52 protein-coding genes and 1 pseudogene (2 of these 53 only partly in view) are annotated in these 56668 nt (G+C 72.9%); 29 read left to right on the forward strand and 24 right to left on the reverse strand.

The annotated features are described in order from the left end of the window. Nucleotides 1-170, reverse strand: partial view of a PhoX family protein gene (locus tag IE200_RS14565; protein ID WP_191280212.1) — the 5' portion only. 1861 nt of this gene lie to the left of the window's left edge; 170 of the gene's 2031 nt are visible here — the first part of the coding sequence; its start codon is at nt 168-170; the stop codon falls past the left edge of the window. Between the two features lie 129 nt (nt 171-299). Beyond that, nucleotides 300-1577, reverse strand: a complete 1278-nt coding sequence (locus IE200_RS14570) for an endonuclease/exonuclease/phosphatase family protein (protein ID WP_191280213.1) — start codon at nt 1575-1577, stop codon at nt 300-302. A 196-nt stretch (nt 1578-1773) separates the two neighbouring features. On the opposite strand from IE200_RS14570, the gene IE200_RS14575 reads away from it, so the two are divergent. The 3 genes from IE200_RS14575 (at nt 1774) to IE200_RS14585 (ending at nt 3550) form a co-directional block, all read left to right on the forward strand. Next, a complete protein-coding gene (locus tag IE200_RS14575; protein ID WP_191280214.1) occupies nt 1774-2187 on the forward strand; it encodes a hypothetical protein in 414 nt (137 codons plus the stop codon). Nucleotides 2188-2253: 66 nt separating this feature from the next. Then, nucleotides 2254-2886 (forward strand): hypothetical protein, encoded by a 633-nt coding sequence (locus tag IE200_RS14580; RefSeq protein ID WP_191280215.1) that lies wholly within the window; start codon nt 2254-2256, stop codon nt 2884-2886. Between the two features lie 4 nt (nt 2887-2890). Continuing rightward, nucleotides 2891-3550 (forward strand): GOLPH3/VPS74 family protein, encoded by a 660-nt coding sequence (locus IE200_RS14585; RefSeq protein WP_191280216.1) that lies wholly within the window; start codon nt 2891-2893, stop codon nt 3548-3550. A 63-nt stretch (nt 3551-3613) separates the two neighbouring features. Here IE200_RS14585 and IE200_RS14590 read toward each other — a convergent pair whose 3' ends face one another. Then, nucleotides 3614-4051 carry an Hsp20/alpha crystallin family protein gene (locus IE200_RS14590; RefSeq protein WP_191280217.1) on the reverse strand — a complete coding sequence of 146 codons (438 nt, stop codon included), beginning with the start codon at nt 4049-4051 and terminating at the stop codon, nt 3614-3616. Between the two features lie 134 nt (nt 4052-4185). Between IE200_RS14590 and IE200_RS14595 the strand changes: the two genes are divergently transcribed. Beyond that, nucleotides 4186-4485, forward strand: coding sequence for a MerR family transcriptional regulator (locus IE200_RS14595; RefSeq protein ID WP_191280218.1), 300 nt, complete (start codon nt 4186-4188; stop codon nt 4483-4485). Here the strand turns inward: IE200_RS14595 and IE200_RS14600 are convergent. Next, the gene (locus IE200_RS14600; protein ID WP_191280219.1) at nt 4477-5460 is read right to left on the reverse strand and encodes a 5'-3' exonuclease; all 984 of its coding nucleotides are present in this window, start codon (nt 5458-5460) and stop codon (nt 4477-4479) included. The genes IE200_RS14595 and IE200_RS14600 overlap by 9 nt on opposite strands. A 37-nt stretch (nt 5461-5497) precedes the next feature. Continuing rightward, nucleotides 5498-7039 carry an AAA-type ATPase lid domain-containing protein gene (locus tag IE200_RS14605; RefSeq protein WP_229856570.1) on the reverse strand — a complete coding sequence of 514 codons (1542 nt, stop codon included), beginning with the start codon at nt 7037-7039 and terminating at the stop codon, nt 5498-5500. A 202-nt stretch (nt 7040-7241) separates the two neighbouring features. Here IE200_RS14605 and IE200_RS14610 point away from each other — a divergent pair, with 202 nt between their 5' ends. From IE200_RS14610 to IE200_RS14630, 5 genes are read left to right on the forward strand one after another with little or no spacing between them, the layout of a single operon-like run. Beyond that, nucleotides 7242-8285 (forward strand): amidohydrolase family protein, encoded by a 1044-nt coding sequence (locus tag IE200_RS14610; protein WP_191280220.1) that lies wholly within the window; start codon nt 7242-7244, stop codon nt 8283-8285. A gap of 2 nt (nt 8286-8287) precedes the next feature. Continuing rightward, nucleotides 8288-9118, forward strand: a complete 831-nt coding sequence (locus IE200_RS14615) for an iron-sulfur cluster assembly protein (protein WP_191280221.1) — start codon at nt 8288-8290, stop codon at nt 9116-9118. Further along, nucleotides 9115-10158 (forward strand): NAD(P)-dependent alcohol dehydrogenase, encoded by a 1044-nt coding sequence (locus IE200_RS14620; RefSeq protein WP_229856571.1) that lies wholly within the window; start codon nt 9115-9117, stop codon nt 10156-10158. Before IE200_RS14615 ends, IE200_RS14620 begins: the two co-directional genes overlap by 4 nt. A gap of 13 nt (nt 10159-10171) precedes the next feature. Continuing rightward, nucleotides 10172-10675 (forward strand): DUF1097 domain-containing protein, encoded by a 504-nt coding sequence (locus tag IE200_RS14625; protein ID WP_191280222.1) that lies wholly within the window; start codon nt 10172-10174, stop codon nt 10673-10675. A gap of 9 nt (nt 10676-10684) precedes the next feature. Beyond that, nucleotides 10685-11008, forward strand: a complete 324-nt coding sequence (locus IE200_RS14630; RefSeq protein ID WP_191280223.1) for a putative quinol monooxygenase — start codon at nt 10685-10687, stop codon at nt 11006-11008. A 420-nt stretch (nt 11009-11428) separates the two neighbouring features. Here the strand turns inward: IE200_RS14630 and IE200_RS21210 are convergent. Beyond that, nucleotides 11429-11944, reverse strand: a pseudogene (locus IE200_RS21210) (PIG-L deacetylase family protein); the annotation flags it as partial. Between the two features lie 47 nt (nt 11945-11991). On the opposite strand from IE200_RS21210, the gene IE200_RS14640 reads away from it, so the two are divergent. Further along, nucleotides 11992-13422: an HNH endonuclease signature motif containing protein gene (locus IE200_RS14640; protein ID WP_191280224.1), complete on the forward strand. Its 1431-nt coding sequence runs from the start codon at nt 11992-11994 to the stop codon at nt 13420-13422. 547 nt (nt 13423-13969) lie between these two features. Here IE200_RS14640 and IE200_RS14645 read toward each other — a convergent pair. Beyond that, entirely contained in the window at nt 13970-14947 is a 978-nt protein-coding gene (locus IE200_RS14645) for a zinc-binding dehydrogenase (RefSeq protein WP_191280225.1), read from the reverse strand. A 143-nt stretch (nt 14948-15090) separates the two neighbouring features. On the opposite strand from IE200_RS14645, the gene IE200_RS14650 reads away from it, so the two are divergent. Further along, complete coding sequence (locus IE200_RS14650) at nt 15091-15459, forward strand: DUF2256 and DUF3253 domain-containing protein (protein ID WP_191280226.1); 369 nt, start codon at nt 15091-15093, stop codon at nt 15457-15459. A gap of 27 nt (nt 15460-15486) precedes the next feature. Here the strand turns inward: IE200_RS14650 and IE200_RS14655 are convergent, their stop codons facing one another. Beyond that, nucleotides 15487-16464, reverse strand: a complete 978-nt coding sequence (locus tag IE200_RS14655; RefSeq protein WP_191280227.1) for a trypsin-like serine protease — start codon at nt 16462-16464, stop codon at nt 15487-15489. A 170-nt stretch (nt 16465-16634) separates the two neighbouring features. Between IE200_RS14655 and IE200_RS14660 the strand changes: the two genes are divergently transcribed. Continuing rightward, the gene (locus IE200_RS14660) at nt 16635-17249 is read left to right on the forward strand and encodes a ClpP family protease (RefSeq protein ID WP_191280228.1); all 615 of its coding nucleotides are present in this window, start codon (nt 16635-16637) and stop codon (nt 17247-17249) included. After that, complete coding sequence (locus IE200_RS14665; protein ID WP_191280229.1) at nt 17246-17848, forward strand: ClpP family protease; 603 nt, start codon at nt 17246-17248, stop codon at nt 17846-17848. Before IE200_RS14660 ends, IE200_RS14665 begins: the two co-directional genes overlap by 4 nt. Nucleotides 17849-17870: 22 nt before the next feature. On the opposite strand, the gene IE200_RS14670 is transcribed toward IE200_RS14665, so the two are convergent. From IE200_RS14670 to IE200_RS14685, 4 genes are all read right to left on the reverse strand, one after another. Next, nucleotides 17871-18194 (reverse strand): helix-turn-helix domain-containing protein, encoded by a 324-nt coding sequence (locus IE200_RS14670; RefSeq protein ID WP_191280230.1) that lies wholly within the window; start codon nt 18192-18194, stop codon nt 17871-17873. 69 nt (nt 18195-18263) lie between these two features. Next, nucleotides 18264-19736 carry a protein adenylyltransferase SelO gene (locus tag IE200_RS14675; RefSeq protein ID WP_191280231.1) on the reverse strand — a complete coding sequence of 491 codons (1473 nt, stop codon included), beginning with the start codon at nt 19734-19736 and terminating at the stop codon, nt 18264-18266. A 47-nt stretch (nt 19737-19783) separates the two neighbouring features. Next, a complete protein-coding gene (locus IE200_RS14680) occupies nt 19784-21349 on the reverse strand; it encodes a peptide chain release factor 3 (RefSeq protein ID WP_191280232.1) in 1566 nt (521 codons plus the stop codon). A gap of 9 nt (nt 21350-21358) precedes the next feature. Next, nucleotides 21359-22597 carry an ROK family transcriptional regulator gene (locus tag IE200_RS14685; protein WP_191280233.1) on the reverse strand — a complete coding sequence of 413 codons (1239 nt, stop codon included), beginning with the start codon at nt 22595-22597 and terminating at the stop codon, nt 21359-21361. Between the two features lie 89 nt (nt 22598-22686). On the opposite strand from IE200_RS14685, the gene zwf reads away from it, so the two are divergent. Genes zwf through IE200_RS14705 form a run of 4 tightly spaced genes read left to right on the forward strand, consistent with a single transcriptional unit; the run spans nt 22687 to nt 27954 of the window. Then, nucleotides 22687-24165, forward strand: a complete 1479-nt coding sequence (gene zwf, locus IE200_RS14690) for a glucose-6-phosphate dehydrogenase (RefSeq protein WP_191280234.1) — start codon at nt 22687-22689, stop codon at nt 24163-24165. Continuing rightward, nucleotides 24162-26036, forward strand: coding sequence for a phosphogluconate dehydratase (gene edd, locus IE200_RS14695; protein WP_191280235.1), 1875 nt, complete (start codon nt 24162-24164; stop codon nt 26034-26036). Before zwf ends, edd begins: the two co-directional genes overlap by 4 nt. Beyond that, nucleotides 26020-26673, forward strand: a complete 654-nt coding sequence (gene eda, locus IE200_RS14700) for a bifunctional 4-hydroxy-2-oxoglutarate aldolase/2-dehydro-3-deoxy-phosphogluconate aldolase (RefSeq protein WP_191280236.1) — start codon at nt 26020-26022, stop codon at nt 26671-26673. The genes edd and eda overlap by 17 nt, the downstream gene beginning before the upstream one ends. Nucleotides 26674-26712: 39 nt before the next feature. Then, the gene (locus tag IE200_RS14705; protein ID WP_191280237.1) at nt 26713-27954 is read left to right on the forward strand and encodes a glycoside hydrolase family 16 protein; all 1242 of its coding nucleotides are present in this window, start codon (nt 26713-26715) and stop codon (nt 27952-27954) included. A 4-nt stretch (nt 27955-27958) separates the two neighbouring features. On the opposite strand, the gene IE200_RS14710 is transcribed toward IE200_RS14705, so the two are convergent. Together IE200_RS14710 and IE200_RS14715 are read right to left on the reverse strand one after the other, a co-directional pair. After that, nucleotides 27959-28213 (reverse strand): hypothetical protein, encoded by a 255-nt coding sequence (locus IE200_RS14710; RefSeq protein ID WP_191280238.1) that lies wholly within the window; start codon nt 28211-28213, stop codon nt 27959-27961. 68 nt (nt 28214-28281) lie between these two features. Next, on the reverse strand, nt 28282-29553 hold the full coding sequence (locus IE200_RS14715) for an MFS transporter (protein ID WP_191280239.1): 1272 nt from the start codon (nt 29551-29553) through the stop codon (nt 28282-28284). Between the two features lie 163 nt (nt 29554-29716). Here IE200_RS14715 and IE200_RS14720 point away from each other — a divergent pair, with 163 nt between their 5' ends. The 4 genes from IE200_RS14720 to IE200_RS14735 are packed head-to-tail and all read left to right on the forward strand — an operon-like array spanning nt 29717 to nt 33402. Then, complete coding sequence (locus IE200_RS14720; protein WP_191280240.1) at nt 29717-30220, forward strand: fluoride efflux transporter FluC; 504 nt, start codon at nt 29717-29719, stop codon at nt 30218-30220. Next, nucleotides 30217-30588 carry a fluoride efflux transporter CrcB gene (gene crcB / locus IE200_RS14725; RefSeq protein ID WP_191280241.1) on the forward strand — a complete coding sequence of 124 codons (372 nt, stop codon included), beginning with the start codon at nt 30217-30219 and terminating at the stop codon, nt 30586-30588. The genes IE200_RS14720 and crcB overlap by 4 nt, the downstream gene beginning before the upstream one ends. A 34-nt stretch (nt 30589-30622) precedes the next feature. Next, nucleotides 30623-32188, forward strand: coding sequence for an ArnT family glycosyltransferase (locus IE200_RS14730; RefSeq protein WP_191280242.1), 1566 nt, complete (start codon nt 30623-30625; stop codon nt 32186-32188). Next, nucleotides 32185-33402 (forward strand): hypothetical protein, encoded by a 1218-nt coding sequence (locus tag IE200_RS14735; RefSeq protein ID WP_191280243.1) that lies wholly within the window; start codon nt 32185-32187, stop codon nt 33400-33402. Before IE200_RS14730 ends, IE200_RS14735 begins: the two co-directional genes overlap by 4 nt. On the opposite strand, the gene IE200_RS14740 is transcribed toward IE200_RS14735, so the two are convergent. The 7 genes from IE200_RS14740 to IE200_RS14770 form a co-directional block, all read right to left on the reverse strand. Further along, a complete protein-coding gene (locus IE200_RS14740; RefSeq protein WP_229856575.1) occupies nt 33374-34120 on the reverse strand; it encodes a class I SAM-dependent methyltransferase in 747 nt (248 codons plus the stop codon). The genes IE200_RS14735 and IE200_RS14740 overlap by 29 nt on opposite strands. Continuing rightward, entirely contained in the window at nt 34117-35340 is a 1224-nt protein-coding gene (gene rffA, locus IE200_RS14745; RefSeq protein ID WP_191280244.1) for a dTDP-4-amino-4,6-dideoxygalactose transaminase, read from the reverse strand. Before rffA ends, IE200_RS14740 begins: the two co-directional genes overlap by 4 nt. Beyond that, nucleotides 35337-36086, reverse strand: coding sequence for a sulfotransferase family protein (locus IE200_RS14750; protein WP_191280245.1), 750 nt, complete (start codon nt 36084-36086; stop codon nt 35337-35339). The genes rffA and IE200_RS14750 overlap by 4 nt, the downstream gene beginning before the upstream one ends. Further along, entirely contained in the window at nt 36083-37033 is a 951-nt protein-coding gene (locus IE200_RS14755; RefSeq protein ID WP_191280246.1) for a glycosyltransferase family 2 protein, read from the reverse strand. The genes IE200_RS14750 and IE200_RS14755 overlap by 4 nt, the downstream gene beginning before the upstream one ends. 80 nt (nt 37034-37113) lie before the next feature. Further along, nucleotides 37114-40524, reverse strand: a complete 3411-nt coding sequence (locus tag IE200_RS14760; protein ID WP_191280282.1) for an error-prone DNA polymerase — start codon at nt 40522-40524, stop codon at nt 37114-37116. A gap of 15 nt (nt 40525-40539) precedes the next feature. Continuing rightward, nucleotides 40540-42123, reverse strand: a complete 1584-nt coding sequence (locus IE200_RS14765; RefSeq protein ID WP_229856594.1) for a DNA polymerase Y family protein — start codon at nt 42121-42123, stop codon at nt 40540-40542. A gap of 16 nt (nt 42124-42139) precedes the next feature. Further along, entirely contained in the window at nt 42140-42826 is a 687-nt protein-coding gene (locus IE200_RS14770) for a hypothetical protein (protein ID WP_191280248.1), read from the reverse strand. Nucleotides 42827-42994: 168 nt separating this feature from the next. Here IE200_RS14770 and IE200_RS14775 point away from each other — a divergent pair, with 168 nt between their 5' ends. Further along, nucleotides 42995-44440: a phospholipase D-like domain-containing protein gene (locus tag IE200_RS14775; protein WP_191280249.1), complete on the forward strand. Its 1446-nt coding sequence runs from the start codon at nt 42995-42997 to the stop codon at nt 44438-44440. Nucleotides 44441-44485: 45 nt separating this feature from the next. Here the strand turns inward: IE200_RS14775 and IE200_RS14780 are convergent, their stop codons facing one another. After that, the gene (locus tag IE200_RS14780; RefSeq protein ID WP_229856577.1) at nt 44486-45316 is read right to left on the reverse strand and encodes a SigB/SigF/SigG family RNA polymerase sigma factor; all 831 of its coding nucleotides are present in this window, start codon (nt 45314-45316) and stop codon (nt 44486-44488) included. Between the two features lie 129 nt (nt 45317-45445). Further along, nucleotides 45446-46648: a thiolase family protein gene (locus IE200_RS14785; protein ID WP_191280250.1), complete on the reverse strand. Its 1203-nt coding sequence runs from the start codon at nt 46646-46648 to the stop codon at nt 45446-45448. Nucleotides 46649-46782: 134 nt separating this feature from the next. Between IE200_RS14785 and IE200_RS14790 the strand changes: the two genes are divergently transcribed. Genes IE200_RS14790 through IE200_RS14800 form a run of 3 tightly spaced genes read left to right on the forward strand, consistent with a single transcriptional unit; the run spans nt 46783 to nt 52498 of the window. Next, complete coding sequence (locus IE200_RS14790; protein ID WP_191280251.1) at nt 46783-48291, forward strand: DUF3375 domain-containing protein; 1509 nt, start codon at nt 46783-46785, stop codon at nt 48289-48291. Next, on the forward strand, nt 48288-49040 hold the full coding sequence (locus IE200_RS14795) for a DUF4194 domain-containing protein (RefSeq protein ID WP_191280252.1): 753 nt from the start codon (nt 48288-48290) through the stop codon (nt 49038-49040). The genes IE200_RS14790 and IE200_RS14795 overlap by 4 nt, the downstream gene beginning before the upstream one ends. A 2-nt stretch (nt 49041-49042) precedes the next feature. Further along, the gene (locus tag IE200_RS14800) at nt 49043-52498 is read left to right on the forward strand and encodes an ATP-binding protein (protein ID WP_191280253.1); all 3456 of its coding nucleotides are present in this window, start codon (nt 49043-49045) and stop codon (nt 52496-52498) included. 13 nt (nt 52499-52511) lie between these two features. Here IE200_RS14800 and IE200_RS14805 read toward each other — a convergent pair whose 3' ends face one another. Then, nucleotides 52512-53756, reverse strand: coding sequence for a DUF2254 domain-containing protein (locus IE200_RS14805; protein ID WP_191280254.1), 1245 nt, complete (start codon nt 53754-53756; stop codon nt 52512-52514). 195 nt (nt 53757-53951) lie between these two features. Between IE200_RS14805 and IE200_RS14810 the strand changes: the two genes are divergently transcribed. The 4 genes from IE200_RS14810 to IE200_RS14825 form a co-directional block, all read left to right on the forward strand. Continuing rightward, nucleotides 53952-55070, forward strand: coding sequence for a TerC family protein (locus IE200_RS14810; protein WP_191280255.1), 1119 nt, complete (start codon nt 53952-53954; stop codon nt 55068-55070). Between the two features lie 11 nt (nt 55071-55081). Continuing rightward, on the forward strand, nt 55082-55366 hold the full coding sequence (locus IE200_RS14815) for a helix-turn-helix transcriptional regulator (protein WP_191280256.1): 285 nt from the start codon (nt 55082-55084) through the stop codon (nt 55364-55366). Between the two features lie 184 nt (nt 55367-55550). Further along, on the forward strand, nt 55551-55712 hold the full coding sequence (locus IE200_RS14820; protein WP_191280257.1) for a hypothetical protein: 162 nt from the start codon (nt 55551-55553) through the stop codon (nt 55710-55712). A gap of 80 nt (nt 55713-55792) precedes the next feature. Next, nucleotides 55793-56668, forward strand: partial view of an erythromycin esterase family protein gene (locus tag IE200_RS14825; protein WP_191280258.1) — the 5' portion only. It continues 159 nt past the right edge of the window; only the first 876 of its 1035 coding nucleotides appear in the window; the start codon lies at nt 55793-55795; its stop codon lies off the right edge, out of view.

Raw genomic sequence — 56668 nt, forward strand, 5'->3', positions numbered from 1 at the left:
CTCAGCACGGACGAGGCGATGTCACGGAAGTAGGAGGTCTCGGTCGTGTTGGGCACGGGCTGGAAGCACGCGTCCCCGCAGCGGAGGTGGCAGGTGACGGCGCTGCGGCTGCCGTGCGTGTGGCCCGCCATCGGGAGCAGGGAGCGAGTCGGGCTCGGGGGAGTGGACATGGTGGTTCTCCGGAGGACGTCGGGTCGGGCGGACACCGCCGACTCTCCTCACCCAGGGCGCCGCCGGGGGAGCCGGCGGGTGGACGCCGGGTGAACGTCCGCCGGCCCCTCGGCGAAGAGGGTGCGCGATCAGCGGTCGTGCACCCGCCCTGCGCGTACGTCCACCCAGACCAGGCGGTGGTCGCTCACGGGGAAGGGGAACGTGCCCACCAGCCGCGGGAACAGCGGGTCGGTCGAGGTCAGCCAGTAGACGGCGCTGTCGCGGACGGTGAGGCGCTTGCTCGGCAGGACGTAGTCGGCGCGCAGGTTGCCGGGTGCGCCGTCCGCGAAGTCGGCTGTGTCCTCGGCGGCCGGGCCGGCGTGGGTGAGGTTGGCGCCTCCGTCGCGCGTGGCCGCCTCGACCGCTCCGGCCGAGGTCGGGTGCGGGTCCCGGACCCGCGAGTGGTCGAGCAGCTGGAGGATCGCGTCGTCGTAGGAGTCGCCGTCGAACGGGTCGGCGTTCTGGTCGCCCGCGACGACGAAGTCCTGCCCGCGCCCGAGGCCGCCCGTGCCACCCTCGTCGTCGTAGATGTAGGCGGCCTGCGCGCCCCCGGTGACGTAGTCGGCCCAGAAGCGGATCTCGTCGTGGTTGCGGCGCCCGTTGCGGTCCTCGGTGCCGTCGAAGGTGGGGGGCGTCGGGTGCGAGACCAGGAAGTGCACCGGCTTGCGACCGGGCACCTGGATCGGCACGTCCCAGTGCGACTTCGAGGACAGCCGCACGACGTCGAGCTCCTCGGCCGAGTACCAGTCGGCCGGCTCGGGGGTCGTCGCGTCGTCCGGCAGGACGGCGCCCGGCATGTCCTTCCAGAGGAACTCCTGGAAGGTCCGGACCTCGTCGGTCGCGATCGGGTACTTCGAGTAGACGACCATGCCGTACTGGCCCGGGAAGAGGCCGAAGCCGTAGGCGTCGTCGCCCCCGCCGACGGCACCGTCGTTGTTGAGGTCGAAGCCGCTCGGCACGCCGGTGTTGGACGGCGCCACGTAGTAGTAGGGGTAGTCGACCGGCGCGGCGCCGTTCTGCCCGACCGCGAGGTAGTTGTCGCGGAACAGCTCGGCGGCCTCGCCGTCCTCGACGAAGTCGAACTCGTTGACCAGCACGACGTCGGGGTTCGTGCGCTGGATGGTCTCGGCGGCCCGTGCCGCCTGCGCGTTGCCGGGGGTCGAGAGGTCCACGACGAGCTGCCCCTCCGTGCTGCGGTTGAGCGAGGCGTTGAAGGTCGCGAAGCGGATCTCGCCGGCCGAGCCGTGCCGGCCGGTGGTGCCGTGCTGGCCGACCGCGGCGGGTGCGCTGAGGGCGGGGGCGGTGAGGCCGGTCACGGAGAGGGCCGCGACGGCGGCGAGGGCGAGGCGGGTGGGCCGAGCACGCATGGGATGCCTTCCTGGTGGGGGTCTCGCCAACGTACGACGGGTGGCGTGCGTGGTGGAAGGCCGGCAGCGCGGGGTTCGGCCGCGAGCAGCCATCTGTTCGCCGCTGCGTCACGTGCGTAACAGTCGGCGCCCCTGCGGCGCTGTACTGGAGAAGAGGCGTGGCGAGTCAGGCCACGCCGCTACCAGGAGGAACACCATGTCTGTCTCCATCCGCTTCGGCGGTCTTGCCGCCAGCGCCACGATCGCCCTCGCCGGTCTGGTGGTCGCCCCGGCCGTCGCCGACGACACCACCGAGCCGACCGAGACCGTCCCCTGCGCCTCGGAGCAGGCGAAGGTCGACAAGGCCGAGGACGCCCTCGCGCGCGTCACCGCCGTGTTCGAGCGCCAGCAGGCCAAGGTCAAGAAGGCCCGCAAGGAGGTCGCGCAGGCCGAGGCCGGCCGCGAGAAGGCTGAGGCCCGCAAGGCCCTCCGCGAGGTCAAGGCCAAGAAGAACGACACCAAGGTGACCAAGCGCGCCCAGCAGCAGCGCCTCGCCAAGGCGCAGGAGCGCCTGGCCGAGTGCGAGGCCGAGCAGCCGACCGAGCCGACGGAGCCGACCCCCACGGCCTGATCGACCCGACACGCTCCAGGACCCCCCGCGGCACGGCCGCGGGGGGTCCTGTCGTACGGCCCTGAGATGCTGGCCCCCGTGATGCCCATCGCGCGCCGTACGGCCATGCTCCTGCTCGGCTGCGCCGTGCTCGGCACGGGCGTGGCGCTGCTGCTCGCGGCGGACCTGGGCTCGGACGGCTACTCGACGTTCGTCAACGGCCTGACCCTCACGACGGGTGTCGACTTCTGGGTCATGAACCTCGTGGTCGGCGTGGTGCTGGTCGCGCTGGCGGCGCTGCGGAAGGTCCGTCCGGGCATCGGCACGGTGGTGCAGGTCGTCCTCGTCGGCGTGACGGTGTCCGTCGTGCTCGACCTGCTGACGACGCCGGACGCGACCGGGTGGCGGTTCGGGTTGCTCGTCGCGGCGTTCCCCGTGCTGGCGACCGGCATCGCGCTCTACCTCGGCAGCCACACGGGGGCAGGGCCTGCCGAGGCGGCGGCGCTCGCGTGGGACCCGCCGGTGCCGTTCAGGTGGAGCTACAGCGTGGTGCAGGGCGGGGGAGCGCTGGGCGGGTGGCTGCTCGGAGCGACGGTAGGGGTCGGCACCCTCGCGGTAATCCTGCTCCTCGGGCCCGCCGTGGACCTGGCGGCCCGGCTGATGTCGGTGGATCTCCACCAGGAGGTGGATCCGACCGGCCGCGCGGTGGACCTAGCCTGACGGCATGCTGATCGCCGAAGAACTGTTCCTGCTGCTGCGGCGCGACGACGGGAAGCCGGAGAACGCCATGGCATACCGCGGCTACGGTCTCGCCGCGGCGCTCATCACGGATCTGGTCGTCGCCGAGCGCATCATGCTCAGCGACGACAGGGACCCGCGACTGAAGGTGCTCCTCCCGGGCCCGGTCGGCCACCCGGCGCTCGACGCCGCGATGGCCCGGCTCGAGCAGCGCGACGGCAAGAAGCTCTCGTCGCTCGTGACGGACGGCAAGATCGCCCGTGAGAAGGAGCTCGCCGAGGCGCTGGCGGCAGACGGCGTCATCAGGATCGAGGAGAAGCGCGCACTGGGCCTGTTCCCGGAGCGCTACCCCGTCGTCGATCCCGAGCCCGAGCGGCGTACGCGCGAGCGGTTGCGCACGGTCCTCATCGGCGGCACCCCGACGCCCGCCGACGCCAGCCTGCTCGCGATCCTGCAGGGCCTCGACGTCGCGCCCAAGGTGCTCGAGGAGGAGAAGGGCGACCTCGGCAAGAAGGAGCTCAAGCGGCGCATCGAGGAGATCTCGACCGATGTCGCCGCCGGCGACGCGGTCGCGAAGGCGGTCGCGGCGATGAACGCCGCGGTGATGACCGCGGTCGTCTTCCCGGTCGTGGCGTCGGGCAGCTGAGGGGAGCCGCGCGGCCGCAGCACACTGCGCAAGGGCTGCGGCCCGCGCGGCTCCCGTGAGGGATCAGGCGGTCAGCTCCGCGTGGTCCCCGGAGCGGCTCGATCCCGACTGCGAGATCTGGATCTTGCGGGGCTTGGCCTTCTCCGCGACCGGCACGACCAGCCGGAGGACGCCGTCGGAGTAGGCCGCCTCGATGCGGTCGAGGTCGAGGTTGTCGCCGAGCACGAGCTGGCGGCTGAAGGCGCCGCGCGGCCGCTCGGAGGCCAGCGGCTCCCAGTCGCCGTTGCGCGCGACGCGCTCGGCGCGGACGGTCAGGACGTTGCGCTCGACGTCGAGGTCGATGCTGTCGGTGCTGACGCCCGGCAGGTCGAACTCGATGATGAAGCGGTCGCCCTCCCGCCAGGCGTCCATCGGCATGACGGCGGGACGGTTGGTGGTGCCCATCAGCTGCTGGGTGAGCCGGTCGAGGTCACGGAACGGGTCGGTGGTTCGCAGCAGCATCGTGTCCTCCTGTGTCTGACGGGTGGACCCTCAGGTCCACGACCTGTATTTGTGGTTACAGGTTTTTTATAGTCAGTTGATGAGGCAGAATCAAGGCCCCTGAGCGACGATCTTCCGAGCGCGGAGGAGAACCCATGGCAGCGCGCGACCACGGCGTCTACGCGATCTCGGTCGCGGCGGCGATGGTGTCCATGGAGATCCAGAACCTGCGCGTCTACGAGCGTCGGGGCCTGCTCACCCCGGACCGGACGGCCGGGGGGACGCGGCTCTACAGCGTCGACGACGTCGAGCGCCTCGAGCGGATCCGTGACCTGCTGGCCGAGGGCCTCAACCTCGCGGGGATCGCGCGTGTGCTCGAGCTCGAGGACGAGGTGGACCGGCTGCGGGCACGGCTCGGGGACGACGGTGACGGGCGCTCGGAGGAGTCAGCCTGACGCAGGTGCGCTCGTCAGCACCCGCACCGCGAAGTCGGTCGTGAAGTCGTTGTCGAGGAAGCCGACGACTCGGGTGACCCGGTCCAGGTCGAGCGGCAGCAGTCCGCGCGAGCCGGGCACGTCCGGCGTGAGGCCCAGGTCGAGGTCGTCGCGCCCGGACATCATCTGCACGTTGAAGTCGTAGCGCTCGCGCGCGCCGTCGGCGGCCAGGCGACGTACGACGGTCGCGCCGATGCGACGCCCGCCGGTCTCGGCCGACCAGTCGTCGAGGGCGGCGAGGAGGTTGCGGCCGTCCTCGTGGTCGATGTCGGCCCAGGCGGCGTCCATCGACCCGGCGACGTCGAGCAGGATCGCCGCTGTCTTCTCCCCGATGCCCTGGACGCCGGGCAGGTTGTCGCTCGCGTCGCCGCGCAGGGCGGCGAAGGCGAGGTAGTTGGCCGGGCGCACGCCGTAGAGGTCGAACAGGCGGGCCGGGTTGAGCATCGGCGAGCCGTGGATGCCGCCGTCGATGAGGCGCAGCACCCGCGTGTGGTGGCTGATGTGGGCGAAGGCGTCGCGGTCCGAGGTGATGATCACGCAGTCCCAGCCGTGCCTGCTCGCCCACGTCGCGCCCGACGCGTTGACGTCGTCGGCCTCGAGCCCGGGAGGGGTGAGGGTGGCGAGGCCGAGCGCGTCGAGGAGCGCGCCGGCCCGGTCGAGCTGGTCGACGAGGTCGGGGTCCTTCTCGGCCCGGCCGGCCTTGTAGTCGGGGTAGAGGTCGCGGCGCACGGAGCCGGACCGGTCGTCGAGGCCGAAGAGCACCGCGTCAGGGGCGAAGGAGTCGATCGACTCGAGGATCTGGCGCAGCATCCCGTGCAGCGCCCAGATCGGGCGCCCCTGCCGGTCGCGCAGACCCGTGTGCGAGCGCGCGTGGTGGTTGCGGTGCAGCAGTGACGGGGCGTCGACGACGAGCAGCAGCCGGCGGGTGCGGGTCACGCGGTCATGCTCGCACGACCGCCGGGCACGCTCGCGGTCAGGAGCCGGACCGCGGGACGTGGATGTCGTACTGGGCGAGCTTGCGGTAGACCGTCGCCCGGCTCATCCCCAGCTCCTCCGCGGCCTCCTGCATCGAGGTGCCCGGCCGGGTGATGACACGGACGATCTCGTCGCGCTCGAAGGCCTCGATGCGCGTCAGCCGGCGCGAGGAGCCGGAGAGCACGTCGGCCGGCAGGTGGCGTACGTCGAGGGTGTCGGTGCGGCGGGCCGCGCCGGTCACGACGTCGACGAGCTGGCGCACGTTGCCGGGCCACCCACAGCCGGTCAGCGCGGTCTCCGCCGCGCGGGTGACGGCCATGTCGCGGCCCCGGGCGCGGCTGGCGACGTGGCGGGCGAGGGGCATCACGTCCTCGGTGCGCTCGCGGAGGGCGGGCACGGTGACGACGGTGTCGACCAGCGGCGCCAGGGCGGCCGGGATCGCATCGAACGAGCTGGCCGTGACGCAGAACGGAACCTGCTCGCCGGGCGAGGAGCGCACGCGCGCCTGCAGCACGAGGTCGCGGATTTGCTCGGCGACCCAGGCGGGGAGCCGGTCGACGTCTCGCACCAGGATGCCGGTGTCGGGCTTGCCGAGCTCGGGGGTCCACAGCCCGATCCACGCCTCGCTGTCCTGGGGTGCGGGCGGGGCGGCTGCCAGGATGCGCTCGCGCGGGTGCTCGCGCCGCATCGCCTGGGCCAGCGCCGTGGCCCGGCCCGAGCCCTCCTCGCCCACCGCGGCGACGATCCGGCCGTCGGCGATCGCGGCCCCGGCGCGGGCGACGGCGTCGGTCCATGCCGGGCCGAGGTCGGTGAGGGTGCCCGACCCCGGCTCGAGGCGCGGCGTCTCCACCCGGAACACCTCGCCGCGCTGCGCCGGACGGGGCCGCTGTCCGCGCGAGCGGGCCAGCATCAGCGCGGAGGTGTTGCTGGCGGCGGACTGCGCGAGGGCCAGCAGGAGGTCGCTCGACTGGGTGGACCAGGTGGTGAGGTTGACGCACCCCTCGAGCTGGCCGGTGATGGGGTCGAGCACGGGCACCGCGGCGCAGGTGTAGGTGCACAGGCTGAGGGCGTAGTGCTCCTCGGCGCGCACGACGGTGGGCACGCGGTCGGCGATGGCGAGGCCGAGGCCGTTGGTGCCCACCGTCCGCTCGGCGTAGGCGAAGCCGGGGGCGAGGTGCACCTTGTCGAGGGCCCGCAGGAGCGAGGCGTCGCCGCTCATCCGGTTGAGGACGAGGCCGTCGGCGTCGGTGAGCATCAGGGAGACCGGCTCGTCGACCAGGGTCTGGTGCAGTCCCGCGAGGACCTCGCGACCGCACTCGAAGAACAGGGAGTCGTCGTTGAGGGTGCCGACGAACGAGGGCTCGATCGCGTCGAGCGGCACGCCGTAGTCCTCGCTGCGCTGCCACGACGCGACCAGGCGGCCGGGAAGACGGCCGGGCAGGTGGTCGCCCGGGGCCGGGTTGCCGGCCAGGTTGCCGGGCAGCGCACGCTGCAGCTCGCGGTGGCGCCGGGCGCGCTCGGGGAGGCGGAGGTCGGACACCGCACATCACCCCCTTCGGGATGTGACCGACGTTACATCCGCGGGTGCGCGACGGCACCGGACTGGCGTCTCAAATTGAGACGGCCCGGGTTCTCAGATTGAGACGTCCCACCCGGTCCGGGGGTGCGACACCGGCCTAGCGTCGAAGGCATCGCACTTCGTGACGCCCGTCACACCGAGCCTGCCCCACACCGGAGGTCCCATGTACACCAAGGACGGCGAGAGCTACTTCATCGTCGACGCCCACATCGCCCTGTGGGACGCGCGGCCCGAGAACATCAAGAACGTCCACGGCCAGCAGTTCATCGACTGCTTCTACGACTACCACCGCAACCTCTCGCCCGAGTCGGAAGTGTGGACCAAGGAGGACTACCTCTACCAGGGCGGTGAGCGGCTGATGAAGGATCTCTTCGAGGACGGGTACGTCGACCACGCGGTCTTCCAGCCGGCCAACCTCGGCGAGTTCTACCACCGCGGCTTCGGCCAGACCGAGGAGGCCTCGGCGCTCGCGGCCGCCCACCCGGACAAGCTGACCTACAACCACAACTGGGACCCGCGCAACGGCGAGGCCGGCCTCGAGCAGCTCCACGCGGACGCCGAGCGGTTCGACCTCAAGGGGGTCAAGCTCTACACCGCGGAGTGGCACGGGGACTCCCGCGGCTGGCGCCTCGACGACCCCTGGGCCTACCGGTACTTCGAGGCCTGCCGCGCGCTCGGGATCACCAACATCCACATCCACAAGGGCCCCACGATCCGGCCCCTTGACCGCGACGCCTTCGACGTCGCGGACGTCGACCACGTCGCGACCGACTTCACGGACCTCAACTTCGTGGTCGAGCACTGCGGACTGCCGCGGCTGGAGGACTTCTGCTGGATCGCCACCCAGGAGCCCAACGTCCACGCCGGCCTGGCGGTGGCCATGCCCTTCATCCACACCCGGCCCCGCTACTTCGCCCAGATCATCGGCGAGCTCCTCTACTGGATCGGTGAGGACCGCATCCAGTTCTCCTCCGACTACGCGCTGTGGACCCCGAGATGGCTCGTCGAGTCGTTCGTCGACTTCCAGATCCCCGAGGACCTGGTCGAGTACGCCCCGATCACCACGGCGCAGAAGAAGAAGATCCTCGGCCTCAACGCCGCGCGGATGTACGACATCGAGGTGCCCGCCGAGCTGCGGCTGCCCGAGGCCGACGAGACCGAGACCGGTCCGCGCCAGCCCGAGGCCGCCGAAATGGCGGTGGTGTGACGATGACGCTCACCGCCCACCCCGGCGTCGCTCACGACGACGGGTCCGCGTACGCCGACGACGTGCTCGCCGCGCTCGCGGAGGTCATGGACCCCGAGCTCGACGAGCCGATCACCGACCTCGGCTTCGTCCGCTCGGTCTCGCTCGACGCAGGCGGGGGAGTCGAGGTGCACCTGCGTCTCCCGACGTCGTTCTGCTCGCCCAACTTCGCCTACCTGATGGCCTCCGACAGCAAGGACGTCCTCACCGCACTGCCGTGGACGCGTCACGTCGTGGTGCGGCTCGACGACCACCACGACTCCGACAAGATCAACGCAGGCCTGGCGGCCGACGCGGGCTACCGCGGCACCTTCGGCCCCGAGGCCGAGCACGACCTGGAGGAGCTGCGCGAGACGTTCCGGCGCAAGGCGCACACCGCGGCCATGGAGCGGTGCCTGACGGCGCTGCTGCGTGCCGAGCCGGACCGGGACGTCGAGTCGCTCGGGAGCGTACGCCTCGCCGACCTCGCGTCCGGCCAGCACACCGAGGCGCTCCTGCGCCGGCGGGCGGCTCTCGGGCTGCCCCTCGACGGCTCCGCGGCGGTGTTCGTGGACCACGCCGGCGACTCCCCTGAGGACGTGCCGATGGCGTTGCGACGGGCGCGCTCGACGCGGATCTCCATCGACGGCAACGCCCACTTCTGCCGGGGCCTGCTGCGCACCCGCTACCCGGGTTCGGAGGAGGACCAGGTGCACCGCGCGGACGGCGCCGAGCCCGCAGACGCGTCGTACGACCCCACGTTCGTCCCCCTCGCCTCACTGCTGACCCCACCCTCGAAGGAGAACTCCCGATGAGCACCACCGAGAAGATGCGAGCCGTGCAGGTCGTCGGCTACCACCAGGACCTCGTGATGCACGAGGTCGACGTCCCCGAGGCGACCGGCCCCTTCGACGTCATCGTCCGCATCGGCGGCGCCGGTGTCTGCCGCACCGACCTCCACATCCTCGAGGGGCAGTGGGAGGAGAAGTCGGGTGTCACGCTGCCCTACACGATCGGGCACGAGAACGCGGGCTGGGTGCACGCCGTCGGATCGGCGGTGACCAACGTCCGCGAGGGCGACAAGGTCATCGTGCACCCGCTCATCACCTGCGGGCTCTGCCGCGCGTGCCGCACGGGCGACGACGTGCACTGCGAGAACAACCAGTTCCCGGGCATCAACACGCACGGCGGGTACGCCGAGTACCTCAGGACCTCGGCCCGCAGCGTCGTGCCGATCGACGACTCGCTGGAGCCCGCGGACGTCGCGGCCCTCGCCGACGCCGGTCTGACGGCCTACCACGCCGCGGCCAAGGCAGCGCGGCGGCTGACCCCGCGTGACACCTGCGTGGTCATCGGCGCGGGTGGTCTCGGGCACATCGGCATCCAGGTGCTCAAGGCGCTCTCTCCCGCCCAGCTCGTCGTCGTCGACCGCAATCCCGAGGCGCTGAAGCTCGCCCTGTCGATCGGCGCCGACCACGGCGTCGTCGCCGAGGGCCGCCAGGTCGAAGAGGTCCTCGACATCACCGGCGGGCTAGGTGCCGAGGTGGTCGTCGACTTCGTCGGCGAGGGCGGCTCGACCGCCGAGGGCCTGGCGATGACCCGCCAGGCGGGTGACTACCACGTCGTCGGCTACGGCGAGGACGTGGTCGTTCCGACCATCGACCTGATCTCGGCCGAGAAGAACATCATCGGCAACCTCGTCGGGTCCTACAACGACCTCTGCGACCTGATGGCGCTGGCCGCGCGCGGCGCGGTCACCCTGCACACGCAGAAGTACGCCCTCGACGACTTCCAGACCGCCATCTCCGACCTCGACGCCGGCCGGGTCCGCGGCCGCGCGATCCTCATCCCCTGAGAGGACCTGCACCATGAACGGCATCAAGCCCTTGCTGGGCATCGGCATCTCCGTCGGCGTCCTCGCCGGCGCGTGGACCTTCGCCAGCGTCGAGCTGACCCTGATCACCTGGGTCGCGTTCGTCGCCTGGGCCTGCTTCTTCGCCGCCGGAGGAGGCACGACGGGCCTCGCCAAGGGGCTCGCGGCCAACCTCGCCGGCGTGTTCTGGGGGTGGGTGATCAGCCAGGGCCTCGACACGATCAGCGGGTCCACGCTCGCCTTGGCCCTGATGGTCACGATCGTCGGCTTCGTCCTCTGCGTCGAGGCCGCCCTGCCGCTGCTGTCCTTCATCCCGGGAGGCTTCGCGGGGACGGCCGTGTTCTTCGGCACCGGCTTCGACCTCGGCGGGGTAGTGGTCGCCGTGGTCGCCGGCGCGCTGCTCGGTATCGTCTCGGAGAAGCTCGGCGCTGCGCTCCAGTCCGTCATCGACGGACGGTCGCACGCGCCCACCGCCCCGACCGCCACCCCGGCCACCTGAGGAGAGACGTTGATCTTCATCACCGCCAAGTTCCCCGTCAAGCCCGAGCACGCCGACGACTGGCCCGAGTTGTCACGGGCCTTCACCGAGGCCACCCGCGCCGAGGAGGGCTGCCTGTGGTTCGAGTGGTCGCGCAGTCTGGACGACCCGAACGAGTACGTCCTCACCGAGGCCTTCCGCGACGGCGAGGCGGGCGGGGCGCACGTCGGCTCGGACCACTTCCGGGCCGCCCAGGCCGAGCTCCCGCAGTACCTCGCCCGTACGCCCGACATCGTCAGCACCGAGGTGGACCAGGACGGCTGGAACGAGCTCGGCGAGCTGAAGGTCGGCTGAGCCGCCCCCCAGGCGCCACGCCGGTTGGGGGTCAGGAGGCCAGACGGCGCCGGATGAACCACTCGGTCGAGAGAAGCTCCTCGCGGGCTCCCGGTGACAGACGGGCACGAGCCCAGGAAGAGCGCCTCGGTCGACTTCCGAGCGGTGGGCGAGGACTGCGGCCACCTTCTGCTCCAGCCAGGGCGAGATGTCCACCCGGTCTGTGACCTGCTCGTCCGGAGTGGCGTGCACGGCTCTTCGAGCGCCGATGATCCCCGCGATCCGCTCCACCGACGAACACGGGTGGGTCGCCAGGTACACGGCACTCGGCGCCCAAGGATGGCCCGCATCGGGATACACGTCCATGCCGGCAGCCTCGGCGGCCAGCATGGTCACGCGATGGGTGTGCACATGATCGAGGTGACCGGTCAGACCGCCATGGGCGTCGAAGGTCACCAGGGCTTCCGGACGGAACTCGCGGATCTGCATCACGAGCGCGTGCACGGCTTCGTCGAGCGGCACATCGCACCACCGGGGACGGCCCGGAGCAGACTCCGGGACCTTCGCGTCGGCGTATCCGAGCATCCTCGGCTCACCCGCACCGAGGATCCTCAGCGCATCTGCCAGCTCGGCTGCTCGTGGCGTGTCCGGAGCCCACGTGGCGGTGACGACGGCAGTCCGCGCACCTGCAGCGGCATGTCGAGCCAGGATGCCGCCCGCGGCCAGTGACTCGTCATCGGGGTGGCCGAACACGGCAAGCAGGCTCGAAGACCTCAAGACCACGACCTTCCGGACCCGGACCCCAGACCGGCCCAGTATGGGCGTCCCGTGTGGTTGCACCGCGACGAAACGCAGATCATTCAAGTAGGGCCTGGGCGTCCTGGTGACCGCGTCGCTCATCCCGGCAACGGGGACGCACCCAGTGACGCGTGGAATGTCACCGATGTCCTGAGACATGACCTCGTCGATGGCCGCTGTCGGACCCCACGGATACAATCGAACACATGATCGAGCAACTGGCAGCCGGAGCACGAGAGGTCGCGGACGACCTCTCGGCCACCGACGTGCTGTCAGCGATCCGCGACCGCAAGGCCGCCGAGAACCAGGCCGCCGCCGACCAGCTCCTCCTCGCCGCGCGGTGGGCCGACCTGCACCCGCCGGAGTCCATCCACTCCGCGGCGTCGTTCACGGTGCCGGGGTGCGAGCACGAGGAACCCCTCGCCGGTGACGGCACCCCGCTGGTGGCGGAGTTCTGTGTCGCGGAGCTCGGCACCGTCCTCGGGATCTCCTCGACCGCGGCGAAGAAGCTCATCGGTCACGCCCTCGAGCTGCGGCACCGCCTCCCCCGGCTGTGGGAGCAGGTGCACGCTGAGCAGGTGCCGGCGTGGCGGGCCCGCTCGGTTGCGGAGACGACCATCCACTCCAGCCCGGCTCTGACCCGGGAGGCGGCCGGGTTCGTCGACGCCCAGGTCGCGGCCGTCGCCGGACGCATCGGGTCCGCGCAGCTCGACCGGCTCGTGGCCGAGACGATCAAGCGCTACGACCTCGCGGTCGCTGATCCGGCCGCGGATCCGGAGGACGGGTATCTGTTCGTGGACCCGCGGCACGTGACCGTCGACACCGACGACGTCCACTACGCCGGCACCCTGCGGATCGAGGCCGAGATCGACCTGGCCGATGCCCTCGACCTCGACCGCGCCGTCACCCACAAGGCGCAGGAGCAGAAGGCCCTCGGATCCACCGAGAGCCTCGACGTGCGCCGGGCGAAGGCGCTCGGTGAGCTGGCGAGGACGCAAACCGCCCTCGACCTCCACTTCCAGGGCAATGGCGTCGAATCTCGCATCTCGGCCACCGAAGCCGACCAGCCGAACCTGCCCGCCGCGCGGGAGGTCATGATCCACGCCCACTTCGACGCATCCCTCTCCGGTGACACCACGGTCTTCGGTCCCACCGGACGGATGGAGAACGGCCAGCGCCTCGTCCTGCTCGAGCAGATCCGGTCCTGGTGCGGAGGCTCCCGCACGCAGGTCACGATCAAGCCCGTCATCGACCTCAACACCCCGCTCGCCGCGCAGGGCTACGCGATCCCCGACCGCATCCGCGAGCAGGTGATCCTGCGGGATCGCACGTGCGTGTTCCCGTTCTGCACCAGACCGGCACGCGGCTGCGACATCGACCACATCACCGAGTACGACCACACCGCCGAGGCAGAGGGCAGACCCCAACCCGGGCCCACGACCACCGACAACCTCGCGACCCTGTGTCGCTTCCACCACCGGGTCAAGACCCACTCACCCTGGCACTACGCGATGGTCGCGCCCGGGGTCTTCGAGTGGACCTCACCCCGCGGCCACCACTACCGCCGCGACAGATACGGCGCCACAGCGATCGACCCTCCCGATCCACCCGGCATCCCGCGACCCCGACGACGATGACCCCGCCCCACACCCCGCCGATCTGAACCCGGCGGGGCAACGGTCGCGCCCAGCGCCGGTGTCGCCGAGCGCGTCCCTGATGACGTCCACGTCGCCAGGTCCGCCGATGTCCGGATGGTTCAGGTGGCCGCGAGGGCGGGGGCACCTGTCGTGACCCCCGCGTCGAGCTCGGCGATAGCGATGTCGCAGATGACCCCGCCCCACACCCCGCCGATCTGAACCCGGTGGGGCCACGGTCGCGCCCAGCGCCGGTGTGACTGAGCGCGTCCCTGATGACGTCCGCGTCGCCAGGGTCCGCCGAGGTCCGGATCGTTCAGGTGGCCGCGGGGCGGGGGCACCTGTCGTGACCCTCGCGTCGAGCTCGGCGATAGCGATGTCGCACGAGCGGAGGCGACACCCACGTCACTGCGCGGGCCGCAGGTGTCCGCGCCGACGTCACCCGGCGGATGCCGGAGGAGAGGAGACCTCGCACCCGGGGGCAGGATGCCGTCAGCAGCAGGCCCGTCCCGCGGGTTCGTCGCGAACCGCGGGAGGGCAGCGTCGGGCGTCAGGGGCGCAGCAGCACCTTGCCGCGACGCCCCGGCGCGGCGTTGGCACGTGCCGCGTCGGCGATCTCGTCGAGCCCGTAGACCTTCTCGACCGGCAGGTTGAGCGTGCCGGAGCCGATCCCGGTGACGAGCTCGCGCATGAGCGCGGCTCGCTTCTCGCGCGACATCGCGGCGAAGACCTTGCTGCCCCAGAAGCCCTTGATCGCGACCTGCTTGAAGATCACGTCGCCCGAGGAGATCTCCAGCGTGGGGGAGGCCATCGCGCCGAAGACGACGAGCACGCCGTCGTCGGCCAGGAGCGAGACGACGTCGCCAGCGGCGCTGCCCCCGACCGAGTCGACGCCCGCGACGATCGGCGCGTCGCCCACGATCTCGCGCACCCGGTCGCGCCATCCGTCGTCGTCGGTCGCCACGACCCGCTCGATGCCCTGCTCGCGCAGCTCCTCGACACCGTCCGCGCGACGCACGAGGCCCAGGACGTGCACGCCGCGAGCGGCGGCGAGCTGCGCGACGAGCCGGCCTACCGCGCCGTTGGCGGCGTTCTGCACGATCCAGTCGCCCTCGCCCACCTCGACGAAGTCCAGCAGTGCGATCGCGCTGAACGGCATCGACACCAGCTGCGACGCCGCCTCGTCACTGACCTGCTCGGGCACCGGCACGAGACCGGCGGCCGGGGCCACGACGAGCTCCGCCCACGCGCCGAAGGAGCCACCGGTCGCCACCCGCTGCCCGACCGCGAGGCCTTCGACACCCTCGCCCAGGACCTCGACCACGCCCACGGCCTCGGTGCCGGCACGCGCCGGCATCTCGGGCTTGAAGCCATAGCTGCCGCGCACGGTCCACAGGTCATGGTTGTGGATCGGGGACAGCAGCACCCGCACGAGCACCTCGCCCGGACCGGGCTGCGGGTCCGGGACCTCCTGGACCGAGAGGACCTCGGCCGGGTCGCCGAACCGGGGCTGGACGAGTGCACGCATGACAAGACCTTCCGTCGGGATTCACCTACGCCCAGGTCCAACCGGACGCGGGCGCCCGGTATGCCCCTGCCGGGGACGATGAGGGCGAGGTCACGCCGGCGTCCTCCCGCCAGCCGCACCCAGCGCCCCGGCACACTGGCGACATGCCGCCCGAGCCGAAGACGTGCCAGTCCTGCGGGCGCACGATCGAGTGGCGCAAGAAGTGGGAGCGCGACTGGGACCAGGTGCGCTACTGCTCCGCGTCGTGCCGCAAGCGGGGCGTATCCGACGTCGACCGCCGGCTCGAGGCTGCCATCCTCGACCTGCTCGCCCAGCGCGCCCGTACGGCCACCATCTGTCCGTCGGACGCCGCCCGCGCAGTCGGTGACGACGACTCCTGGCGCGAGCTGATGGAGCCGGCCAGGCGCGCGGCCCGACGCCTGGTCGAGCGCGGTGAGGTCGTGATCACCCAGGCCGGGCACGTGGTCGACCCCTCGACGGCGAAGGGCGCGATCCGCATCAGGCGCGCCTGAGCCTCACTCCTCGAGCACCCCGGCTGGTCACTCGTACGCGCCGGCGGGATCCGCGAGGAAGGCGAGGTCGTCGGCCTGGTCCAGGCGGTAGCTGCCGCTCGCGTTGCAGTTGTAGTTGAGGCCGAACGAGGTGACCGCCACCACGAGGTTCTGCTCCTCCAGCTCGGGCGTGGAGATGTCGAAGGTCGGCCCGCCGGAGTCGCCGAAGCAGGTGCCCCCGCTGGTCCCGCGACCCGCGTGGCTGAACATCACCGCGATGTCCTTGTAGCCGTAGGCCCCCTTGAAGCTCACCAGGCGGCGGTCGGCCTTGCGGCGCGTGTCGCCGCCGAAGGACGACTTCGGGCTGCTGCCCTCGAGCCCGTAGCCCACGGACTCGAAGAGGCCGTCGCGCTTGGCCGCCCGGGAGTAGTAGGTGTCGAGGTGGTCCTCCTCCGGAAGGGTCCCGAACTCGGTGAGCGGTCGGCCCTCGCCGTCCACCAGCACCGGCTCACTGAGCTCGACGACCGCGACGTCGTGCAGCAGGAACGCCGCGTCGACGTACTCCGGGTGGGTGTAGGTCGTCTCGGCCTCGTGCCACGTCGGGCTCGCGTCCAGCGCCGCCGACCAGTCGTCGTAGCGCTCCTGGTTGCGGTCCGGGACGTAGGTCGAGCTCCGGGGGAGGATGGAGTAGTCGGGCTCCTCCTCGACCGAGAACCACACGTCCGTGCCGCCGTGCAGCGGATCCTCGGGCGCCTCGCCCTCGATCCCGACCGCGTACGTGCAGTGCCCGGCAGTCAGCACCGTGTCGGCGTCGAGCAACGTGCCGGTGCAGTTGAACCAGCCGCCCGGGTCGTCGAAGCGGGAGTCCACGGCGTCGGGCACGTAGAACAGGAGCTGCCCGACGTACGGGTGCTCGTAGTCGTCGGGGGCGCCGCCGACGATGGCGCCGGCGGGCTGGGTGGTGGACACGAGCAGGGCGGCGGAGGCCAGGGACGTGACGGTGAGACGGCCGAGGTGGAGCGACATGGGGTGTTCCTCCCGGAGCGGGGTCGGATGGTGCGTCCACATCAGCGCCCCGACCGCCGCGCTGTCATCCCCGAGGTGGGGGAGCAGGCTCCCGGCCGCTCCGCTGCCAGCGGATCCACCCGCAGCAGAACGCCCTGTGCTGGGCCGCCCGACGGGGACACGCTGGCTCCATGACCACTGACACCACCAACGGACGCATCGAGGACGAGCTCGTCCGGCGACTCATGCACCAGCGGATCATCGTCCTGGGCGAGGAGCTCGGCGAGGCCAACGGCAACCGGCTCATGCACCAGCTGCTGCTCCTGTCCGCCGAGGACCCCCGTGCCGACATCAGCCTCTGGATCAACTCGCCCGGCGGCTCGGTGTCGTCGATGCTCGCGATCCACGACGTGATGCGACTGATCCCCAACGACGTGAGCACCCTGGCGATGGGGATGGCGGCGAGCGCGGGACAGTTCCTGCTCTCCGCCGGCACGCCCGGCAAGAGGTACGCCCTGCCGCACGCCCGCGTGCTGCTCCACCAGGGCTCCGCGGGCATCGGCGGCACGGCCGTCGACATCGAGATCCAGGCCGAGGACCTGCGCCGCACGCGCGACACCGTCCTCGCGCTGGTCTCCGAGCACACCGGGCAGGACCGCGAGCGGATCGAGCGCGACTCGCGGCGCGACCGGTGGTTCAGCGCCGAGGAGGCGCTGGCGTACGGCTTCGTCGACCAGGTGATCAGCTCGCTCGACCACGTGACGCCGGCGCACACCCGTACGGTCGGCCTGGCGGGTGCGCGATGAGCGGCTACACGATCCCCTACGTCGTGCAGCAGACCCCGCGCGGCGAGCGCACGCTCGACCTCTACTCGCGGCTGCTGTCCGAGCGCATCGTCTACCTCGGCACGGAGATCGACGACGGGGTCGCCAACGCGGTCATCGCCCAGCTGCTCCACCTGGCCTCGGAGAACCCCGAGCTGCCGATCAGCCTCTACATCAACTCGCCCGGCGGCTCCATCACCGCCATGCTGGCGGTCTACGACGCGATGCAGTTCGTCAGGCCGCCGGTCGAGACCGTGTGCGTGGGGCAGGCCGCGTGGACCGCCGCGGTCCTGCTGGCCGGGGGAGCGCCCGGGCGGCGCGCGATCCTGCCGCACGGCCGGGTCGTGCTGCACCAGCCCGCGACGCAGGGTCGCGGGACGATCCCCGACCTGATCCTGGAGGCGGACGAGGTCGCCCGCGTCCGGGTGCTGCTCGAGGAGGTGCTCGCCCAGCACACCGGACGTACGGCCGAGCAGGTCCGGCAGGACACCGACCGCACCCTCGTCCTGCCCGGCGAGGCTGCGGTGGAGTACGGCCTCGTCGACACGGTGGTCCGTGAGCAGGGACCGGCGCTGGTCTGACCTGGGCCCGGACCTCTCGGGGTCAGGCGGCCAGGGCGAGCGCGTCCGGCCGGCCGGTGCGGACCGCCAGGCGGCGCACGCTCAGGTCGAGCGCCCCGGCGATGGCGTGGAGCATCTCCGAGGAGGGGTCCTTGAGGCCGCGTTCGACCTCCGACAGGTACTGCACGGAGACCCCGGCGCGTCCCGCGACGTCGACGAGGCGCTCGCCTCGCCGGCTGCGCTCGCGATGCAGCTCGCGCCCGACGAGCTCGCGCCACAGCGGCTCGGGCGGCTCGACGGCACGCTCGGGCCCACGCTCGGGCCCACGCTCGGACTCACGCTCGGGGAACGGCACGATCTCGCCCATGGACCGAACCTAGCCCGGCCACCTGCCAGGACCGCAGCGATTCCGCTCCCAGCAGAACGACGAGGCGACTCAGGTGCCGCAGAAGGTCTGGTAGCCGGCGAACGAGTCGGGGGCCGGCTCGGCGTAGCGCTCCAGCCCGGGACGCTGGTCGTACGGTGCGGTGACGACCGCGAGCAGTCGCTCGAACGGTGCGAGGTCCCCGTCGGTCGCGGCCGCGAGGGCCTCCTCCACGAGGTGGTTGCGCGGGACGTGCACGGGGTTGACCCGGTCCATCGCGTCGGCGTCCGGGCCCACGGCCAGCCAGCGCTCGGTCCAGGCGTCGAACCCGGCGAGGTCGAGGAACATCCCCCGCGCAGGCTCCGTGTCCCCCCGCGCGGCCGCGCCGAGGCTGCGGAAGAACGACGTGTGGTCGACGTGGTCGGCCTGCACGAGGGCGAGGAGGTCGGCGACGAGCGCGGACGCCACCGCCTCGTCGAGCCCGGCGGGGAGGCCGAGCTTGGCGCGCATCCCGGTGGACCACGCCGCGGAGTAGTGCTCGCGGAAGCGGCCGAGCGACTCGACGGCCAGCGCGACGGCGGCGTCCTGCTCCGCGGCGACGAGGGGGAGCAGCGCCTCGGCGAGGCGGGCGAGGTTCCACTCCGCGACCACCGGCTGGTTGCCGTACGCGTAGCGCCCGCCGGTGTCGATGGAGCTGAAGACGGTGGCGGGGTCGAAGGCGTCCATGAAGGCGCACGGGCCGTAGTCGATCGTCTCGCCCGAGATCGTCATGTTGTCGGTGTTCATCACGCCGTGGACGAAGCCGACGAGCATCCACTGCGCGACGAGGTCCGCCTGGACGGCGACCACGGCGTCGAAGAGCGCGATCGCGGGGTTGTCCGCCCCGGCCGCGTGGGGGTGGTGGCGGGCGACGGCGTGATCGACGAGGCGCCGCAGCAGGTCGAGGTCGTCGGTGGCGCGGGCGTACTGGAAGGTCCCGACGCGCAGGTGGCTGCTGGCGACGCGGGCCAGCACGGCCCCCGGCAGCACGCTCTCGCGCTGCACGGCCCGGCCCGTCGCGACGACCGCGAGGCTGCGGGTGGTGGGGATGCCGAGCGCGTGCATCGCCTCGCTGACGAGGTGCTCGCGCAGCATGGGCCCGACGGCCGCGAGTCCGTCGCCGCCACGGGAGAACGGCGTACGCCCGGAGCCCTTGAGGTGCAGGTCGCGCATCCGGCCGGAGGTGTCGACCAGCTCGCCGAGCAGCAGCGCTCGCCCGTCACCGAGGCGCGGTGAGTAGCCACCGAACTGGTGACCGGCGTAGGCCTGCGCGACCGGGGTCGCCCCCACCGGCGGCCGGGTGCCGGTCAGCAGGCCGATGCCGTCGCCGCGCAGCCAGCCGGCGTCGAGGCCGAGCTCCTCGGCGAGCGGCTCGTTGAGGACGAGCAGCCGCGGCTCGGGGGTCTCGGCGGCCTGCCACGGCAGCGCGAGCTCGGGGAGCTCGCGGGCGAAGCGTCCGTCGAGTGCCGGGAACGAGGTGGGGGTCGAGGTCGGTGCCGGTGTCACTTCCTCGACGATACGCGGCCCGCCGACGCAGGCGGAGCCGTCGCTGCTCAGGCGCCGCCGGCCGGCAGCGCCTCCAGCATGATGTCGGGGTTGTCGCGGGCCGTGACCTGGGCGCGCCACTGGTCGACGAAGAGGGCCAGGCGGGTGCCGTCGCTGCGCTCGAGGACCTCGACCCCGCGCTTGCCGGCGAGCGCGGCGGCGCCGTCCGCGTCGGTGCGCCGGGCCACCTGGTAGTCGAGGCGGGAGAACCGGATGGGGGAGTTGAACTCGTTGGTCATGCGGTCCTCGACGACCTCGAACTGCATGGGACCGACGGCGGCGAGGACCGGGTTCTGGTCGCCGCGCAGGTCCGAGCGCAGCACCTGGACCACGCCTTCCTGGTCGAGCTGCTCGATGCCGCGGCGGAACTGCTTGTAGCGGCCGATGTCGCCGGCGCTGGCGGTGACGAAGTGCTCGGGCGCGAAGCTCGGGACGGGCGGGTACTCGATCGGGTCGCCGACGTAGACGGTGTCGCCGACCCGCAGCGCCTGGGCGTTGACGAAGCCGATGATGTCGCCGGGCTCGGCGCTCTCGACGGCGGCGGTGTCGCGGCCGAAGACCGACTGGGCGAACTTCGTCGCGAACGGCTTGCCGGTCCCGGCGTGGGTGACGACCATGCCGCGCTCGAAGGTCCCGGACACGACCCGGGCGTAGGCGAGCCGGTCGCGGTGCGCGTTGTTCATGCCCGACTGGACCTTGAAGACGAACGCGCTGAAGTCGTCGGTGGTGTCGCGCACCGTCCCGTCGACACCGGTCGTCGCGCTCGGGTCGGGGGCGATGTCGAGCAGCAGGTCGAGCAGCTGGGCGACGCCGAAGTTCTGCAGGGCGGAGGCGAACATGACCGGGGTGGTCTCGCCGCTCAGGAACCGGGCCTGGTCGTGGTCGGCCTCGTCGAGCTCGAGCAGCTCGTGCTCCTCGACGGCGGTGGACCACGGCAGGGCGTCGGCCTCCTCGACCTGGTCGGGGGCCATCCGGCGCTCGGGAGCGCGCGTCGCGCCGCCGGCGGTGCGGGTGTACTTCACGAACTCGCCGGTGCGCCGGTCGAGCACGCCGCGGAAGTCGCCGGCCTCGCCGACGGGCCAGGTGAGCGGCGTGGGCCGGAGGCGGATCTTCTCCTGGATCAGGTCCATCAGCTCGAGGGCCGACAGGCCGGGCCGGTCCCACTTGTTGATGACGGTCATGACCGGGATGCCGCGCAGCGCGCAGACCTTGAACAGCTTGAGCGTCTGCGGCTCGAGCCCCTTGCCGGCGTCGACCAGCATCACGGCCGAGTCGACCGCCGACAGCACCCGGTAGGTGTCCTCGGAGAAGTCGCTGTGGCCGGGGGTGTCGACGAGGTTGATCACGTGGTCGCGGTAGACGAACTGCAGCGCCGCGGACGTGATCGAGATGCCGCGGGCCTTCTCCATCGCCATCCAGTCCGACACGGTGGCCCGCCGGTCGCCCTTGCCGTGGACGGCTCCGGCCTCGGTGATCACCCGCGCGTGCAGGGCGAGGGCCTCGGTGAGGGTCGACTTGCCCGCGTCGGGGTGGCTGATGACGGCGAACGTACGGCGGGGGCGGGTGTCGGGCACCGCGTGAATCTACCCGGCCGGGCGCGCAAGTGCCGCGTCGACGGCGCGCGGGGAGAGCACCGACTCGAGGGCCAGCCGGACGCAGCCGACGACCCCGGCGCGGTCCCCGTACGCCGCGGGGAGGACCTGCAGGTCACGCCCGGCGAGCGCGGTGGTGGCGCTGAAGAGGCCCTCGCGCAGCCCCGCGGAGAACGTGTCGAACGCGCCGGCCATGTCGCCACCGACGACGACGGTGCGCGGGTTGAGGACGGTGACCGCGGCGGCGAGCGCCTCTCCGATGTGGCGACCAGCCTCGCGCACGACGGCCCGCGCGCGCCCGCTGCCGCGCCCGGCAGCCGCGACCAGGTCACGCACGTGGTCGACGTCCTCGCCCTCCGCCCGCAGCCTCTCGACCAGCGCCCACCCGCTCGCCACGGTCTCCAGGCAGCCGGTCTCGCCGCACCGGCAGCGCAGTCCCGCGGCGGCAGGCACCTTCACGTGCCCGAGCTCGCCGGCGGCGTTGCGGTGCCCGCGGACCAGCCGGCCGTCGGCGACGATGCCCAGCCCGATGCCGGTCGAGGCCTTGAGCACCAGCGCGTCGTCGTGCTCCTGCACCGTGGCCTCCTCCTCGGCCCCGGCCAGCGGCATCTGCGACAGCGCCATCACCCGCATGTCGTTGTCCAGCATCACGGGCGCGTCGGTGACCCGGCGCAGCCAGGGGGTGAGCGGCACGCCGTCCCAGCCGGTCAGGGCGGGGGAGTCGACGCTCATCGCGCGGCCGGGGTCGACGGTGCCCGCCAGGGACATGCCGACACCCCGTACCTCCGCGCCCGTACGGCCCAAGTCCTGCAGCATCCGCTCGAGGTGGTCGACCACCAGCGGCATCAGCACGTCCGGACCCGGCCCGGTCTCCTCCTCGAGGCTCACCCCGGCGAGCTCGGTCCCGTCGAGGGAGCACACCGACAGCTGCGAGCGGCTGCGGCCCACGGCGACGGCGAGCACGAGCCCGGCGTCGCGGTTGAGCACGAGCGTCGTCGCGGGACGTCCGCCGGTCGCGGACTCCTCCTCGCCCTCCAGCACCAGCCCGGCCTCGGCCAGGGCCGTGAGCCGCGCGTTGACGGCCGTGCGGGACAGGCCGGTCGCCCTGCCCAACGCACCTCGCGTCGCGGCCCGTCCGGACCGGATGAGGGCCAGGACCTCACCGGCGGTGGCGGAGGCAGGCGCAGCGGTGAGGGAGTGCAGCGGGGCGGGGGTCGGGGCGGGCGTCATGGTGGGGCGATTGTGGCACCAGCAAATATGTCTTGAAAAGACGTAAGTTCCGTTGCATTGGAACCGAACCGTCCGTACGGTGGTGCGCCATGGACCCGCTCACTCCCGTCGACCCCTGCGACTTCACCGTCTTCGGCGGCACCGGCGACCTCGCGCTGCGCAAGCTGCTGCCGGCGCTCTACCTCCGCGACCGCGACGGCCAGCTGCCCGACGGCTTCCGCGTCATCGGCGTCTCGCGCGCCGAGGTCGACGATGACGGCTACCGCGCGCTGGTGGCCGAGGCGTTGCGCGAGCACGTCCCCGAGGGGGACCTCGACACGCCGGTCGTCGAGCGACTGCTCACCCGGCTGCACCACGTCGCGCTCGACATCGAGGACGTCGCGGCCTGGCACCAGCTCCACGACCGGCTCAAGGCCGGCGCCGCGTCCGACGACGTGATCCGCGTGTTCTACCTCGCGGTGGCCCCCGGCCTGTTCGGCACGATCTGCGAGCACCTCGAGGAGTCCGGCCTCGTCACCGAGCGCTCCCGCGTCGTGCTGGAGAAGCCGATGGGCAGCGACCTCGCCACCGCGCAGCAGGTCAACGCCGCCGTCGGACGTGTCTTCGACGAGTCGAGCATCTTCCGCATCGACCACTACCTCGGCAAGGAGAGCGTGCAGAACCTGCTGGTCACCCGGTTCGCCAACACCTTCCTCGAGCCGTTGTGGAACAGCCGGTGGGTCGACCACGTCCAGATCACCGTCTCGGAGTCGATCGGCGTCGGCGAGCGCGGCTCCTACTACGACCGCTCGGGCGCCCTGCGCGACATGGTGCAGAACCACCTCCTCCAGCTGCTGTGCCTGGTGGCGATGGAGCCCCCGACCTACGTCGACCGCGAGACGGTCCGCGACGAGAAGCTCAAGGTCCTGCAGGCCCTGCGGTCGATGACCCCCGAGCTCGTCGACCGCGACACCGTCGCCGGCCAGTACGCCGCCGGGCTGTGCGAGGGCCGTCCCGCCACGTCGTACGCCGAGGAGGTCGGGCACGCCAGCAGCACCGAGACCTTCGTGGCCCTGAAGACCGAGGTGCAGAACTGGCGGTGGGCAGGCGTGCCGTTCTACCTGCGCACCGGCAAGCGGATGCCCGAGCGGGTCTCGGAGATCGTGGTGGTCTTCAAGGAGCCGCCGCACCCGATGTTCCCGCACAGCGAGGGCCCCACCGAGGCCAACCGGCTGCACATCCGCGTCCAGCCCGACGAGGGCATGCGCCTGCACATGACGGCCAAGGAGCCGGGCCCGGGCGGCATCCGCCTGCGTCCGGTGTCGCTGGACCTCAGCTATGCCGCCGCCTTCGGCACCCGCTCGCCCGACGCGTACGAGCGCCTGCTGATGGACGTCGTGCGCGGCAACACCACCCTCTTCATGCGCCGCGACGAGGTCGAGGCCGCCTGGACGTGGGTCGCCCCCATCCTCGAGCGCTGGTCGCAGCCCTCGCACCGCCCCCGGCCCTACCCGGCCGGCACGCACGGTCCCGTCGCCTCCGTCACGCTCCTCGAGCGTGACGGCCGATCCTGGCAGGAGACAGCATGAGCACGCCCCGCATCGACCCGGTGGTCGCCGAGGTCACCGCCCGCATCACCCGTCGCAGCGCCGCCACCCGGGCGGCCTACCTCGCCCGCACCGACGCCGCCCTCGCCTCCGGCACGGCGCGGGGCCGGCTGGCCTGCGCCAACCTCGCCCACGGCTTCGCCGCCGCCGAGGGGCCGGTGAAGGCCGGGCTGCGGGCGGGCCGCAAGCCCAACGTGGCGATCGTGTCGGCCTACAACGACATGCTCTCGGCCCACCAGCCGTTCCGCGACGTGCCCGAGGTGCTGAAGAAGTCGATCGTGCGCGCCGGCGGCCTCGCCCAGTTCGCCGGCGGCGTGCCCGCCATGTGCGACGGCATCACGCAGGGCCGCGCCGGGATGGAGCTCTCGCTCTTCAGCCGCGACCTGATCGCCATGTCGACCGCGGTCGCGCTCTCGCACGACATGTTCGACGCCGCGATGATGCTCGGGGTCTGCGACAAGATCGTCCCCGGCCTGCTGATCGGTGCGCTGTCCTTCGGCCACCTGCCGACCGTCTTCGTGCCCGCGGGACCGATGCCCTCGGGCCTGCCCAACGCGGAGAAGGCGCGCGTGCGCCAGCTCTACGCCGAGGGCAAGGTGGGACGCGAGGAGCTGCTCGAGGCCGAGGCCCAGTCCTACCACTCCGCCGGCACGTGCACGTTCTACGGCACCGCCAACAGCAACCAGATGCTGATGGAGGTGATGGGCCTGCACCTGCCCGACGCGACCTTCGCCAACCCGGGCACGCCGCTGCGCGCGGCGCTGACCCGCGCGGCGGGGGAGCGTACGGTCGCCATCACCCACGCCGGCGGCGAGCCCACCCCGGTCGGACACCTCGTCGACGAGAAGGCCGTCGTCAACGCCTGCGTCGCGCTGCTCGCCACCGGTGGGTCGACCAACCACACGATGCACCTGGTCGCGATCGCCGCAGCGGCCGGCATCACTCTCACGTGGGACGACCTCTCCGACCTCTCGGCCACTGTCCCGCTGCTCACGCGGATCTACCCCAACGGCTCGGCCGACATCAACCACTTCGTCGCCGCAGGCGGCACGCCGTTCCTGGTGCACACGCTGCTCAAGCACGGCTACCTCCACGACGACGTGCTCACCGTCTCCGGACGCGGCCTGTGGCGGCACACCCGCGAGGCCCGCCTCGACGGCCAGCAGGTGACGTGGGAGGAAGGTCCCAAGCGGTCGCTCGACACCGACGTGCTGCGCGCGGCGGACGACCCGTTCGCCCCCGACGGCGGCCTGCGGATGCTCTCCGGTCGCCTCGGCCGCGCGGTCGTCAAGACCTCGGCGGTGAAGCCCGAGCACCGCGTCGTCACGGCCCCGGCGCTCGTCTTCGACGACCAGGCCGACTTCCTCGCCGCCTTCGCCGAGGGTCGCCTCGACGGCCGGGACCTCGTCGCCGTCGTGCGCTACCAGGGCCCCGCCGCCAACGGCATGCCCGAGCTGCACAAGCTCATGCCGGCCCTCGGGGTGCTGCAGGACCGCGGCCAGCGGGTCGCCGTCGTCACCGACGGACGCATGTCCGGCGCCTCCGGCAAGGTGCCCGCCGCCATCCACGTCACGCCCGAGGCGGCCCTGGGAGGAGCGCTCGCCCGGGTCCGCGACGGCGACCTCGTCACCGTCGACGCGGAGGCCGGCGTGCTCGACCTCGAGGTCGCCGACGCCGAGTTCGAGCGCCGCGAGACCACCGGCCGTGCGCCGCACGACGTCGAGTGGGCCGGCACCGGCCGTGAGCTGTTCTCCGGCTTCCGCGCGATCGTCGGCACCGCCGAGACCGGTGCCAGCGTCATCCGCCCCCTGCCCGCCCCCACCGAGGAGGCCCCTGTTGTCCAGCCCGTCTGAGGTCCAGGTCCGGCCTGCGCCGGCCTCGCTGCTCTCCCTCGTCCCGGTGGTGCCGGTCGTCGTGCTCGACGACCTCGCCCACGCCGTACCGGTGGCCCGCGCGCTCGTGGCAGGCGGTCTGCCCGTCATCGAGCTCACCCTGCGCACGCCGGTGGCGCTCGACGCCATCCGGGCGATCGCCGACGAGGTCCCCGAGATCCTCGTCGGCGCCGGCACGATCACCTCGCCCGAGCTGGTCACGCGGGCCGTCGAGGCGGGCGCGCAGTTCCTCGTCTCCCCGGGGACGACCCCGGGCCTGCTCCGCGAGATGGCCGCCTCGGGGGTGCCGTTCCTGCCCGGGACCGCCACGGTCTCCGAGGCCATGGCCGTGCTCGAGGCGGGTTTCTCGGAGATGAAGTTCTTCCCGGCCGAGGCCTCCGGCGGCGCGCCCTACCTGAAGTCGCTGGCCTCGCCCCTGCCGGCGGCGCGCTTCTGCCCGACGGGTGGCATCACCGCGGCCTCGGCGCCGGCGTACCTCTCCCTGCCCAACGTCGGGTGCGTCGGCGGCTCCTGGCTCACGCCTGCGGACGCGCTCGCGGCGAGGGACTGGGACCGCGTGACCGCGCTCGCACGGGAGGCTGCCGCGCTCGCGGGCTGAGCCCACAACCAACCGCGGCCGAGCGGCGTCCCACCTCGCGTGCCCCGACTCCTCCTGCGCGCCGCGAGCGCCCTCCTGCTCACGGCCCCCCTGCTCACGTGGACGCCGCCCGCCTCCTCCACCGACTCCGCGCCCGCGTCCGCCCAGGTCGAGGACGTGGTGGCGAGCGTCTCGGTGCGCGCGGCCAAGCGCCAGCGGATCCGCCTCGAGGTGCTGCCGCAGGTCGTGCACCCCGGCGGCGCGGTCGCGAGCGCCGACGCCGCCCGTACGGCCGTCACCGCCACGCTGCGGCCGGTCATCCCGGGCCGGCGGGTCCAGCTGCAGGTGCGTGAGGAGCACGGCCCGGACGTGCCCGCGACGTGGCGTGCTGTCGGCCTCAGGCGGCAGGACCGATGGGGTCGCGCGCAGTTCGCCGCCGCCGGCTCGTCGGCGGGGAAGGCCCTCGTCTACCGGGTCAAGGCGATGGCCTCGGGCCGCACCCGTCCGGTCAAGAGCGCTCCCGTGAGCACCGCCAGGTGGCTCGACCCGACGTGGACCGACGAGTTCTCCGGCTCCCACCTCGGCGGGGCCTGGGACCACCGCGGGCGCGACTACTCCCACGGCAGCCGCCGCTCCTGCGCCAAGGGCGACCCGCGGGCGACCACGGTCGACGGTGGCGCGGTGCGGCTGAGCGTCGTCAAGGACCCCGATGCGACGAAGCGGTGCCGGATCAAGGGCCGTGACGCCCGCGCCGGACGCTTCGCCTACCGCCTCAACGGCCACATCGGCACCCAGGGCGCCTTCTCCTTCCGCTACGGCGTCGCCGCGGCGCGGGTGAGGTTCCACCGCCTGCGCGGCCAGCACGGCGCCTTCTGGCTCCAGCCGGTCAGCGGGATGCACGCCGGGGCGCTCGGCAACGAGATCGACGTCGTGGAGTACTTCGGCGACCACCACCCGCAGGGCGGGCTGGCGTCCTTCATGCACCGCTACGACGGCAAGCGCCGGGTCCCGTCCGGAGGTTGGATCCCGAGGTCGAGGTCCTTCCTGGACGGCCGTCACGACGGGTGGTCGAAGAACTACCACGTCTTCTCGGTCGAGTGGACGCCCCGGCAGCTCGTCTTCCGCATCGACGGCAAGGAGACCGCGCGGATCCGTGGACGGATCTCCGCTGAGCGGCAGTTCGTCATCCTCAGCCTGATCTCGGCCAACTACGAGATCCCCAAGATCAAGGACCGCCGCCTGCCCCAGCACATGTACGTCGACTGGGTGCGGGTGTGGGAGACGGGGGACGACCGCGGCTGAGCCGTCACCCGCGTCCGCGCAACCCCCGGTAGAGGTCGATCTCGGCCCGCATCCGGGGCGGGAGCGGGACCCCTGCGGCGGCGAGCGCCTCCGCGTAGGCGTCGAGTGCGTCGAGCAACGACTGGCGCAGCACCTGCTGCTCCGCGAGCCGCTTGTCGTGCCTCGCGTCCTCGAGCCGCCGGCGCGCGGCGTGCACCGCCTCCAGCAGCATCGAGAGGTGCTCGTGCCGACCCGGGTCCGAGCGTCGTCCTGCGTACAACCTGGCCATCCGACCTGTCCAGCAGGGCCTGCAGCGGGGGTGCCGCCAGCGTCCTGGACCCCTTCAACCTACCCGGTCGTGACCCGCGCCGCCGCCGGAACGCGTGACTGCGCCGCCGGGACGACCACATCGGGGGCCGCCTCGGCAGCGGTGCGCAGCCGCCGCTGCTGGGTGGTCATCAGCAGCACGGCGAGGACCGTGGCGCCCACCGTCACGGCGAACGCGGCCGTGGCGCCCGACGCGTCGGCCAGCCGACCGGCGAGGCTGGAGCCCAGCGCGTAGCCCAGGCCGGTGGCGCTCGCCAGCATCGTCATGGCGGTGCCGACCCGAGCCGGCGGCACCGCGCGCTCGGCCAGCGAGAACACCGCGATCATGTAGGGCGCCACCGCGAAGCCCAGGAGCAGCACGGTCGCCGTGGCAGTCAGGAGCGACCCCACGAGCAGCAGCGGGAGCGAGAGCACGAGCAGGGCCCACGCGGCGAGCAGCGCCCGCCGCTCGTGGCCGACCCGCTCCGGCACGTACGCCGTGGCGAGGCCCGCGATCGCGCTGCCGACGCCGAGGGTGGCGTGCACGAGGCCCGCCGTGCCCGGGGTGCCGGCGTACGTGGCGAGCACGGTGGCGCCGGTCTGGGTCGCACCGAACAGCATGCCGATCGAGAGCTGCGCCCCGACCAGCACCACGAATGCTGCCGTCAGCAACCGGCCGGCCCCGGCCGGACGCTTCGCGGAGTGGGTGAGGCGGGCCGAGGGGTCGAGCGCGAAGGCCGAGCCGAACACCGCGAGCAGCAGGGCGGCCAGCAGCATCGCACCGCCCGGCGAGAAGGCCGCGACGGACAGGCCGACCAGGGCCGGGCCCACGGCGAACGAGGCCTCGTCGGCGGCCCCCTCGTAGGAGAACGCCGCGTCGACGAGGCGGCGCTGGTGGGCGCCCGTGCTCCGGGTCAGCGGGCGCCACCGCACGCGTGCGAGCGGGCCCACCTGAGGAAGGAACAGGCCGGTGGCGGCGGCGGTGAGGACGACGCTCGACGGTGCGGCGTCGCCGCCCACGACCGCGACGAGAAGGGCCAGGCCGCTCGCGCCCAGCAGCGACTGGACGAGGACGACGGGGCGCTGGCCGACCCGGTCGGCGAGCGAGCCGGCGACCGGCGCGCCGACGGCGTTGGCGACGGCCAGTGCCCCGGCGCTCAGGCCGCCGAGGCCATAGCTGCCGGACGCGGTCGAGACGAGGAGGAGCGTGCCGAGCTGGCTCATCGCCAGCGGCAGTCGGCCGACGAACGCCACCATGACGTAGGTCGGGCCGGCGAGGTGGAGGAGTCGGCGGTAGGAGGCGAGAGGGGTCACGGGGGTCCTTCGGGGTGCGTCGGAACGACGCGCCGAACCCACCTCCAAGGACGCGTTGAACCCTCTGCTGCGGCCATCCTACGAACGAGCCTCGCACGGCCGGGAATCGCGGCGCCGAACCGTGGCCGCCGTCGCGACCGCAGCGGCTACAGTTCGGGCCGCGATGGACGACGACGAGACCGGCCTGCACGTGCGCCCCCACGGGCTGCCGATCGACCCCGACACGGCCGGCGACCAGGTCGAGGAGGGCCGGCACCGGTGGCTGGCGTTCGCCCGTACGCACGCCGACGTCCTCGCGGTGATCAGCGCCGGAGGTGCGTTGGGGAGCCTGGGCAGGTGGGGCCTGGAGCAGCTGCTCCCCTGGTCGGGGACGTCCTTCCCGTGGGCGACCTTCGCGGTCAACGTGACCGGCGCCCTCGCGCTCGGGGTGCTCATGGTGCTCGTCGTCGACGTGTGGCCCCCGCGCCGCTACGTGCGGCCCTTCGTCGGCGTCGGCCTGCTGGGCGGCTGGACCACGTTCAGCACCTACGTGCTGGAGGCCCGCGACCTTCTCGCCGTCGGTCGCCCGGGCACCGCCCTCGCCTACGTCGGCGGGTCGCTGGTCGCCGGGCTCGTCGCGGTGTGGGTGGGCATCGCCCTGACCCGGCTGGTGGCGGTCACCCGATGACCGTCCTCGCGGTGCTGCTCGGCGGCGCGATCGGCGCGCCCCTGCGCTACGTGGCGGACCTGTTCGTCCAGTCCCGGCACGAGAGCGTCTTCCCGTGGGGCACCTTCACGGTCAACGTCGTGGGCTCGCTGGTCCTGGGCCTCACCGCTGCCGCGGTCGTCGAGCTCGGCTCGCCGGACTGGGTGCTGGTCCTCGTCGGGACCGGGCTCTGCGGTGCGCTGACGACCTTCTCGACCTTCGGCTACGAGACGGTGCGGCTGCTCGAGGAGGGCTCGGTGGGGGCCGCCGCGGCCAACAGCGTGGGCAGCATCGTGGTCGGCCTGGGCGCCTGCGCGGGCGGCTTCGCCCTCGCGACCGCGCTCCTGTGAGTCCGGCGCGGTCCCGACTCCGTAGGGTGTGCGCGTGTCCCCTCGTCCCGACCGGCCCGGCACCGGTCGGCGCAGTGGGGGCGTACGGCTGCGCAGCGTCGACCCCCTCGTCCCCGTCGTGGGCGCGGTGTCACTGCTGGTCTACGTGCTGCACGGCTTCCACGGCGCCCTGACCCGCGACCTCGGCATCTACAGCTATGCCGGGCAGCAGGTCGCCGAGGGGGTGCCTCCCTACGTCGGCGTCCTGAACCGCGCCGGGCCGCTCGCCCACGTGCTGCCCGGGGCCGGCGCGCTCGTCGCGCGAGCCGGCGGTCTCGACGACCTCGTCACCATGCGGGTGCTGTTCATGCTGGTCGCCGTCGCCGCGGTCTGCCTGACCTACGTCCTCGGTCGCGACCTCCTCGGCTCCCGCGCCGCCGGGCTGGTGTCTGCCGGAGCGATGCTCGCCTTCCACGGCTTCATCGAGTACGCCTCCAACGGCCCGCGCGAGAAGACGCCGATGACCCTCTTCATCATCGGTGCGCTGTGGGCGGTGACCCACCGGCGCTGGTTCACCGCGGGCGTCCTGACCAGCCTCGCCACGCTGTGCCTGCAGACCGCGTTCTTCAGCACCTTCACCGCCGTGGCGGTCGGCGTGCTGCTGCTCGCCCACGGGCGCCGGCTGCGGTCGCTGGTGGCGGTCGCCGCCGGCGGGCTCGTGCCCGTGCTCGTCCTGCTCGCGTGGTTCGCGCTCGCCGGGTCGCTGCGCGAGGCGTACGAGGGGTTCTACGGCATCAACCGGCGCTACACCGTGCCCAACCCGCTGACCACGGACCGCGAGCTGGTGTGGGAGGACCTGCAGCAGGCGTACGGGACCTCGGTGTGGCTGCTGTTCGCCGGCTGGGTGCTCCTGGTGCTCGTCTCCGCGGCGGCGGCGTCGCGCCGCGCCCGCGCCGCGCAACCCTGGCTGGCGGTGCTGCCCGCGATGACCGCCGGCCTCCTCGCGGGGACGTGGTGGATCCTGCAGGAGTACGACGCCTGGGCCGACCTGTTCCCGCTGCTGCCGTTCGCCGCGCTCGGGCTCGGGGCGGCGTACGCCGTGGCGACGCGTGCCCTCGCGCCGCGTTGGCAGGCGGTGTCCGCGACGGTGCTGGCAGGGGCCGCGGTCGTCGTCGCGCTGACCTACGCGGCGACGAGCCGCGACGACACCCTGGACGAGCAGCGCGAGGCCACGCGGGCGGTCCTCGCCACGCTCGACGCCGACGCGACCATCACGTCCGTCGAGGCGCCGCAGCCGCTGGTGCTGACCGGTCGGCGCAACCCCACGCGGTACCAGATGTTCCGCAGCGGGCTCCAGGACTACATGGACGACACGTGGCCCGGCGGGCTCGTCGGGTTCCAGGAGGACCTGGTCGCCGACGGCTCCGACCTCGTGGCGGTGGGGGAGACGGTCTCGATGCGGTGGCGGGCGTCGTTGCAGCCCGAGTACGTCTACGTCGGCAGCGCCCCGCTGTGGGACTGGTACGCCCGCGCCTCGCTGGGCGAGGACACGATCGCGGACCTGCGGGAGGCGGCGGGCCACGACCCCGACGACCCGCTCGCCGAGCCGCTGGCGCCATGAGCGGACGTCGCGCCTCGCTCCTGCTCGCCGCCGGCTCGGTCGTGAGCGGGGTGCTCGCCTACGTGCTGTTCGCCCTCGTCACGCGCGGGCTCGGGGCGACGACCGCCGCGCCGGTCTCGGTGCTGTGGACCGTGTGGGCGCTCGCGGGGGCGGCGTTCACCTTCCCGCTCCAGCACTGGATCACCGGCAGCCTGGCGGCCGGCCGGGAGGGCGAGGTCCGGCGCTCCGGCACGCGCGTCGGCGGCCTGGTGGTGGCTGCTGCCGCGGCCGCCGGCGTGCTGGCGTGGGTGTGGCGGGACCGCCTGTTCGGTCGGGACGACGCCTGGTTCCCCGTGCTCGCGGGGCTCGTCGTGGTCGGTTCCGCCGCTGTCGGGGTGCTCCGGGGCGGCCTGGCCGGCCGGGGCCGGATGGCGTCGGTCGCGTGGAGCCTGGTCGCGGAGAACGCGCTGCGGTGCGTGCTGGTGGCAGTGCTGCTGCTCCTCGACGTGCGCGACCCGGTCGCCCACGGGCTCTGCCTGGTGGCGGGGTCGCTGGTCGCGGTGCGGCCGAGCGCCTGGCGGTACGCCGACGCCGGCGGGCGACCGGCGGGCGCGGTGGCGTTCCTCGGCAGCGCAGGGACGGCCCAGCTCCTCGCGCAGGGCGTGCTGACCGGCGGGGCCGTGGTGCTCGCGCTCGTCGGCGGCTCGCCCGCCGAGGTGACCTCGATGTTCGCGACGCTCGCCCTCTTCCGGGCGCCGTACATGGTCGTCCTCGGCACGCTGCCGCAGGTCACCCACCACGTGACCGGCCTCGTCGTCGCAGGCGAGCACCCCGCGCTGCGCTCGCTCGCCCGTCGCGTGGCCGTGGCCGGGACCGGCGCCGTGGCGGTGGCCACGGCCGTCGGCCTGGTGGCGGGTCCGCTGCTGGTGCGCACCGTCTTCGGTACGAGCGTCGAGGTCGACGCGGGCGTCGCCGCGATCGTCGGGGCAGGATGCGCACTGGCACTGGTCAATGTCGTGGTCATGGTCGGCGCCCTGGCGCGGGACCGACCCGCCCGCGTCGCCGCGGCCTGGGGCCTGGCCGTCGCCGCCGGGGCGCTCGCACTGGTGGCGACCCCGTCCGGCCCGGTCGAGCGGGTGGCGTGGGCGTTCCTCGTGGCCGAGGTCGCCGCGACCGTGCTTCTCGCCGTGGTGGCCTCGGCGCTGCTCAGGACCGGTCGGAGCGCCCGGGCCTGACCGCCGCGAGGAGCACGGACGAGCCGAAGGGCAGGTCGTGGCGGCGCAGGATCCGTGACTCCGCATGGCACACGCCCGTCAGCGCCCGGTCGACGCGCGGGGACACCTCGGGCAGCCGGGCGTCGCCCGGACGCGCCGGACGCACCCGCCGCGCGAGCCGCTCGACGGCGAAGAGGGGGAACACGCCGGCGAAGGCGTACGTCGCGCGCACGACCCGCATGCCGACGCCCTCCACGAGGTCGACCAGCGCCGGACGCGTGTAGCGGCGGTGGTGCCCGGCGCGGACGTCGTGGTCGGACCACGCCCACGCGTAGGCGGGCACCGAGAGCAGCATCCGGCCGCCCGGCACCAGCACGCGCGCGAGCTCGGCCACCGCGCGCGTGTCGTCGGCGCAGTGCTCGACGACGTCGAAGGCGGAGACGACGTCGAAGGTTGCGTCGGCGAAGGGCAGGTCGGTGGCCGACCCCACGACCCCCTCTCCGGCGCGCAGCCCCTCGGGGAAGAGGTCGAGGCTGACGTGCTGCTGCTCGCCGCGCATCCAGCCGACGCTCGGGGCGTCGGCGCTGCCCACGTCGAGGGTGCGCCGCGGCGCGGCCAGGTGCGGTGTCATCACGGCGCCGAGCAGCTCGGTCCGGGCGCGGTGCCACCAGTAGCCGTCGTGACGCAGGGAGGACGACCCCGGTTGTCCTGCGGCCACGTGGGGTGGCGCGGGGCTCACCGGTCCCACAGGGTCGCGGTGCAGGCGTCGACGAACGCGTCGACCGTGCGGTCGAGGTCGGCCGCGGACAGCTCGTTGTGGAACGGCAGCCGCAGCAGCCGGTCGCTGACGTCCTGGGAGACCGGGCACTCGGTCGGCCGTACGGCGAACTCCCGGCCGGCGACGGAGGCGTGGAGCGGCTGGTAGTGGAAGGTGGCCTGCACGCCCGCCTTGCGCATCAGCTCCAGCACGTCGTTGCGCCGGTCGCGGTGGGGGAGCAGCACGTAGTACATGTGGTGGGCGGGGCTCCGGTCCTCCGGCACCCGCATCACCTCGAACTGCAGCTCCTCGGCGAGCGGAGCCAGCGAGGCCGCGTAGTGCTCGTGGAGCCGCCGGCGGCGCCCCTGCACCACCTCGCGTTGCTCGAGCTGGCCGAGGAGGTAGGCCGCCAGGACGTCGGAGAGGCCGAACGAGGAGCCGGTGTCCTTCCAGGTGTACTTGTCGACCTGGCCGAGCATGAACGCGTGCCGGTTGGTGCCCTTGTCGTAGAGCACGCGGGCACGCTCCACGTCGTCGGGGTCGTTGAGGACGAGGGCGCCGCCCTCGCCGCACACGAAGTTCTTGGTCTCGTGGAAGCTGAGCGTGGCGTAGCGGCCCAGGCTGCCGAGCGGCTCGTCGCGCCAGGCGCCGAACAGGCCGTGCGCGTTGTCCTCGACGAGACGTACGTCGGGCCACTCCGCCATGACCTCGCGGATGCCCTCCACGTCGCACGCGACGCCGGCGTAGTGCACGACGACGACCGCGCGCACGGTCTCGTCGAGCAGGGTGGTCAGGTGCGCCGGGTCGAGGCCCAGCGTGCGGGGCTCGATGTCGCAGAAGAGCAGCCCTGCCCCCTGCCGGGCGAAGGCCAGGCCGGAGCTGGTGAAGGTGAAGGACGGCACGATGACCGTGTCGCCCGGGCCGAGGTCCATGAGCATCGCCGAGAGCTCGAGGGCGGTGGTGCAGGACGTCGTCATCAGCACGTCGGCCGCGCCGGTCTCGGCGGCGAGGACCTGGGCGGTGCGCTGGGAGAACGGACCGCCCGAGGACAGGTGCCCGCTCGCGACCGCCTCCTGGACGTGCTCGAGCTCGCGACCGACCACGGACGCGACGTTGAACGGCACGTCGCGGGGCTCGGCGCCCACGTCGTCCGCGAGCTGCTGCTGTGCCATCGCCGGCACCTCCTCCTCGTCGCGACTCACCACGGCAGGCTCCTGCCCAGTCGGGCGGCCAGGTCGTCGTTGCTGTCCTGGAAGTACCCCGCAACCGCCTCGGCCACACGTGCGTCGAGGCGCGGTGCCTCGCCGGGGCTCGCGTTGGCGGCCTGCGGCGCGGGGGCCGGCGTACGGTCCGGGTCGAGGCCGAGTGCGGCGACGAGGCTGCTCAGCACGCCGGGGTCGGCCAGCAGCTCCTCGAGCAGGAGCACGTGCGTGGTCGAGGGGAACGTGGTGGACCAGGGTCCGAGCTGCTCGGCATAGCGGCCGCGACGGAGGTAGGCGAAGGGGGACACCGACGACTGCCGGGGGTCCCAGGGCTGGTCCCCGCGCAGGTCGGCGAGCAGCGCCTCCTCGAGGCTGCGGGTCTCGAGTCCGTTGGCGGTGCTGAAGCGCCAGTGCGACACCGCGCGCTCCACCGGGTCGCGCAGCAGCACGACCACGTCGACCTCGCCGAGCACGGCCGCGGCCCGCCCGGGTGCAGCCGGGTCCTCGAAGTAGCTGGTGCTCTTGTCGCCGAGCACGGCCTCGTCGCGGGCGTGCGCGAACCAGGTCCGGTGGTACCAGTCCGCGCCGCGCGCCGACAGCGCGGCGTCGCAGAACACCTTGGGCTCCGGAGGCGTCGGCCGCGCCATCGTGAGGTCGGGGTGGGCGTCCAGGGCGCGGCCGAGGTAGGTCGTGCCGCACCGCTGGGCACCGACCACCAGGAGGTGCCGGTGCCCGCAGCCGCTCACGACGACACCCGTCGCGCCACGTGGTAGGTGCGCACCACGCTGACGGCGTTGAGGGTGCGCACGACGTACTCGCCGACCATCGACAGCAGCATGATCACGAAGCCGTTGAGCACGGCGAGGAGCACCGCGATGGTCGTCCACCCGGGCACCTCCGAGTCCACGAACAGCGACCGGACGAGGTAGAAGAGGCCCAGCACGAAGCTGCCGCCGGCCACCGCGAAGCCGACGGCGGCGGCCGCCCGCAGGGGGAAGACGGAGTAGCTGAAGAGGATGGTCAGCACCAGCGACGCGATGCGCCGCAGGCCGTAGTTGCTGGTGCCGACGGGCCGGGGGTCGTGGCGCACCAGCACGTCGGCGGGGTCGCGGGAGCTCATCAGCGCCTGCCCGGTGATGTAGGGGTGGGCGGTGCGCGACTCGCAGATCCGGTCGACCACGTCGCGGCGCAGGATGCGGAAGTTCGAGACCGCGAGGCCGGGCGGCTGGTCGAAGACGCGGTGGTTGATCGCGCTGATCGCGCGGCTGCCCAGCCGGCGGTAGCCCCGCGCCTGCTTGCGCTCGAAGCGGCCGAAGACGACGTCGTGGCCCTCCATCGCCTTCTCGATGAGCAGCAGCGCCTGGTCGGGCGGGTTCTGGAGGTCGTCGTCGAGGGTGATCACGTAGTCGCCGGTCGCCTCGCGCATGCCGGCGACGTTGGCGTGGTGCTGGCCGTAGTTGCGCAGCAGGTCGATGGCGACGACGTGGGGCGACTGCGCGGCCCGCGCGGCGATGACGTCCCAGCTGCCGTCGCGGCTGCCGTCGTTGACCAGGACGACCTGGTGGCGCAGCCCGGCGGACTCGAAGACCTCGAGGACCGCGTCGACGGTGCGTCCGACGACGTCCTGGCTGTTGTAGACCGGGATCACCACGGAGTAGGTGAAGTCCGAGGCTCGCAACGAGGTGGTGGCCACCCGGCGAGCATAGGGTCACCGCCCGTGCGCCCGCCCCACCCCTCGGCGCAGGCCGGCGCACCCCGGGGCCCACGTCGGGCTCAGCGGAAGTCGCGAGAGGAGGCGCGGGCCTGGAGGACGGCGCCGGCGCCGGGCACGACCACGTCGATGCCCTCGACCCGGTCGGCGACGAGGTTGGTGACGCCCTCGTTGCGCTCGAGCCGGCCGCGCACGACGACCGCGACCCGGTTGCGGGCCGCCTGCCGGTGCGCCTTCATCACCCCGATCGAGCAGACCACGTTGAGCATGCCCGTCTCGTCCTCGAGGTTGAGGAAGGTGACCCCCATCGCGGTCCCGGGGCGTTGCCGGTGGGTGACGAGCCCGCCCACGTGGACCCGACGCCCGGCCTCCGCGGTCATGAGCTCGGCCACCGACAGGATCCCGGCACGACGCAGGTCGGCGCGGAGGTGCTCGACGGGGTGCCGGTCGGGGGAGACGCCGGTGGCCCAGAGGTCGGCCAGGGTGATCTCGGGCTCGCTCATCCCGGGCAGGGTCGGTGCGGCGGCCGTCGGCGTCGTGCCGGCGATGTGCCCGGCGCCCTCGGCGAAACCGGCCGTCCACAGCGCCTCGCGGCGCCCCAGCCCCCAGGCGTCGAAGGCGCCGGCGGTCGCCAGCGACTCCAGCTGCGCCGAGGTCAGCCCCGCACGGCGGGAGAGGTCGGTGATGTCGGCGAACGCCGTCTCCTCGCGTGCCGCGACGATCCGGTGCGCCACGTCGGACCCGATACCGCGCACCGCGTCCAGCCCGAGGCGTACGGCGAGGTGGCCGTCGCGACGGTGCGCGGGCACCGGGTCGGGGGTCCCGGGCACCCACTCGACCCGCTCGAAGCGCGGCGTGCGGCACGCGTCGAGCCCGGTGGGGGCGACGGGACCGGGCACGACGGCCTCGAGGTCGGCCTGCGCGGCGGACCGGGTGATGTCGGGACGGCGTACGTCGACGCCGTGGCGGCGCGCGTCGTGGACCAGCGACTGGGGGGAGTAGAACCCCATCGGCTGGTTGCGCAGCAGCCCGGCCAGGAACGCCGCGGGGTAGTGCAGCTTGAACCAGGAGGACGCGTAGACCAGCAGGGCGAACGACAGTGCGTGCGACTCGGCGAAGCCGAAGTTGGCGAAGGACAGGATCTTGACGTAGATCGAGTCGGCCAGCTCGCCGGTGATGCCGCGCCTCTCCATGCCGGCGTAGAGCTTCTGCTTCACCGACTCGATGCGCTCGACCCCGCGCTTGGAGCCCATCGCCCGGCGCAGCAGGTCGGCGTCGTCGCGGCTGCAGTCACCCAGGGTGACCGCCATCGCCATCAGCTGCTCCTGGAACAGCGGCACGCCCTTGGTGCGCTCGAGGACGGAGACGAGCTCGGGGTGGTCGTAGGTGACCGGCTCCTGGCCGGTGGCCCGGCGCACGTAGGGATGCACGGCGCCGCCCTGGATGGGGCCGGGACGGATGAGGGCGATCTCGATGGCGAGGTCGTAGAACTCGCGCGGCCGCAGGCGGGGCAGGGTGCCGATCTGGGCGCGGCTCTCGACCTGGAAGACCCCGATCGAGTCGGCGCGGCACAGCATGTCGTAGACCGCCGGCTCCTCCTTGGGCATCGTGGCGAGGTCCCACTGCTCGCCGAGGTGCTCGCCGACCAGCCGCATCATGTGGTCGAGGGCGCCGAGCATGCCCAGGCCCAGCAGGTCGAACTTCACCAGCCCCATCGACTCGCAGGCGTCCTTGTCCCACTGCAGCACGGTGCGTCTGTCCATGCGGGCGCGCTCGATCGGGCAGACCTCGCCGATCGGCCGCTCGGTGAGCACCATCCCGCCGGAGTGGATGCCGAGGTGGCGCGGCGCACCGAGCAGCTCCTCGGCGAGCGCCACCACCGGGGCGGGCACGTCGTGGGCGTCGGGGTCGCCCTGGTCGCCGGCCACCACCGACTTCCACCCGTCGATCTGCTTGGACCAGGCGTCCTGCTGGCCGGGGGAGAAGCCGAGCGCCTTGGCGGCGTCGCGCACCGCCATCCGCGGGCGGTAGCCGATGACGTTGGCGACCTGCGCGGCGTTGCGGCGGCCGTAGGTGTCGTAGACCCACTGGATGACCTCCTCGCGCCGGTCGGAGTCGAAGTCGACGTCGATGTCGGGCTCCTCGTCGCGGTGCGCGGAGATGAAGCGCTCGAAGGGCAGCTTGTAGAAGACGGCGTCGACCGCGGTGATGCCGAGGGCGTAGCAGACCGCCGAGCTCGCGGCCGACCCCCGGCCCTGGCACAGGATCCCCCGCTCGCGGGCGAAGGCGACGATGTCGTGGACGATGACGAAGTAGCCGGCGAAGTCCTTCTCCCCGATGACCCGCAGCTCGTGCTCGAGCCGGATCCGGGCCGCGGCCTCGTGGGGCACCCCGGCGTACCTCTCGGCGAAGCCGCGCTCGGCGAGCACCCGCAGCCACGAGTCGGCGGTGTGGCCGTCGGGGATCTGCCGCTTGGGCAGCGCGGGGGAGGCCTTGCGCAGGTCGAAGGCCAGCTCGTCGGCGAGCGAGACGCTGCGGGCCACGGCCCGGTGCCCGACGCCGCCGAGGCCGGCCGTCAGCGCGGCAGCGGTCTCGGCGCCGCTGCGCAGGTGTCCCGAGCCCGACAGGTCGAGCCAGCCGTCGAGCTCGGCGAGGCTGCGCCGGGCGCGCACGGCTGCCATCGCCGAGGCGAGGCGTCCTCCCGCGGGAGAGGCGTGGTGGACGTTGCCGGCGGCGACCACGTCGAGGCCGTGGACCCCGGCGAGCCGGGCGAGCGCGGCGTTGGTCGCGTCGGCACCGGGGCGCGGGGACAGCTCGACGAGCACGTGCTCGAGGCCGAAGAGCGCCGTCAGCCGGTCGAGGGCCGCGGCCGCCGCCGGCTCGCCCCCGGTCGCCAGCGCCTGCGCGACGGTGCCCTTGCGGCAGCCCGTCAGCACCACCCAGTGCCCGCGGCCGCGCTCGCCGAGCTCGTCGAGGTCGTAGACGGGCCGTCCCTTCTCGTCCCCGCGCAGGTGGGCGTCGGTCATGGCGGCGGCGAGCCGGTGGTAGCCCTCGACGCCGCGTGCGAGCACCAGCAGGTGGCTGCCCTCGGGGTCGGGCACGCCGTTCTGCGGGCCGCTGAGCCCGAGGGACAGCTCGGCGCCGAACACGGTGGCCAGGTCGTGGGCGGCCGCGGCCTCCGCCAGCATCGGTGCGCCGTAGAACCCGTCGTGGTCGGTGACGGCGAGCGCGTGCAGGCCCAGGCGTACGGCCTCCTCGACGAGCTCGGCGGGGGAGCTCGCGCCGTCGAGGAAGCTGAAGTGGCTGTGACAGTGCAGCTCGGCGTAGGGCGTCACCACGCGCGGTCGCTCGATGGCGCGGGCCTCCACGGCGGCGTGCTTGCGCCGCGACACGGGCGCGTCGTCGGCGCCCGGGAGGCCGCTGAGCCGGCGCTCGAGCTCCTTCCAGTGCATCGCGGGGTTGTTCCAGCCCATCAGGCGCACCGCCGCTCAGTCATAGCCCGCCTCCAGCGCCCAGCCCTCCGGGGAGCGCACCAGCAGCCAGGCCCGCCCGTCGGCGCCGACGACCTGGAAGCGGGCGGTCGGCCCGGCCCCGCCGGTCCACCAGGCCTCGTCGACCGGCCACGGCCCGGCCCAGGCGGACACCGGCTGCCACGGCACGCTCTGCTCGGGACTGGCGCCGCGGGCCCGGAAGCGGCGGAGCTCGCCGGTGACCACACCACGCTCGGTGAGGCGTACGTCGCGACCGGCGTCGTCGACGACCTCGGCCTGCGGGGGCGTCGCGAACACGCGCACCGGCGCCGGGCCCGGCACCCTGCCCGGCCACGGCCGGTCGACCGGGCGCAGGTCGACCGCCCGCTCGCCCCACGGCACGAGGGCCTGGCGCGCCGCCGGACTGCGGCCGCCCTGGAGGACCGGTCGCTGCACGGCGTCGAAGCCGACCATGCCCTGCACCCGGGCGACGCCGCGCTCGACGAGGTCGTCGGACGCCGACCCCCAGAGCGCCTCGCCGTGCGCGGCGGCGGGCTCGACCAGCTCGGGGACGAACCGGACCCGGTCGACCGGGGCGTGCACCCGGCCGGTGTCCTTGCGGGCCCGCAGCGAGCTGCCGGCCCCGCTCGTGGACCCGGCCGACTGCAGCTGCCAGTGCACCCGGTCGACCAGGTCGCGGGCGCCGAAGTGGCGCGGGTGCAGCCAGGTCCGCGAGGAGCACACGACCCCGTCGGACTCGGCCTCGACGCGCACGCCCGTGGCGACGAGCTGGTGGTGCGCCAGCTGGTCGACGAACCGCTCGGCAGTGGTGCGCACGCTGAAGGTGATCGCCTCGACCGAGGCGAGGGCGGGCTCGAACGACACGGCGACGTCGAGCTCGGGCGGGGGCGTACGGGCGGCGAAGAGGGTGCGGTCCTCGCCGCGCGCCCGGCGGCGGACGGCGGCCCCGTGGGCACCGAGGCGCTGCTCGACGGCGTCGGCCGGCAGGTCGGCGAGGTCGCCCAGTGTGCGGAGGCCGAGGCGCTGGAGCAGGCCGACCAGCTCGCGGCCGCGCGGACCGTCGTCGGCGAGCACCCGGACCGGCAGCCCGCGCAGGAACGCGGCGGACCCGCCCTCGGGGACCACGACCCACTGCTGCACCTCGGCGGTGCGTGCGGCCTGCTCGGCGGTGAAGAGGTCGTCGGCGATGCCGATCCGCACGTCCCAGACCTCGCCCTCGACCAGCGCCTGGCACACCGTCGCGGCCGCGTCGGTCTCCGTGCCGTACCAGCTGCCCGGGGCGCGCACTGCAAGCAGCCCGGGCCGCAGTGCGGCCACGCCCGGGCGGAGGTCCTCCACGACCGCCAGCACCGGCTCGAAGGCACGGGCGTCACGGTCGGGGCTCGCCGGCAGGAGCACCAGCTCCGGGCAGCGGGCCTGGGCGTCACGACGGCGCTGGCCACGGCGTACGCCCTCGGAACGGGCCGGGCCGTTGCACACCTCGACGACGTTGGCAGCCAGCACGGCTGCGGGGGAGCGCGACGACCTCCCGGCCTCCTCGAGCGCGGCGACCACCGACCAGTCGGGACACCACACGACCATCACCCGCACGGCGCGCTCACCCGGACGCCCGTCTGGCCACGGGTGCCTCCACCTCGTCGGGACGCACCCGGTGCGCCTCCGGCCAGGTCAGGTCCGCGCGGCGGGGTGGGCGCGCGCCCCGGTGCACGACGACCCGGGAACGTCGCTCCACCAGCCGGCCGGTGCCCGACACCGGCCCACTCCAGCTCGACTCCTCGACACTGAGGCGTGCCTCGGCGCGCGGCCAGGAGCCGTGGACGACCAGCACGGCGGACCGGGTGCGCAGGCGCGAGTCGAGGATCCCCGCGGTGCGCTCGTCGACGGAGGCGGGCGGGCGCAGGACCACCACGCGCAGCACGTCGACCAGCGCGGCCGTCACCTCCAGCCAGTGCTCGCCGGGGTCGGGCACCAGCACCGTGCGCGAGAGCTCGATCCCGAGCTCGGCGGCAGCCTCGGCACCGAAGTCGGAGCACCCGGCGAACCCGACCCACTCGCCGGCCCGCGACGCCCCCGCGGCCAGCGCGAGCGCCAGCGAGGCGGAGTCGACGGCGTACGTCGCTCCCGCGTGCAGGGGCACCAGGTCGGCGATCCCGGGAAGTGTCGGGACCGGCTGGAGGGCCGGCCTGCGCTCCATCGCCGCCACCCGCTCGCGCAGCTGCTCGACGACCGAACGGGCCGGGTCGAGGCCCGGTCCGGGAGCGGTGACGGCGCTGGCGGAGGACATGTCGCCATGATCGAACACGCGTTCGAACGAGTCAAGCGGTGACGGACGCCTGCCCACCCTGCGGGATCCGTGGGCGCGGCGGCGGTCGCGTCGACGTGTCCGGACCTATGCTGGCACGACTCGCCGGGGCCGTTGCCCCGTGGTGCGGGACTGCAGAGGGGACTGGTCGTGTCGAAGCTGTCGATGCTCGTGGGGAGCATCTGTCTGGTCCTGGGCGCCTCGTTGGGGGCTGCCGTGCCCGGTGCCGTCGCCTCCGACGCCGGTCGCGTGGCCGCGGAGAAGCCCGGGCCGTCGAAGAGGTGGACCGCCCCGCGCGGGCCGTTCTTCAACGACCCGCACCTGGCCAAGGGGCACTTCCGGATCGAGCGTCGCGTGATCCAGACGATCAAGAACACGCCCAAGGGCTCGACGATCCGGATCGCGATCTACTCCCTCGACCGGATCGGGGTCTCGAGCGCGCTGGTCGCGGCCCATCGGCGAGGTGTCCGGGTGCAGATGCTGCTCAACGACCACTGGGAGAACCGCGCGGTGAAGATGCTGCGCGACGAGGTCGGCAAGAACCCGCGACGCAACAGCTTCGTCTACAAGTGCAAGCAGAGCTGTCGGGGCGCGGCCAGGGACTTCAACAACCTGCACTCGAAGTTCTACCTGTTCAGCCAGGCGGGGCGGTCGAAGGACGTGATCGCCGTGGGCTCGGCCAACATGACGCGCAACGCGGCGATCCACCAGTGGAACGACCTCTACTTCACCGACGGCGACCACGAGCTGTTCCGCCAGATGGTCGGGCTGTTCAACGACATGCGCAAGGACTACGACACCCGCCAGGAGCCGATGGCCTTCTGCGGGACGCCTGCCAACGGCGTGGCCTGCGACGACTCGCTCGACAAGCACACCGTCGTGGCGTTCCCGCGGGTCTCGAGGCCGAAGGACGACCTGGTGGTGCACCTGCTCGACCGGGTCCGCTGCCTGACCCCGGACCCGGTGACCGGCAAGGTGAAGCGCAGCCGCCTCGCCCTGTCCATGCACACCATGCGCGGCGCGCGGGGCGACTACCTCGCCGCCGCCATCCGGCAGAAGTGGGTCGAGGGCTGTGACGTGCGGGTCACCTACGGCCTCATCGGCTACCACACGAAGGGCGTCCTCGCCGCCCCCACCAAGCGTGGCCGGATCCCACTGCGCTCGACGGGGATGGACTACGACCTCGACGACAACTTCGACCTCAACAACGACGGGATCGACGACCTGATCCTCGACTACTACAGCCACCAGAAGTACCTCGTCGTCCAGGGCACCTACAACGGCGTCCCCGACACCTCGATGGTGCTGACGGGCTCGGTGAACTGGTCGAGCCTCAGCACCGCCAACGACGAGGTCTGGTTCACCGTGCGCGGCGCGGTCGTGACGAAGAAGTACCTCAAGAACTACGACTACCAGTGGAACAACGCCCGCAACACCCGCAACGCCTACACCACGACGTACGCCAACTTCCGGGTCCGACGCACGGTGACCGATCCCGACGGGACGACCCGTACGGTCTGGCGGACCGTGCGTCGCCCGGTCGTCACCGTCGAGCGCGACCCCTACCGGAAGGGTCCCTACTGGGAGGACGACTGAGTCCTCGGTGACCGGCGCCGGGGGCCGGGAGGCTCCACGCGATCGCTAGGCGGCGGGGCGAGGCTCCGACAGGCCGGCGCGCAGCCGGGCGAGGACGCGGGTGAGGATCCGGGAGACCTGGGCCTGCGTCAGCCCGACCAGGTCGGCGATCTCCTGCTGCGTGCGCTCGTCGACGAAGCGCCACTGGAGGATGCGCTGCTCGCGCTCGGACAGCTGGCTGATCGCCGTGCCCAGCACGAGCCTCGCCTCCACCGAGACCAGGCCCGCGTCGTCCCAGCCGAGCAGGTCCGCGATCGTGTCGGTGCCGTTGCCCGTGGGGGTGTCGATCGAGGTGGGGCGGAAGCAGCCGGTCGCCGAGAGCGCCTCCACGACGTCGTCGAGGTCCACGTTGAGGTGCTCGGCGACCTCGCTGGGCCGCGGCGAGCGGCCGAGCCTCGCCTCGAGGTCGGGCTGGGCCCGCCGGATGCGCGCCTGCAGGTCCTGGACCCGCCGGGGCACGCGGATCATCCAGCCGGAGTCGCGGAAGTGTCGCCGCAGCTCGCCGCGGACGGTGGGCACGGCGTACGACAGGAAGTCGTGCCCGGAGGAGGCGTCGAAGCGCTGGGCGGCCTTGGTCAGCCCGACCAGCGCGACCTGCTGCAGGTCCTCGAGGTCGATGCCCCGGTTGCGGTAGCGCGCGGCCATCGACCGGGCCATGCCCACGTTGGCCTCGATCAGCTCGTCGACCAGCCGCTGCCGCTCCGACTCCGAGATCGTGTCCCGCAGCCCGGCCACGACGCGGGACGTACGCGTCGCGCGGGCCTCGCCGCGGGTGGTGATCGAGTGCACGCGGGCGTGCTCGGGCTGCTGACGGTGGGGCATCGCGAGGGTGGTCACGAGGACTCCTTCAGGCCGTGGGTCGCGCGGGTCGCGGCGCCGGTGGAGGCGCAGGACGATCCTGTCGGGGAGGGTGGACAGGCCGACAGCCGAAAAACGAAAACCTTGGACAAACAGTGGACAGACCCCTCAGGGGCCTTCGTTCTCCAGCACGACCGCCAGTCCCTGCCCGACGCCGATGCAGATGGCCGCCAGACCCCACCGATGGCCGTCGGCGCGCATCGTGGCCGCCAGCGTGCCGAGGACGCGCCCGCCGGACGCGCCGAGCGGGTGGCCCAGCGCGATCGCGCCGCCGCGCGTGTTGACGACCGCGGGGTCGGCCAGGCCCTTGGCGAGCCAGGCGTCGACGCAGACGAGCGACTGCACCGCGAACGCCTCGTTGAGCTCGACGACGCCGATGTCGGACCAAGCGATGCCGGCTCGTGCCAGTGCCTTCTCGGCCGCCTCGACGGGCGCGTACCCGAATCGTCGGGGATCCACGGCGTGGGTGCCGCGACCGGCGATGCGGGCCACCGGGTCACGGCCGATGCGGTCGGCCGCGGCTGCCGAGCCAATGAGCACGGCGGAGGCCCCGTCGCTCAGGGGCGAGGCGTTGCCCGCAGTGATGGTGCCGTCCGGGCGGAACGACGGCCGGAGCCCCGACAGCGACTCGGGCGAGGCGTCGGGCCGGATGCCCTCGTCCCGGGTGAGGTCGACGCCCTCGACGCCGACGACGAGGTCGTCGTAGAAGCCGGACTCCCACGCGGCGTACGCGAGCTGGTGGGAGCGAGCGGCGAAGGCGTCCTGGCGCTCGCGCGACACCCCGTGGATCTCCTGCAGCTGCTCGTTGCACTCGCCGAGCGACGCCGTCCACTCCGGCGCCATCCGTGGGTTGACCAACCGCCATCCCAGCGTGGTGGACACGAGCTCGGCGTTGCCTGCGGGGAAGGCGCGCTCGGCCTTCGGCAGCACCCACGGGGCGCGGGTCATCGACTCCACGCCGCCGGTCAGCACGATGTCGGCCTCGCCGGTCTCGATCGACCGCGACGCCATCATGGCGGCGTCGAGCGAGGAGCCGCAGAGCCGGTTGACCGACGTGCCGGGCACCGAGACCGGCAGCCCGGCGAGGAGGGAGGCCATCCGCGCGACGTTGCGGTTGTCCTCGCCGGCACCGTTGGCGTTGCCGAGCACCACCTCGTCGACCTCGGCGCCGGCGAGGTCCGTGCGGTCCAGCACGGCACGCAGCACGCCGGCGGCGAGATCGTCGGGTCGGGTCGTGGCCAAGGCTCCGCCGAAGCGACCGAACGGCGTGCGGACCGCCGCGTAGACGTGCGCCTGGGGGGTGCTGCTCATCGCGGGTTGCTCGTCATCGTCATGCCGGCCATTGTCGCCGTCGGGTGCGACACGGGCCCGCCCGCCGTGCCGCCGACGCGCTTTGTCATGCTTGCGCACCGAGCACAGGTGGCAGGGAATCGAGGGACCGGGCGTTGAGCGAGACCGCAGGCGAGCTTGCGCGCGTCAAGGGAGCCTTCGCGCAGCCCACGCTGACCCTCCTGCACCAGCGTCAGGCGCCCGTGGTCATCACGATCTTCCGCACGGCGTTCGGTCGCTCCAACAACCCGATCCCGACCGCGCGGCTGCACACCCAGGTGGAGGAGCACCTCGCGGCGATGCGGCTGGCGGGGGAGCAGGACGTCCCGACCGGCACCGGCCGGGAGATCTGCCAGCGCTGGATGCGCGGGCAGTGGCTCGTGCGCTCGCTCGACGAGACCGGGCAGGAGGTCTACGCGCTGACCTCGCACGCGCAGCAGGCGTTGGAGCTGGTGAAGAACCTGGCCCGCGACCGCGCCACGCTCAGTGAGCACCGGGTCGCGACCATCCTCGGCACGGTCCGGCGGTTCAACTCCGAGGCCAACCCCGACCGTACGGCCCGGGTGACGATCCTCAACGAGGAGATCGCCCGGCTGCGCGCCGAGCGCGACCGACTCGTCGACGGCGGCGAGCTGGCCGGGGCGACCGAGGACTACATGCTCGAGGGGTTCACCGAGCTGCTCTCGCTCATCTCCGCGCTGCCCAGCGACTTCGCCCGCGTGGAGGAGCGGTTCGCCACGATCCGTGCGGAGATCCTGTCGGCCTTCCGCGCGGAGGATCGCCCGGCCGGCGAGGTCATCGACGACTACCTCGCCCGCGCCGACGCGCTCATGACCGCGACCCACGAGGGGCGCGCGTTCGAAGGCGCCTTCGCCCTGCTGCGCGACGACGCCCTGGTCACCCAGCTGCGCGAGGACCTGACGGACCTGCTCGAGCACCCGCTGTCCGACGGGCTGCTCAGTGACGCCGACCGCGCCGAGCTGCGCGGCACGGTGCGGCTGGTGCGCGACGGCCTCGACCGGGTCCTGGCCCAGCGTTCGCGGGTGACGGCCACCCTCAAGGAGTACATCGTCTCCCACGACGCGGCCCGCGACCGCAAGCTCGAGCAGACGCTGCGGCAGGTGGAGGCCGAGCTCATGACGTGGATGGCGACCACCGGTCCGCGCGCCACCCACGAGGTCGCGCTGCTGCCGGCGCGCGTGGGCGTCGAGCACCTCCGCGAGCGGTTCCACGACCCCGCCGACGACGTCCTCCCTGAGCGCATCAGCACGCCCGACCCCGCCCTGGCTCCGTCGGTCTCGCTCGAGGAGCTCGTCGCGCAGGGCGGGCCGCGGCTGGCGGCACTGCGCGAGCGCCTCGACGCCGCGACCGCCTCGCTGCTGCCGGTGGCGTCGCTCGGTGCCCTCTTCGACGAGCTGGAGCCGTCCCTGCGGCGACCGGTCGAGATCTTCGGGCTCCTGCACCTCGCCGCCGATCGCGAGTGGGAGGCCGAGGAGTCGGTGGAGTCCTTCGAGGCCGTGCGCCCCGACGGGAGCCGCCGGACCTTCGCCGTGCCCCGTACGCCCCTGCCCGATCCCGACCTGCACCCCACCCAGGACCAGCGCCAGACGGAGACCCGCGCATGACCCTCGAGACCCAGCCGGAGGTCGACGTGGAGGTCGACCGGCTCGCCGACCACCCGATCGAGGACCAGGGCGACGACGCCCTGCCCGACGACTCGGTGTCCCTCTTCGAGGGGGACGAGGGCGGGCTGGAGTACGCCCAGCGGCGCGCGCTGGTGACCCTGCTCAAGCAGCGCTTCATCAGCGCGCGCACCCACCCCCGTGACTGGACGGTGCTGGTCGAGCACGAGCGGCTCCTCCGCTCGCGCCTCAACGACCTGTTCCTCGACCTGCAGGTCGACCGTGCCCGGGAGGTGGCGTGGAAGCGGCAGGCCACGTCCGAGACCGGGAGCCGCTTCCCGACGATGCTCTACGACGCGGCGTGGTCGCGCGAGGAGACGCTCGTGCTGGTCCACCTGCGCGACCGGCTACGGGCCGGCCTCGCCGGCGGGGACGTACGCGTCTTCGTCGACCGCGAGGACGTGGTCGACCACGTGACGAGCTTCCGCCCTGCGCACGCCACCGACGTGGCCGGTGACGAGAAGCGCGCCCGCAACGCGGTCGCCAGCGTCGCCAAGGCGGGGCTGCTGGTCCCCACCGGGACCGACGAGCGCTTCGAGATCAGCGAGGCCGTCGAGCCGCTGATCCCGCTGGAGCTCCTCCAGGAGCTGCTCGAGGCGCTGGTGGCCGCCAACAGCCGCGAGGTCACCGAGCCCGACGACCCGGCCGACCTGTTCGACGAGGACGCCGACACCGGCGCAGGGGAGGACTGACCATGTCCATCGACGAGATCGAGCAGCCGGTGGTCGACGGGCTCTTCGAGCGCAGGGACGTCGCAACTCCGGCCGACGACACGATGCAGTGGCGCGCGGCGCTGCTGCAGATGGTCAACTGGGGCGGCTTCGACGGACTCACCACGGTGCCGCTGCGCGGCGACGCCACGATGATCTCCGGCGCGTCGGGCGTCGGCAAGAGCACCGTCCTCGACGCCTACACCGCCCTGATGATGCCGTCGGACACGAAGTTCAACGGCGCCTCCAACGACGCCGTGGCCGGTCGCGCCCGCGGGTCCGGGCAGCGCAACCTCCTGTCCTACCTGCGCGGCGCGGTCGACGTCGTCGACGACCCGCGCACCGGTCGGCCGGTCGAGAAGCTGCTCCGCGGCAGGGGCGGCGACACCTGGGGCGCGATCGCCATGACGTTCGTCAACGACCAGGGCGGCCGGTTCACCGCGGTGCGCACCTACTACGTCCCGCGACGCGCGACCCGGTCGAGCGACGTCCAGATGCAGCTGGCCACCCAGGACGGCGCGCTCGGTCTCGACGCCCTCGAGGTCGCCGTGCCGGAGCGCTTCCACGCCCACACCCTCAAGAAGCTCTTCCCCGGCATCCGGGTACACCGCACGTACGCCGAGTTCGCCGCGGTGCTGCACGCGCGCCTGGGCATCGGCGCCAACGGCGACGGCGCGAAGGCCCTGCGGCTGCTCGCGCGCATCCAGGCCGGCAACCAGGTCCGCAGCGTCGACGAGCTCTACAAGGACATGGTGCTCGAGCGGCCGTCCACCTTCGCCGCCGCCGACCGGGCGATCGACCACTTCGACGACCTCGACCTGGCGCACTCGGCGATGCGCACCGAGGAGCAGAAGCTCGAGCTGCTGGCGCCGATCGCCGAGCTCCACGACCGCAGGGTGGCGGCCACGCGGCGGCTCGCGGAGCTCGACTCCTTCGGCGTGACGGCGGCCGGCGACACGCCGCTGCGGCTGTGGCTGCTGCGCACGCACCTGCGGCTGATCGAGGCCGTCGTGGTGGAGAACCGTGCCGCGCGCGCCTCGACCGCCGACCGGCTCGCGGCGACGACGGCCGCGGAGCGGACCCACCTGGCCGACCTCGAGCAGGCGAGGGAGTCGCACCGCGCGGCCGGGGGATCGACGCTGCAGTCGCTCGCCCTGTCGCTCGAGCAGGAGCAGCTGGTGCGCGAGGACCGGCTCGCGCGACGGGCCGTGCTGCAGGAGCGCCTGCTCCCGCTGGTCGAGGCCACCGACGCGCAGGCACCCGACGTCGAGGCGGCGCTGCTGTCGGCCGAGGCGTACGCCGTGCTCCAGCTCCACGCCCAGCAGTGGCTGGCCGGCTGGCAGCGCGAGCAGGAGCGGATCCGGCGCGAGCGCGACGCGGTCCTGCGCAGCCAGTTCCCGCTCAGCGAGCGGCAGGCCGAGCTGCGGCGCGAGCGCGCCTCGCTGGAGAGCCGGGCCGGACGGATGCCGGCCCGCATGCACGAGCTGCGCGCCGAGGTCGCCCGGGCGAGCGGGCTCGCCGAGGACGAGCTGCCCTTCGTCGCGGAGCTGGTCGACGTCGCGCCCGAGGAGGCGCGCTGGCGCACGGCCGTCGAGACGGTCCTCGGGGCCAGCGCCCGGATGATGCTCGTGCCCCTCGACCGGCTGGAGGCGTTCTCGTCCGCGATCGACGGCCTGCGCCTGCGCGGCCGGCTCGTCTTCGAGGGCGTGGAGCTCGAGCTGCCCGACCTCGGTCCCGCCGACCCCGAGCGGGTGGCCGGCAAGCTGGTCTTCCGCGACTCGCCGTTCTCCGGCTGGGTCCAGGCGCACGTGGCGGAGACGTCGCGCAACGCCCTGTGCGTCGAGGATGCCGACGACCTCGCCGGCCCGGGCCTGCGGGTCACGCTCGCCGGCCAGACGCGCAACGGCCGCCGCGGCGCCCACGGCCGCACCGACGCGCGCAGCATCATCGGCTTCTCCAGCGCCGACGCGATCGCCGACCTCGACGCCGAGCTCGCCGGGCTCGAGGAGCAGCTCGACGGCGTCGGCGCGGAGCTGGCCGAGCTCGACCGCACGTCGCGGGTGCTGGAGCGCCAGCGCGCCTCGTACGACGCGATCGCCACCGCGCGCTTCGACGAGCTCGACGTGGACGGCTGCGACCGCCGCATCGCCGAGCTCGAGCACCGCCGCGAGGCGATCCTCGGCTCCGACGACGGGCTGCAGGCCCTGGAGGTGCAGATCGGCGAGCTGGCCGACCGGCTGGAGGAGGCGCGCCGCACGAGGTACGCCCTCGAGCAGCAGCAGCGCGCGCTCAACGCCCGGCACGCCGAGCTCGTCGACGCCGAGGACGACGTCAAGGACCGCCTCCAGGCGATCGAGGAGAGCGGAGGGGTCGTGCTCGGGGCCGAGCAGGAGGTCGCCCTGGCCGCGGACTTCGCCGCCGCGGCGGCGCCCGCGGACCCCGAGGACCTGGAGCGGTTCGCCGAGACCTCGCACCGGCTCGCGCAGCGCCTGCGCGACGCGGTCACCGACGCCGAGGCGGAGGTCCGCCGGGTCGACGAGGACCTGGTGCAGGTCTTCCGGGTCTACAAGCTCCACTGGGACTCCCCGAACCTGGGCACCACGGCCGACTCCTACCCCGACTACGCGCGGATCCTCGATGACATCCGGGGCGAGGGGCTGGCCGCACGCCGGGCCGAGTGGCGCCGCCGGCTGACGGAGTGGAGCGGCCAGGACCTCGTGCCGCTCGTCGGCGCCATGGCCGCCTCGATCGAGGAGATCGAGGACCGGCTGGAGCCGATCAACGCCATCTTGCGACGTCTCGAGTTCGGCGCCTCGGGGGACCGGCTCCGGATCCGTCTCCGGCGTCTGGCGCCGGCACAGGTGCAGGCCTTCATGAAGGACCTGCGCGCCCTCTCGTCCGGGTCCACCGCCGAGCTGGGCGAGGAGGCCCTCGAGCAGCGCTTCGCCGAGCTCAGCAGGTTCATGCAGCAGCTGCGCAGGCCGAGCCAGGTCGGCGACGCCTCCGCGGCGCTGACCGATCGCGAGCGGCTGCTCGACGTGCGCCGCCACGTCGAGATCAGCGCCGAGCGCTACGACCACGCCACCGGCGAGCTGCGCGCGACCTACCGCACGCTGGGGGAGAAGAGCGGCGGTGAGAGCCAGGAGCTGGTCGCCTTCATCGTGGGCTCCGCGCTCCGTTTCCGGCTCGGCGACGAGATGCGCTCGCGGCCGCGGTTCGCCCCGGTGTTCCTCGACGAGGGGTTCGTCAAGGCCGACTCCGAGTTCGCCGGGCGTGCGGTCCAGGCCTGGCGGGGCCTCGGCTTCCAGCTCATCGTGGGCGTGCCCCTCGACAAGGTCACCGGTCTGGAGCCGCACATGGACGAGCTCCTCGCCATCACCAAGAACAGCACCACCCACCAGTCGTGGATCACGCCGATCACCGACGCCGGGCGGGAGTGAGACTGCGCGGCCCCTATCGGAGCCCGGTGTCGGTGGGTTCCGCCCACCCCTCGAGCCCCTGCACCGGATAGCGGGTGGAGAACGCCGCAAGGGCCGCGTCGACCGCTCCGGCGTGCTCCGGCACGGCTGCTGAGCGCAGGTCCTCGAGCATCACCCCCAGCCGCCGCATCACCCGGTCGACGCCGGCACCGAACTCGGAGATCTCGTCGACGGCGAGGTCCACGAGGTCGGCGAGGTCGGGCTGTGGCACGTGCACCGCGAGCCGACCGGTCTCCCCGAGCCGCTGTCGCGGCAGGAGGGGCCGGGTCACCAGGCGGCGGAGCAGGTCGTGGAGCTGGTCAACGACCTGGACCGCGGTCGTCGGGTCGTTGATGCCGGGGGAGAGGGCGCGCTCGGCGATGTCGACGAGCTGTCGGAGGCCGAACCCGACGTCCTCGTCGAGGGACCGTTCCTTGCCGAGGTGCACGGCGGAGAGCAGCTCGCTGTCGGCCGGGACGCCCTCGCCGTGGACCTCCAGCAACGGGGCGCCCGCGGGCACGAACTCGCCGACCGCCCGCAGCAGGCAGATCGTGACGTCGTGCTCCTCCGCCAGCCGCAGCAGGGCGGTGTCGTCCACCTGCTGGACCACCCCGGGCCCGTCCGCCGCCAGGCGGCGTCCCCTGGTGCCGGGCGGTCGCAGGGGCGCATGCCGCTCGGCGTCCGCCGGGTGCCGGCTCTCGAGCACCTCGCGGGTCTCGTCGGCGATCCGGGTCACGATGGACGCGGCCCGGATGGACTGAGCGATGTGGTCGATGTAGACGAGGAAGACGACCACGCTGGCCAGCACGAAACCGAAGGCGACGGTCACCGCCACCTGCGGCACGAAGGTGTCGGTCTGCGCCGTCCCGCGGACCGACCTCAGCACGACCAGCGCGTAGACGAACGTCGCGACGAAGACACCCAGTGCCAGCTGGTTGACCCAGTCGCGCAGGAAGGTGCGCAGGACCCGCGGTGAGAACTGGCTGCTCGTCAGCTGGAGCACCACGACGGTGATCGAGAACACCAGACCGGTGAACGAGATCATCGAGGTGATGATCGCCGAGAGCACCGCCCGCGCTCCCTCGGGTCCACCGGCGAACAGGAACGGGATGCTCAGCGAGGTGTCGAGCCAGTCGTCGAGCGCTGTGAGCCCCAACCCCAGGAGGACGGCGGCCGCTGCGAACAGCAGCGGCAGCGCCCAGAACTTGTCCCGCAGGCGTCTCCAGGGTCGGGACAACATGCGGACAGCCTGTCACGAGGACTTGAAATACGAACTGGAGTTCGTCATTCTTTCCTCACCCAGCGCCGCTGGGCCGAGGGGGAGTACCCACCAGCACCGTCTCGTCACTACGGACGATCGTCCCGGGACGGTGGCCGCTCGAGGCGGCCGGGGAGACCTTCGTCTTCCGATCACGAGATCGAGAGCGAGCTCCTCATGGACGTACCCCTCTGGGCCTGGCTGGCCGTCCTCGTCGTCATCTTGGCGATGCTGGTGGTGGACCTGTTCATGCACCGCGACGCGCACGCCATCGGCGTGCGCGAGGCCGCGGTCTGGTCAGCGGTGTGGGTCGCCCTCGGCGTGGCCTTCGGCGCCCTGATCTGGGTCGTGCACGGCGCCGAGCTGGGCCAGCAGTACTTCGCCGGCTACCTGATCGAGAAGTCGCTCGCGGTCGACAACGTGTTCGTGTGGGCCATCATCTTCACGTTCTTCGCCGTGCCGCGGGAGTACCAGCACCGCGTGCTGTTCTACGGAGTCGTCGGGGCGCTGGTGTTCCGCGGCGTCTTCATCGCCGCCGGGTCGGCGCTCATCGCCTCCTTCAGCTGGATCCTCTACGTCTTCGCGGCGTTCCTCCTGGTGACCGGCGCGAGGATGCTCGTCCAGCGCGACACGCACCTCGATCCCGCGAAGTCCAGGTCCCTCGCACTCTTCCGTCGCTTCGTGCCGATGCTCGGGGAGTACCGGGGCCAGCGGTTCTTCGTCCGCTGGAACGGCCACCTCGTCGCGACGCCGCTGCTCGCGGTGCTCGTCCTGGTCGAGGTCACCGACATCATCTTCGCGGTCGACTCGATCCCTGCGATCTTCGCCGTCACCGACGAGGTCTTCCTGGTGTTCACGGCGAACGCGTTCGCCATCCTCGGCCTGCGGGCGATGTACTTCCTGCTGGCCGACCTCATGCACCGTTTCGTCTACCTGAAGGCAGGCCTGGCGCTGGTGCTGGTCTGGGTGGGCATCAAGATGCTGCTCAAGATCGACGTCTACTACGTCCCCACGACCATCTCGCTCGGCATCGTCGCGACGATCATCGCGACCTCGATCGCCCTGTCCTTGGTGCGCACCCGCGGCCAGGCCCGCCACGCCGTCGAGCTGGACGTGCGAGCCCCGTTCCGCGTGCGCGACGAGGACGGCGGCCTGCTGGCCGGGCACGAGGCGGAGTACGGCGACGACACCCCTGCCGAGGTGGTCGGCGGCACGGCGCGCCAGCGCGCCCGGCTCGGCCTCGACCCGGTGGACAGGGAGCGCTCGTCGCGAACACCTGAAGACAGGATCGCGTAAGGTGCTTCGGTGTGAGTCGGGACGCCTGGACCTTCCTGTCCAACCACGGCCATGTCCTCGTGGCCCTGGCCCGCGACCCGGACGCACGCACACGGGACCTGGCCGACGCCGTCGGAATCACCGAGCGTGCGGTGCAGCAGATCATCGCGGACCTCGTGGGCCACGGCTACGTGCAGAAGGACAAAGTGGGGCGGCGCAACCGCTACCGGGTCACCCGCGACGCACACTTCCGCCACGACCTGGAGGCGGGCGTGACGCTGGGGGAGTTCGTGGACCTGGTGGGGCAACACCCCTAACGGACGAACGCAGATTCGTGATAATCTCGCCGCAAGTCAGGCTTGGGGAGTACCCCACCTCCGGTCGAACGTCACCACGGCCCGCACGGGCCCGGCGACCGGGTTCCGTACGGAACGGGAGAGACCACCCCTGACCACCCGTCGGGCGGCGACGCCCGGTCCAGCGACAACGGTGGTGGTCATCATGAGCGATCTCGTCATCCTCGCAGTCCTGCTGCTCTGGTTCGCCGCGTGGACGGCGCGCGACGCGGGCCGTCTCGGTGCGCGTCGCGGGGCTTACGCCCCACGTCCGCCACGCGTGCGGACGCGGCGTGCCGGCGTGCCGGCCGCCGCCGTGCCGGGGTGAGGTCCCGGGACCAAATACCCCGTTCTGGTCTTCTGGTAGGGGCCTCGCAGCACTAGCGTGGGCACCGGACGGAGAAGACGATGCGACCACGGGGAGAGCAGCTGCTCATGGGCTTCGAGCGGTGGCCGACCTGGATGTGGGCCAACCACGAGGTCGCGGAGTTCCTCGACTGGCTGCGCGAGGAGAACCTCACGCGGGCGCCCGGGGACCGGGTCGGCTTCTACGGACTCGACGTCTACTCCCTGTGGGACTCGCTGCGCGTCGTCATCTCGTGGCTGCAGGCGCACGAGCCCGACGCCGTTCCGGCGGCCCTGCGCGCGTGGCAGTGCTTCGTCCCGCACCGCGAGGACCCGCACTCCTACGCCTGGAGCACCCGGCTGGTGCCGCAGTCCTGCGAGGCGGACGTGGTGCGGCTGCTGCTCGAGGTGCGGCGGCGCACGGCACCCGTCCTCGACGACGACGAGAGTGCCTTCGACGCCTGGCAGAACGCGGAGACGGCGGCCGGCGCCGAGCAGTACTACCGGGTGATGGTGCGCGGTGACCGCAGCTCGTGGAACATCCGCGACCGGCACATGGTCGCCACCGTCCATCGGATCGCCCAGCACCTGGGCCCGCGGTCCAAGGGCCTGGTCTGGGCCCACAACACCCACGTCGGCGACGCGCGCGCCACCGACATGGGCCCGGCCGGCCTGGTCAACGTGGGACAGCTGCTGCGGGAGGGCCACGCTGCCGAGGGGGTCTCGCTCGTCGGCTTCGCCGCCCACCGCGGCTCGGTCGTGGCCGCCGGTGGCTGGGGCGAGCCCGAGCAGGTGCTGCCCGTGCCGGAGGCCGTCGCGGGCACGCACGAGGACCTGCTGCACCACGCCGTCGGGAGCCCCGCCGTGCTCGACTTCGGCCCCGCGCGGGGCGGGCCGTGGCTCTCCACGCGACGGGGGCACCGCGCCATCGGCGTCGTG

Origin of the sequence: Nocardioides flavus (ex Wang et al. 2016) (genome assembly GCF_014653115.1) — a bacterium.
GTDB lineage: Bacteria > Actinomycetota > Actinomycetes > Propionibacteriales > Nocardioidaceae > Nocardioides > Nocardioides flavus.

What these genes read in the sequence shown, in the direction of transcription:
- IE200_RS14770 (WP_191280248.1), bottom strand. Translation starts at nt 42,826, where the DNA reads ATGTCCTCCGCCAGCGCCGTCACCGCTCCCGGACCGGGCCTCGACCCG.
- IE200_RS14665 (WP_191280229.1), top strand. Translation starts at nt 17,246, where the DNA reads ATGAGCGGCTACACGATCCCCTACGTCGTGCAGCAGACCCCGCGCGGC.
- IE200_RS14805 (WP_191280254.1), bottom strand. Translation starts at nt 53,756, where the DNA reads ATGTTGTCCCGACCCTGGAGACGCCTGCGGGACAAGTTCTGGGCGCTG.
- zwf (WP_191280234.1), top strand. Translation starts at nt 22,687, where the DNA reads ATGGACCCGCTCACTCCCGTCGACCCCTGCGACTTCACCGTCTTCGGC.
- IE200_RS14645 (WP_191280225.1), bottom strand. Translation starts at nt 14,947, where the DNA reads ATGCGTGCACTCGTCCAGCCCCGGTTCGGCGACCCGGCCGAGGTCCTC.
- edd (WP_191280235.1), top strand. Translation starts at nt 24,162, where the DNA reads ATGAGCACGCCCCGCATCGACCCGGTGGTCGCCGAGGTCACCGCCCGC.
- IE200_RS14800 (WP_191280253.1), top strand. Translation starts at nt 49,043, where the DNA reads ATGTCCATCGACGAGATCGAGCAGCCGGTGGTCGACGGGCTCTTCGAG.
- IE200_RS14660 (WP_191280228.1), top strand. Translation starts at nt 16,635, where the DNA reads ATGACCACTGACACCACCAACGGACGCATCGAGGACGAGCTCGTCCGG.
- IE200_RS14685 (WP_191280233.1), bottom strand. Translation starts at nt 22,597, where the DNA reads ATGACGCCCGCCCCGACCCCCGCCCCGCTGCACTCCCTCACCGCTGCG.
- IE200_RS14570 (WP_191280213.1), bottom strand. Translation starts at nt 1,577, where the DNA reads ATGCGTGCTCGGCCCACCCGCCTCGCCCTCGCCGCCGTCGCGGCCCTC.
- IE200_RS14575 (WP_191280214.1), top strand. Translation starts at nt 1,774, where the DNA reads ATGTCTGTCTCCATCCGCTTCGGCGGTCTTGCCGCCAGCGCCACGATC.
- IE200_RS14785 (WP_191280250.1), bottom strand. Translation starts at nt 46,648, where the DNA reads ATGAGCAGCACCCCCCAGGCGCACGTCTACGCGGCGGTCCGCACGCCG.
- IE200_RS14810 (WP_191280255.1), top strand. Translation starts at nt 53,952, where the DNA reads ATGGACGTACCCCTCTGGGCCTGGCTGGCCGTCCTCGTCGTCATCTTG.
- IE200_RS14640 (WP_191280224.1), top strand. Translation starts at nt 11,992, where the DNA reads ATGATCGAGCAACTGGCAGCCGGAGCACGAGAGGTCGCGGACGACCTC.
- IE200_RS14795 (WP_191280252.1), top strand. Translation starts at nt 48,288, where the DNA reads ATGACCCTCGAGACCCAGCCGGAGGTCGACGTGGAGGTCGACCGGCTC.
- IE200_RS14595 (WP_191280218.1), top strand. Translation starts at nt 4,186, where the DNA reads ATGGCAGCGCGCGACCACGGCGTCTACGCGATCTCGGTCGCGGCGGCG.
- IE200_RS14650 (WP_191280226.1), top strand. Translation starts at nt 15,091, where the DNA reads ATGCCGCCCGAGCCGAAGACGTGCCAGTCCTGCGGGCGCACGATCGAG.
- IE200_RS14585 (WP_191280216.1), top strand. Translation starts at nt 2,891, where the DNA reads ATGCTGATCGCCGAAGAACTGTTCCTGCTGCTGCGGCGCGACGACGGG.
- IE200_RS14765 (WP_229856594.1), bottom strand. Translation starts at nt 42,123, where the DNA reads ATGGTCGTGTGGTGTCCCGACTGGTCGGTGGTCGCCGCGCTCGAGGAG.
- IE200_RS14615 (WP_191280221.1), top strand. Translation starts at nt 8,288, where the DNA reads ATGACGCTCACCGCCCACCCCGGCGTCGCTCACGACGACGGGTCCGCG.
- IE200_RS14735 (WP_191280243.1), top strand. Translation starts at nt 32,185, where the DNA reads ATGAGCGGACGTCGCGCCTCGCTCCTGCTCGCCGCCGGCTCGGTCGTG.
- IE200_RS14610 (WP_191280220.1), top strand. Translation starts at nt 7,242, where the DNA reads ATGTACACCAAGGACGGCGAGAGCTACTTCATCGTCGACGCCCACATC.
- IE200_RS14670 (WP_191280230.1), bottom strand. Translation starts at nt 18,194, where the DNA reads ATGGGCGAGATCGTGCCGTTCCCCGAGCGTGAGTCCGAGCGTGGGCCC.
- IE200_RS14760 (WP_191280282.1), bottom strand. Translation starts at nt 40,524, where the DNA reads ATGGGCTGGAACAACCCCGCGATGCACTGGAAGGAGCTCGAGCGCCGG.
- IE200_RS14720 (WP_191280240.1), top strand. Translation starts at nt 29,717, where the DNA reads ATGGACGACGACGAGACCGGCCTGCACGTGCGCCCCCACGGGCTGCCG.
- IE200_RS14655 (WP_191280227.1), bottom strand. Translation starts at nt 16,464, where the DNA reads ATGTCGCTCCACCTCGGCCGTCTCACCGTCACGTCCCTGGCCTCCGCC.
- IE200_RS14590 (WP_191280217.1), bottom strand. Translation starts at nt 4,051, where the DNA reads ATGCTGCTGCGAACCACCGACCCGTTCCGTGACCTCGACCGGCTCACC.
- IE200_RS14580 (WP_191280215.1), top strand. Translation starts at nt 2,254, where the DNA reads ATGCTGGCCCCCGTGATGCCCATCGCGCGCCGTACGGCCATGCTCCTG.
- IE200_RS14820 (WP_191280257.1), top strand. Translation starts at nt 55,551, where the DNA reads ATGAGCGATCTCGTCATCCTCGCAGTCCTGCTGCTCTGGTTCGCCGCG.
- IE200_RS14625 (WP_191280222.1), top strand. Translation starts at nt 10,172, where the DNA reads ATGAACGGCATCAAGCCCTTGCTGGGCATCGGCATCTCCGTCGGCGTC.
- crcB (WP_191280241.1), top strand. Translation starts at nt 30,217, where the DNA reads ATGACCGTCCTCGCGGTGCTGCTCGGCGGCGCGATCGGCGCGCCCCTG.
- IE200_RS14620 (WP_229856571.1), top strand. Translation starts at nt 9,115, where the DNA reads ATGAGCACCACCGAGAAGATGCGAGCCGTGCAGGTCGTCGGCTACCAC.